This window comes from Parapedobacter lycopersici (genome assembly GCF_040395035.1).
In the GTDB taxonomy this organism is placed as follows: domain Bacteria; phylum Bacteroidota; class Bacteroidia; order Sphingobacteriales; family Sphingobacteriaceae; genus Parapedobacter; species Parapedobacter lycopersici_A.
The window spans coordinates 1-57,671 of sequence record NZ_JBEBRB010000007.1; the positions used below are offsets into that span (position 1 = coordinate 1).

At 50.5% G+C, this 57,671-nt stretch carries 49 protein-coding genes (1 of these 49 running past the window's edge); 28 read left to right on the forward strand and 21 right to left on the reverse strand.

Annotated features, from left to right (window positions below; all coding sequences use genetic code 11):
• Window positions 1–376: 376 nt before the first annotated feature.
• From ABWO75_RS03320 to aat, 3 genes are all read left to right on the forward strand, one after another.
• Complete coding sequence (locus ABWO75_RS03320) at window positions 377–1,702, forward strand: PhoH family protein (protein WP_353182533.1); 1,326 nt, start codon at window positions 377–379, stop codon at window positions 1,700–1,702.
• A 108-nt stretch (window positions 1,703–1,810) separates the two neighbouring features.
• Window positions 1,811–2,191, forward strand: a complete 381-nt coding sequence (gene rbfA / locus ABWO75_RS03325; RefSeq protein ID WP_353182535.1) for a 30S ribosome-binding factor RbfA — start codon at window positions 1,811–1,813, stop codon at window positions 2,189–2,191.
• Window positions 2,192–2,432: 241 nt separating this feature from the next.
• A complete protein-coding gene (gene aat, locus ABWO75_RS03330; RefSeq protein ID WP_353182537.1) occupies window positions 2,433–3,068 on the forward strand; it encodes a leucyl/phenylalanyl-tRNA--protein transferase in 636 nt (211 codons plus the stop codon).
• Window positions 3,069–3,246: 178 nt separating this feature from the next.
• Here the strand turns inward: aat and ABWO75_RS03335 are convergent, their stop codons facing one another.
• Entirely contained in the window at window positions 3,247–4,005 is a 759-nt protein-coding gene (locus ABWO75_RS03335) for a segregation and condensation protein A (protein WP_353182539.1), read from the reverse strand.
• Between the two features lie 182 nt (window positions 4,006–4,187).
• Between ABWO75_RS03335 and dxs the strand changes: the two genes are divergently transcribed.
• The 9 genes from dxs to ABWO75_RS03380 all read left to right on the forward strand — a co-directional run bounded on the left by dxs (window position 4,188) and on the right by ABWO75_RS03380 (window position 21,119).
• Window positions 4,188–6,116: a 1-deoxy-D-xylulose-5-phosphate synthase gene (gene dxs, locus ABWO75_RS03340; RefSeq protein ID WP_353182541.1), complete on the forward strand. Its 1,929-nt coding sequence runs from the start codon at window positions 4,188–4,190 to the stop codon at window positions 6,114–6,116.
• 105 nt (window positions 6,117–6,221) lie between these two features.
• Window positions 6,222–7,871, forward strand: coding sequence for an alkaline phosphatase PafA (pafA, locus tag ABWO75_RS03345; protein ID WP_353182543.1), 1,650 nt, complete (start codon window positions 6,222–6,224; stop codon window positions 7,869–7,871).
• Between the two features lie 156 nt (window positions 7,872–8,027).
• Window positions 8,028–10,829 carry an excinuclease ABC subunit UvrA gene (gene uvrA / locus ABWO75_RS03350; protein WP_353182545.1) on the forward strand — a complete coding sequence of 934 codons (2,802 nt, stop codon included), beginning with the start codon at window positions 8,028–8,030 and terminating at the stop codon, window positions 10,827–10,829.
• Window positions 10,830–10,915: 86 nt separating this feature from the next.
• Window positions 10,916–11,536: an RNA polymerase sigma factor gene (locus tag ABWO75_RS03355; protein WP_353182547.1), complete on the forward strand. Its 621-nt coding sequence runs from the start codon at window positions 10,916–10,918 to the stop codon at window positions 11,534–11,536.
• Between the two features lie 69 nt (window positions 11,537–11,605).
• Entirely contained in the window at window positions 11,606–12,811 is a 1,206-nt protein-coding gene (locus ABWO75_RS03360; protein WP_353182549.1) for a FecR family protein, read from the forward strand.
• 181 nt (window positions 12,812–12,992) lie between these two features.
• On the forward strand, window positions 12,993–16,358 hold the full coding sequence (locus ABWO75_RS03365; RefSeq protein WP_353182551.1) for a TonB-dependent receptor: 3,366 nt from the start codon (window positions 12,993–12,995) through the stop codon (window positions 16,356–16,358).
• 29 nt (window positions 16,359–16,387) lie between these two features.
• Window positions 16,388–17,959 carry a RagB/SusD family nutrient uptake outer membrane protein gene (locus ABWO75_RS03370; RefSeq protein ID WP_353182553.1) on the forward strand — a complete coding sequence of 524 codons (1,572 nt, stop codon included), beginning with the start codon at window positions 16,388–16,390 and terminating at the stop codon, window positions 17,957–17,959.
• Window positions 17,960–17,965: 6 nt separating this feature from the next.
• Window positions 17,966–18,898, forward strand: coding sequence for a DUF4380 domain-containing protein (locus ABWO75_RS03375; protein ID WP_353182555.1), 933 nt, complete (start codon window positions 17,966–17,968; stop codon window positions 18,896–18,898).
• A 46-nt stretch (window positions 18,899–18,944) separates the two neighbouring features.
• Window positions 18,945–21,119, forward strand: a complete 2,175-nt coding sequence (locus ABWO75_RS03380) for an outer membrane protein assembly factor BamB family protein (protein ID WP_353182557.1) — start codon at window positions 18,945–18,947, stop codon at window positions 21,117–21,119.
• A gap of 64 nt (window positions 21,120–21,183) precedes the next feature.
• On the opposite strand, the gene ABWO75_RS03385 is transcribed toward ABWO75_RS03380, so the two are convergent.
• The 7 genes from ABWO75_RS03385 to ABWO75_RS03415 all read right to left on the reverse strand — a co-directional run bounded on the left by ABWO75_RS03385 (window position 21,184) and on the right by ABWO75_RS03415 (window position 29,492).
• Window positions 21,184–22,419 carry an ABC transporter permease gene (locus ABWO75_RS03385; protein ID WP_353182559.1) on the reverse strand — a complete coding sequence of 412 codons (1,236 nt, stop codon included), beginning with the start codon at window positions 22,417–22,419 and terminating at the stop codon, window positions 21,184–21,186.
• A 71-nt stretch (window positions 22,420–22,490) separates the two neighbouring features.
• Window positions 22,491–23,276: a carboxylesterase family protein gene (locus tag ABWO75_RS03390; RefSeq protein WP_353182561.1), complete on the reverse strand. Its 786-nt coding sequence runs from the start codon at window positions 23,274–23,276 to the stop codon at window positions 22,491–22,493.
• Window positions 23,277–23,382: 106 nt separating this feature from the next.
• On the reverse strand, window positions 23,383–24,675 hold the full coding sequence (locus ABWO75_RS03395; protein ID WP_353182563.1) for a metallophosphoesterase: 1,293 nt from the start codon (window positions 24,673–24,675) through the stop codon (window positions 23,383–23,385).
• Window positions 24,675–25,730 carry a ferrochelatase gene (gene hemH / locus ABWO75_RS03400; protein ID WP_353182565.1) on the reverse strand — a complete coding sequence of 352 codons (1,056 nt, stop codon included), beginning with the start codon at window positions 25,728–25,730 and terminating at the stop codon, window positions 24,675–24,677. The genes ABWO75_RS03395 and hemH overlap by 1 nt, the downstream gene beginning before the upstream one ends.
• 89 nt (window positions 25,731–25,819) lie before the next feature.
• Entirely contained in the window at window positions 25,820–26,668 is an 849-nt protein-coding gene (locus ABWO75_RS03405) for a 4-hydroxy-3-methylbut-2-enyl diphosphate reductase (RefSeq protein WP_353182567.1), read from the reverse strand.
• Between the two features lie 27 nt (window positions 26,669–26,695).
• A complete protein-coding gene (locus tag ABWO75_RS03410) occupies window positions 26,696–27,841 on the reverse strand; it encodes a serine hydrolase domain-containing protein (RefSeq protein ID WP_353182569.1) in 1,146 nt (381 codons plus the stop codon).
• 130 nt (window positions 27,842–27,971) lie between these two features.
• Window positions 27,972–29,492 carry a TPM domain-containing protein gene (locus ABWO75_RS03415; protein ID WP_353182571.1) on the reverse strand — a complete coding sequence of 507 codons (1,521 nt, stop codon included), beginning with the start codon at window positions 29,490–29,492 and terminating at the stop codon, window positions 27,972–27,974.
• A 112-nt stretch (window positions 29,493–29,604) separates the two neighbouring features.
• Here ABWO75_RS03415 and ABWO75_RS03420 point away from each other — a divergent pair, with 112 nt between their 5' ends.
• A complete protein-coding gene (locus ABWO75_RS03420) occupies window positions 29,605–30,024 on the forward strand; it encodes a nucleoside-diphosphate kinase (RefSeq protein WP_353182660.1) in 420 nt (139 codons plus the stop codon).
• Window positions 30,025–30,066: 42 nt separating this feature from the next.
• Here ABWO75_RS03420 and ybeY read toward each other — a convergent pair whose 3' ends face one another.
• The 7 genes from ybeY to ABWO75_RS03455 all read right to left on the reverse strand — a co-directional run bounded on the left by ybeY (window position 30,067) and on the right by ABWO75_RS03455 (window position 36,623).
• Window positions 30,067–30,492, reverse strand: coding sequence for an rRNA maturation RNase YbeY (gene ybeY, locus ABWO75_RS03425; RefSeq protein WP_353182662.1), 426 nt, complete (start codon window positions 30,490–30,492; stop codon window positions 30,067–30,069).
• 37 nt (window positions 30,493–30,529) lie between these two features.
• Entirely contained in the window at window positions 30,530–30,949 is a 420-nt protein-coding gene (gene ruvX / locus ABWO75_RS03430) for a Holliday junction resolvase RuvX (protein ID WP_353182573.1), read from the reverse strand.
• A gap of 18 nt (window positions 30,950–30,967) precedes the next feature.
• Window positions 30,968–33,970, reverse strand: coding sequence for a collagen-like protein (locus tag ABWO75_RS03435; protein WP_353182575.1), 3,003 nt, complete (start codon window positions 33,968–33,970; stop codon window positions 30,968–30,970).
• A 31-nt stretch (window positions 33,971–34,001) separates the two neighbouring features.
• A complete protein-coding gene (locus ABWO75_RS03440) occupies window positions 34,002–34,442 on the reverse strand; it encodes a hypothetical protein (protein ID WP_353182577.1) in 441 nt (146 codons plus the stop codon).
• A gap of 31 nt (window positions 34,443–34,473) precedes the next feature.
• Window positions 34,474–35,637 (reverse strand): type IX secretion system outer membrane channel protein PorV, encoded by a 1,164-nt coding sequence (porV, locus tag ABWO75_RS03445; protein ID WP_353182579.1) that lies wholly within the window; start codon window positions 35,635–35,637, stop codon window positions 34,474–34,476.
• A gap of 16 nt (window positions 35,638–35,653) precedes the next feature.
• Complete coding sequence (locus tag ABWO75_RS03450; protein ID WP_353182581.1) at window positions 35,654–36,148, reverse strand: T9SS type A sorting domain-containing protein; 495 nt, start codon at window positions 36,146–36,148, stop codon at window positions 35,654–35,656.
• A 277-nt stretch (window positions 36,149–36,425) separates the two neighbouring features.
• On the reverse strand, window positions 36,426–36,623 hold the full coding sequence (locus tag ABWO75_RS03455) for a hypothetical protein (RefSeq protein WP_353182583.1): 198 nt from the start codon (window positions 36,621–36,623) through the stop codon (window positions 36,426–36,428).
• A gap of 167 nt (window positions 36,624–36,790) precedes the next feature.
• Between ABWO75_RS03455 and dnaN the strand changes: the two genes are divergently transcribed.
• The 6 genes from dnaN to nadD all read left to right on the forward strand — a co-directional run bounded on the left by dnaN (window position 36,791) and on the right by nadD (window position 41,390).
• A complete protein-coding gene (gene dnaN, locus ABWO75_RS03460) occupies window positions 36,791–37,915 on the forward strand; it encodes a DNA polymerase III subunit beta (protein ID WP_353182585.1) in 1,125 nt (374 codons plus the stop codon).
• Window positions 37,916–37,953: 38 nt separating this feature from the next.
• Entirely contained in the window at window positions 37,954–38,619 is a 666-nt protein-coding gene (locus ABWO75_RS03465) for a DedA family protein (protein WP_353182587.1), read from the forward strand.
• 44 nt (window positions 38,620–38,663) lie between these two features.
• Entirely contained in the window at window positions 38,664–39,245 is a 582-nt protein-coding gene (locus tag ABWO75_RS03470) for a CAP domain-containing protein (protein WP_353182589.1), read from the forward strand.
• Between the two features lie 113 nt (window positions 39,246–39,358).
• Window positions 39,359–40,234: a YicC/YloC family endoribonuclease gene (locus ABWO75_RS03475; protein WP_353182591.1), complete on the forward strand. Its 876-nt coding sequence runs from the start codon at window positions 39,359–39,361 to the stop codon at window positions 40,232–40,234.
• 3 nt (window positions 40,235–40,237) lie between these two features.
• Window positions 40,238–40,813, forward strand: coding sequence for a guanylate kinase (gene gmk / locus ABWO75_RS03480; protein WP_353182593.1), 576 nt, complete (start codon window positions 40,238–40,240; stop codon window positions 40,811–40,813).
• A 1-nt stretch (window position 40,814) separates the two neighbouring features.
• Entirely contained in the window at window positions 40,815–41,390 is a 576-nt protein-coding gene (nadD, locus tag ABWO75_RS03485) for a nicotinate (nicotinamide) nucleotide adenylyltransferase (protein WP_353182595.1), read from the forward strand.
• Window positions 41,391–41,401: 11 nt separating this feature from the next.
• On the opposite strand, the gene amaB is transcribed toward nadD, so the two are convergent.
• The gene (gene amaB, locus ABWO75_RS03490) at window positions 41,402–42,946 is read right to left on the reverse strand and encodes an L-piperidine-6-carboxylate dehydrogenase (protein WP_353182597.1); all 1,545 of its coding nucleotides are present in this window, start codon (window positions 42,944–42,946) and stop codon (window positions 41,402–41,404) included.
• Window positions 42,947–43,345: 399 nt separating this feature from the next.
• Between amaB and ABWO75_RS03495 the strand changes: the two genes are divergently transcribed.
• The 6 genes from ABWO75_RS03495 (at window position 43,346) to ABWO75_RS03520 (ending at window position 48,845) form a co-directional block, all read left to right on the forward strand.
• Window positions 43,346–44,749, forward strand: coding sequence for a tetratricopeptide repeat protein (locus ABWO75_RS03495; RefSeq protein ID WP_353182599.1), 1,404 nt, complete (start codon window positions 43,346–43,348; stop codon window positions 44,747–44,749).
• A gap of 71 nt (window positions 44,750–44,820) precedes the next feature.
• Window positions 44,821–45,576: a phosphosulfolactate synthase gene (locus tag ABWO75_RS03500; protein WP_353182601.1), complete on the forward strand. Its 756-nt coding sequence runs from the start codon at window positions 44,821–44,823 to the stop codon at window positions 45,574–45,576.
• Window positions 45,577–45,605: 29 nt separating this feature from the next.
• A complete protein-coding gene (locus tag ABWO75_RS03505) occupies window positions 45,606–46,349 on the forward strand; it encodes a shikimate dehydrogenase family protein (RefSeq protein ID WP_353182603.1) in 744 nt (247 codons plus the stop codon).
• A gap of 10 nt (window positions 46,350–46,359) precedes the next feature.
• Entirely contained in the window at window positions 46,360–46,962 is a 603-nt protein-coding gene (gene gldD / locus ABWO75_RS03510; protein ID WP_353182605.1) for a gliding motility lipoprotein GldD, read from the forward strand.
• A 17-nt stretch (window positions 46,963–46,979) separates the two neighbouring features.
• Window positions 46,980–47,621 (forward strand): MBL fold metallo-hydrolase, encoded by a 642-nt coding sequence (locus tag ABWO75_RS03515; protein WP_353182607.1) that lies wholly within the window; start codon window positions 46,980–46,982, stop codon window positions 47,619–47,621.
• Window positions 47,622–47,624: 3 nt separating this feature from the next.
• Window positions 47,625–48,845, forward strand: a complete 1,221-nt coding sequence (locus ABWO75_RS03520) for an FtsX-like permease family protein (RefSeq protein ID WP_353182609.1) — start codon at window positions 47,625–47,627, stop codon at window positions 48,843–48,845.
• 4 nt (window positions 48,846–48,849) lie between these two features.
• Here the strand turns inward: ABWO75_RS03520 and ABWO75_RS03525 are convergent, their stop codons facing one another.
• Both ABWO75_RS03525 and ABWO75_RS03530 read right to left on the reverse strand, forming a co-directional pair.
• Complete coding sequence (locus ABWO75_RS03525; RefSeq protein ID WP_353182611.1) at window positions 48,850–49,503, reverse strand: hypothetical protein; 654 nt, start codon at window positions 49,501–49,503, stop codon at window positions 48,850–48,852.
• A gap of 56 nt (window positions 49,504–49,559) precedes the next feature.
• On the reverse strand, window positions 49,560–49,844 hold the full coding sequence (locus tag ABWO75_RS03530) for a NifU family protein (protein WP_353182613.1): 285 nt from the start codon (window positions 49,842–49,844) through the stop codon (window positions 49,560–49,562).
• A gap of 200 nt (window positions 49,845–50,044) precedes the next feature.
• Here ABWO75_RS03530 and ABWO75_RS03535 point away from each other — a divergent pair, with 200 nt between their 5' ends.
• Genes ABWO75_RS03535 through coaBC form a run of 3 tightly spaced genes read left to right on the forward strand, consistent with a single transcriptional unit; the run spans window position 50,045 to window position 52,547 of the window.
• Complete coding sequence (locus ABWO75_RS03535) at window positions 50,045–50,959, forward strand: outer membrane protein assembly factor BamD (RefSeq protein ID WP_353182615.1); 915 nt, start codon at window positions 50,045–50,047, stop codon at window positions 50,957–50,959.
• A 26-nt stretch (window positions 50,960–50,985) separates the two neighbouring features.
• A complete protein-coding gene (locus ABWO75_RS03540) occupies window positions 50,986–51,324 on the forward strand; it encodes a DNA-directed RNA polymerase subunit omega (RefSeq protein ID WP_353182617.1) in 339 nt (112 codons plus the stop codon).
• A gap of 20 nt (window positions 51,325–51,344) precedes the next feature.
• Window positions 51,345–52,547 (forward strand): bifunctional phosphopantothenoylcysteine decarboxylase/phosphopantothenate--cysteine ligase CoaBC, encoded by a 1,203-nt coding sequence (coaBC, locus tag ABWO75_RS03545; protein WP_353182619.1) that lies wholly within the window; start codon window positions 51,345–51,347, stop codon window positions 52,545–52,547.
• 407 nt (window positions 52,548–52,954) lie between these two features.
• Here coaBC and ABWO75_RS03550 read toward each other — a convergent pair whose 3' ends face one another.
• From ABWO75_RS03550 to nuoL, 3 genes are all read right to left on the reverse strand, one after another.
• The gene (locus ABWO75_RS03550) at window positions 52,955–54,334 is read right to left on the reverse strand and encodes an NADH-quinone oxidoreductase subunit N (RefSeq protein ID WP_353182621.1); all 1,380 of its coding nucleotides are present in this window, start codon (window positions 54,332–54,334) and stop codon (window positions 52,955–52,957) included.
• Between the two features lie 110 nt (window positions 54,335–54,444).
• On the reverse strand, window positions 54,445–55,902 hold the full coding sequence (locus tag ABWO75_RS03555) for a complex I subunit 4 family protein (RefSeq protein WP_353182623.1): 1,458 nt from the start codon (window positions 55,900–55,902) through the stop codon (window positions 54,445–54,447).
• Between the two features lie 22 nt (window positions 55,903–55,924).
• On the reverse strand, window positions 55,925–57,671 hold the 3' portion of the coding sequence (gene nuoL / locus ABWO75_RS03560; RefSeq protein WP_353182625.1) for an NADH-quinone oxidoreductase subunit L. Its footprint extends 173 nt past the window's final position; 1,747 of the gene's 1,920 nt are visible here — the last part of the coding sequence; the start codon falls outside the window, past its right edge; its stop codon occupies window positions 55,925–55,927.

Below are 57,671 nucleotides of genomic sequence, written 5' to 3' on the forward strand. Positions count from 1 at the left end.
TTTTCATTTTGCGGATGCCTGTTGGGCGATTCAAAGAACTTCGTACTTGATATAAACTAAGGTAAGCACTTCATTCTTACCTGTCAAGAAAAAATGCTCGATTTTATACACACCTTTTCCACTTTAATTCCACCGCTTTTCCACATTGCTTTTATCCACTGGCGGGCTTCAAACGCTTTTAATAGCAATCCCGTCCACGTTATTCACATCACCGGATCGCTAACTTATTAACATTCCGGGTTAATTTAGGTTTTCGGAAATCGCTGAATTTCTTCCCAATACCGGAAGATATATTAAAAAAAATGATAAAAACGCCTTCACGGAGTGTATTAAATTGTAATTTTATGCCTCCTTCAGCACACTTAAATGACAACGAATGGCTGCCCGTAAAATTTTCGTACTGGACACTTCCGTCATCCTCTATGACCACAATGCACTGAATAACTTCCAGGAGCATGACGTGGCCATTCCCATCCAGGTACTGGAGGAACTTGACAACATGAAAGGCGGGAATGAGACCCGGAATTTTGAAGCACGTGGGTTTATCCGGATGATCGATCAGTTATCCCGGAAAAAACTGATCAATCAGTGGATCCACCTGAAAGGCCAGGTTAAGGGAAAGTTCAAGGTCATCCTGTCCGGCAGGCCCAAAGGATTGGATGCGGAGCAGATTTTTGGTAACAGCAAGTTCGACCATCAGATCATCAATGCCGCGCTCATGCTCATGGAGGAAAACCCAGGCAAACAGGTTGTGCTGGTATCCAAAGACATCTGCCTGCGGCTGAAGGCCAAGGCCCTGAACCTAGCCGCGGAGGATTATGAGACCGGCAAAATAAAAAATGTGGATGCCCTTTATACGGGAAAGACCACGGCGAAGCATATTCCCGAAGCATTGATCGACACCCTGAAGCATAAAACTGCAGTGCCCGCGGATTCGTTACCGCTGGACCATCCCGGTGCCAATCAGTTTTACAGCCTCATGCACGGCCGCAAAAAGGTCAATGCATTTTACGACCGGCGTACGCACACGCTTACTCCAGTAACCGCCGACCCGGTATTCCGGATCAAGCCGCGCAACCCGGAGCAGGCCTTTGCCCTGCATGCGCTCGCCAATCCCGACATCCAGCTCGTCAGCATCCAGGGAAATGCGGGTACAGGAAAAACACTGTTGGCATTGGCCAGCGCGCTGGAACAACGGAAAAATTACCGTCAGATCTACATCACCCGCCCCGTCATTCCGCTGAGCAACCGGGAAATCGGATTCCTGCCCGGCGATGCCAAGTCCAAGACCGACCCGTTTCTGGCGCCGATCTGGGACAACATCCGTTTCATCAAAGAACAGTATGCCGATGATGCCCGGATGACCGCGAAAATTGATGAGCTGATCGCTACGGAAAAAATCGCGATCGCACCGCTGGCCTTCATCCGCGGCCGTACCCTTACCAAGATTTTCTTTATCGTGGATGAAGCGCAGAACCTGACTCCCCACGAGATCAAAACCATTATTTCCCGGGCTGGAGAACACACTAAAATTGTATTTACCGGCGATATTTACCAGATCGACACGCCTTACCTGGATGCCGAAAGTAATGGCCTGTCCTACCTCATCGAAAATGTAAAGAATCACCCCCGCTATGCACATGTCACCCTGCAGCGGGGCGAGCGAAGCGAACTGGCCAACCTCGCCAACGAATTGTTGTAAAATTCACTACCTTTGTATGACCGGGCCGGGAATCGATGGACGCGGCATCAGCCTACGGGCCAGTCCAGCCATCTTTCTTCCAGTTTACACGTAAAAAGAACAGCAATCATGAGCACAGAAAGCAAGCGGCAGCAACGATTTGCCGGCGTTATACAGCAGGATCTGGGTGAACTTTTCCAGCGCGAAGGAAATACCTGGGCTCCGGGAGCATTTATTACGGTCACCCGCGTGCGCGTAACACCCGACCTGGCCATCGCGCGCGTATACCTGAGCTTTCTGCATATCAAGAACGCAAAAGAGGACCTGATTAATATTAAATCACATGCCGGCGAAATCCGCTATAAACTTGGCGCCCGCATTAAGAACCAGGCGCGGATTGTACCACAGCTGGAGTTTTTCCTGGATGACACCAACGAATATGTGGAGCACATGGATAAACTGTTCGATAAAATCAGCAAGGAACCCAGGCAACCGGACACCGACGAATAACTCCTGTGCTGTACGGACTCCCCCGACCACGCTGGCAAACCACTACCGGACTGCTTCGCAATGGGTACACCCTGTGTGCAGGGTAAGTACAGGGTGCATGCGCATTCCTTCGCGTTAACGTGGACTCAACGTGGACGCACCGTGGATACAAGGTGGACTCATCCCGAAGCAAATGCGCGCCATTCCGGAACGATGTCCACATCGTTCTTTTCGGCCCGTTATCCTTATCTTTGCTGCTGAAATGATTTTCCGACTTGACACCAATTCCATCGACTTTCCTGACCCCGCACTGGCCGAACCGGACGGATTGCTTGCCGTAGGCGGCGACCTGCAGCCTGACCGGCTACTGAAGGCTTACGGACACGGGATTTTTCCCTGGTACAGCGAGGATACCCCCATCCTATGGTACGCTCCCCACGAACGCTTCGTTCTTTTCCCCGAAGAACTGAAAATCAGCAAAAGCATGCGAAAAGTATGCCGTTCGGGAATGTTTGAAGTGACCCATAACCAGGCCTTTGGGTCTGTCATAGCACACTGTGCCAATCACACGCGACCGGGGCAGGATGGCACCTGGATTACCCGGGAAATGCAAGAAGCCTACATCACATTGCACCAATTAGGTCGCGCCCATTCCGTGGAAGTCTGGTACGCAGACCAACTGGCAGGTGGATTATATGGTGTTGCTGTTGGACAGGTATTCTGCGGAGAAAGCATGTTCAGCCTCCGGGCAAATGCATCTAAAACCGCGCTGATTGCCCTGTGCGAAACGGCACGATACCGATTGATCGATTGTCAGGTGTATACCGACCATTTGGCTTCGCTCGGCGCGAGGATGATCGCCCGCGAAACGTACCTCCACTTCCTACAGCAGGACTGACCCTCAGGTTCAGTTTCGCAACCCCCTTCGGCCGGAAACTTTTCGGCATGGCAATCCGTATGCTGTCCGGGTTTGATCAGAACGCCGTATGAATCGCGTAAAGGGACGGTTATCCTCATATATTGGCCGGCTGTTTCGGGTTACGGCTTCCGGTGAAAAATTATTCGGGGAAAACGGATCAGGGTGCCTGCTTTTCCTTGGCGGAAACCCGGAAATTATTAAAGCCCAGGCCTACCTGTAACTCCAGCAGCTGCTGCTGCAGCATTTCCAGGATCGCCAGGAAATTATAGACAAAATGCACTTTATTGGCTGAATTTTTCACGACCAGGCTGAAATCCAGCTGCTGGTTTATCTCCAGCAAGGATGCGATGGCTTTCTTTTGCTGTTCGATGGTATAGGGGTATTTCTCAACGGTGTGCCGTACCTCCCTGCTGCGGTTGCCGTAGCTGTACATCAGCTTCTCATACATCACCATCAGCCGGTACAGGTCCAGCGTCGCCAGCTCGTCGCCCATATCCGCCTGTTCGGTTGCCAGCTGAAGGTCGGCCGCCAGGTTCCCGCGGCGGAATCGTTTTGCCCGTTCTTCCGCAAAGACCTCCAGTTCGGCTGCCGCCAGCTTATACTGTTTATACAGGACGAGCTTCTGGACAAGGTCCTCCTTTGGGTCGATTTCATTGCCTGCTTCATCCAGTTCGGGACGTGGCAGCAGCATTTTGGCCTTAATGCGCATCAACGTAGCGGCCACGACGATAAATTCACTGGCCAGTTCCATGTTTAGCGCCTGCATCTGCTGGATGTAATCCAGGAAGTCCGTTGTAATTTTGGCAATGGGAATATCGTGGATATTCAATTCGTCGCGTTCAATAAAAAACAACAACAAATCAAATGGTCCCTCAAACTGGGGAAGCTTTATTTCATAGCCTTCATCGGGTTGCATGCCGGTTCAAAAGTAAGCATTTGGACAATAACCTTTTGTATGCTATTCGGTGAATCACCAAACATTCCCTCCCCTTTCCTGTTTTCCCATTATTACAGCGCCTGCTTGCCAGCTACAATTTAAACGACGCGGTATCAATAATTATTAGTTACTTTGTACCGATTTTCCAAATCTGGGCAACTATGGAGATTGAAGCCGGAAAACTACTAAGAAACATCCACACACCTGCAGACATCAAGCAGCTCAACGAACGTGATCTGGCGGAGCTGTGCCGTGAACTGCGTCAGTACATCATCGATGTGGTGTCTGTACACGGCGGCCATTTTGCAGCGAGTCTCGGGGTAGTAGAACTGACCGTTGCGCTGCATTATGTCCTCAATACGCCGTACGACCAGCTGGTATGGGATGTCGGCCATCAGGCTTATGGCCATAAAATACTGACCGGGCGGAGAGAACAGTTCCATACCAACCGGATATTGGGAGGCCTTAGCGGTTTCCCGAAACGTGACGAAAGTGAATACGATGCATTCGGGGTAGGTCACTCTTCCACGTCCATCTCCGCCGCGCTGGGCATGGCGGTAGCTTCGCATTATAAAGGAGAGACTAACCGGCAGCATGTGGCTGTCATCGGCGACGGCGCCATGACCGCAGGCATGGCATTTGAAGCGCTGAACCATGCGGGCATTGAACAGTCCAACCTGCTGGTTATCCTGAACGACAACTGCATGTCCATCGATCCGAATGTCGGCGCGCTCAAGGAATACCTGACCAACATTACGACATCCAAGCCGTGGAATCGATTCCGCGACGATATCGCCCATGTGCTTACCAAGATATCCGAAATCGGGCCGGATGCGCTCGGACTCGTCAAGAAGATTGAGAAGAGCATCAAAGGTACCCTGCTGAAAAACAGCAACCTTTTTGAATCGCTCAATTTCCGCTATTTCGGGCCGGTAGACGGTCACGATGTCAAACGGCTTGTCCGCACGCTGAACGACCTGCGTGATATTCCGGGCCCTAAACTACTGCATTGCATCACCGTCAAGGGAAAAGGCTACGCGCTGGCCGAAAAGGACCAGACCACCTGGCATGCACCCGGACTCTTTGATAAGATTACGGGGGAAATCAAAAAATCCAAAACCGATAAACCCACTGCCCCCAAATATCAGGACGTGTTCGGGCATACGCTGGTGGAACTGGCGGAAAAAAACGATAAAATTATGGGCATCACCCCGGCTATGCCATCGGGTTCGTCCATGAACATCATGATGAAGGCGATGCCCAACCGGGCGTTCGACGTGGGGATCGCCGAACAGCATGCCGTTACCTTTTCCGCGGGACTGGCTACGCAAGGCATGGTGCCGTTCTGTAATATTTACTCCAGTTTTATGCAGCGGGCATACGACCAGGTGATCCACGATGTAGCCGTCCAAAACCTGCAGGTGGTGTTTTGCCTGGACCGTGCAGGTATTGCCGGAGCCGACGGACCCACGCATCACGGCGCATACGACATGGCTTACATGCGGTGCATTCCCAACCTGACGGTTTCCGCTCCGATGAATGAAGAGGAGCTGCGAAACCTGATGTATACTGCCCAGCAGGACGGCAGGGGCCCGTTCGTGATCCGCTATCCCCGAGGACAGGGCGTGATGCCGGACTGGCGCCGTCCACTCCGTGCGGTCGAAGTGGGAAAAGGCCGGAAAATATGCGACGGCGAAGAGCTTGCCCTGCTGAGTATCGGCCACATCGGCAACGAGGCAGTAAAAGCCTGCGTGACGCTGAATGAGGAAGGTATTTTTCCGGCACATTACGACTTGCGTTTTGCCAAGCCACTGGACGAAACACTGCTGCACGAGGTTTTTCGCAAGTATAGCAAAATCATCACCATCGAAGACGGCTGTCTGCACGGCGGTGTCGGCAGTGCGGTACTTGAGTTTATGGCCGACCATCAATACCAGGCGACCGTGGTACGGCTGGGTATTCCCGATGAGGTGGTTGAACATGGCGAGCAGCATGAGTTATGGGCAAAATGCGGCTATGATGCAACGGCTATCGCCACGCACGCACGCGCATTGGCGACTGTCCGCAAAGCCGATGGCATGGTCGGGTAAGCCGGCAACGCTGTTTCACATATTCATCACGGTAAATTAACTTGCAAAGCAGGATGGTTTTAGTAATTTAGCCAGTCATATCTCTATTGGCTAAATATGAAACAAATGACATTTTTTAAGAAAACCAGCTGGATCCTCATCCTCACCCTTTTTATTAGCTCCTCTTACGCACAGGAAACCATTCCCCGGCCAAAACTGGTCGTGGGCATCATGGTCGACCAGATGCGCTGGGATTACCTGTATCGGTATTATGAGCGGTATGGAAACGGTGGCTTTAAACGGCTGCTAAACGATGGGTTCACCTGTGAGAATACGTACATTAATTACGTACCAACCGTAACCGGTATCGGACACAGCACGGTTTATACCGGCAGTGTACCCGCCATTCACGGCATTGCAGGCAATGAATTCATTATCCAGCAAACCGGCCAATCGATGTATTGCGCAGGCGACGACCACGTGCACGGCGTAGGCACCACGGCGGACGAGGGAAAAATGTCGCCCAGAAACCTGCTCACTTCCACCATTACCGACCAGCTTAAGCTGGCCACGAATTTCCGGTCAAAAGTCATCGGCATCGCAATGAAGGACCGGGGCGGAATCCTGCCGGCAGGGCACTTTGCGAACGCGGCATATTGGTTTGAGGGCAGTTCAGGCAACTGGATTTCCAGCTCATTTTACATGGAAGAATTACCCCAATGGGTGCAGGATTTCAATGCACAGAAATTGACCGAAAAATACCTTCAGCAAGAGTGGAATACACTATATCCCATTGACACGTACACGCAGAGCGTGGAAGACGACAATGGGTACGAAGGAAAGTTCCGGGGCGAGGAACGGCCGGTATTCCCCCGAAAGCTGAACGAACTAGTTAAAGCGAACGGACTGGGACTTATCCGCAATACGCCGTTTGGAAACACCCTGACACTCGATCTGGCCAAGGCCGCCATTGCCCATGAGCAACTGGGGCGCAACCCGGGCGGTTTCACGGATTTTCTTGCGGTCAGCCTGTCGTCACCCGACTATGTGGGCCATCAGTTTGCGGTGAATTCGATTGAGGTTGAAGACACCTACCTGCGCCTGGATGCCGAACTGGAAAAGCTGTTTGATTACCTCGACAGCAACGTTGGCAAAGGGGAATATACCGTGTTCCTGACCGCCGACCACGGCGCCTCGCACAACGCCCAGTTTTTTATGGATAAAAAAGGGAACGCGGGCTACTTCGATACACGCAGTACGCTGGCAGACCTCAACTTGGCGCTGGCCGCGGAATTTGGGCAGGACAATATCGTGCGTAACTTCATGAACTACCAGGCCAACCTGAATTACGACGTCATCCGTGCAAATAAACTGGATGAGCAGGCAATCAAAACGGCCGCAATTAACTTTTTGCGCCGCGTAGACGGAGTGGCTTTCGCCATTGACATGGAGGAAGCGGCCCATGCCACCATTCCCGCACGCATCCGCGAGCGGATCGTTAATGGGTATAACCCCAAACGCAGCGGCGTGATCCAGATCATTCTTGAACCGCAATGGTACAGCGGCTCGCCGGGAGCCACCGGCGGCACCCATGGCACGTGGGGTTCCTATGACGCCCATATTCCACTGGTGTGGATGGGCTGGGGCATCAAGCATGGGCAGACCAACCGCGAAACACACATGACTGACATCGCTGCCACGCTTGCCGCGCTGCTCCGTATTGAAGAGCCCAACGGCAATATCGGACAGCCGATCCAGGAAGTGCTGGGAAATTAAATAACAACACCGATTCCCCGGCGCGGCAGCTTGGTTGTGCCGGGGAATCGGCATGTTATGATCCTAATTTTTTTAGAAGCGGGCAACTTTCCGTATTTTTGTATACGCGATCTGTAGGACACCATACATCACATTCCCTACCGGTGGTTTATCAGTATGAATGAAGTAGCGACGCTCGACCCCAAGACCCATATTATTATTAAAGGCGCACGTGTACATAACCTAAAGAATGTAGACGTAGCCATTCCAAAGAACAAACTTGTCGTCATTACAGGCATGTCGGGCTCGGGCAAATCGTCCCTCGCTTTTGACACCCTGTATGCCGAAGGGCAGCGCCGTTACGTCGAAAGCCTTTCCTCGTACGCGCGTCAGTTTATGGGGCGTATGGGCAAGCCCGAGGTAGACTACATCAAAGGCATCGCTCCGGCTATTGCCATTGAGCAGCGGGTCATTACCAGCAACCCGCGGTCTACGGTAGGTACCTCCACCGAAATTTACGATTACCTCAAACTGCTCTATGCCCGTATCGGAAAAACGTATTCTCCGATATCCGGCCAGGAAGTCCGGAAAGACACCGTTACCTCGGTCACTCATTTCATCACCGGATTGCCCATGGGCACCGTGGTTACCGTCAGTGCTCCGTTGCACCCCACCAATAAGCGCAAGCTAAAGGAAGAACTGGCTATTTTACTCCAGAAAGGGTTTGTACGGGTCATTTATCAGGGGCAGGCACATAAAATTGAGGCACTGCTCGAAGACGAAACACGGGAAAACCCGACAGCCAAATCAGGTGACCTGCAGATTGTGATCGACCGCATTACCGTGGATGCCGAGGAAGATACGCGGAACCGGATTGCCGACTCCGTACAGACGGCTTTTTTTGAAGGGAAGGGCGATTGTTATGTAGCGGCACTGGAAGCTGTTCACGCCTTCTCTGACCGGTTTGAACTGGATGACATCACCTTTGAGGAGCCTACCCCAAACTTTTTCAGCTTTAACAACCCGTATGGAGCGTGCAAACGCTGCGAGGGGTATGGACGGGTTATCGGCATTGATCCGGACCTCGTGGTTCCGGACAAGAGCCGGTCTGTATATGACGGTGCCATTGCCCCTTGGCGCGGCGAAAAAATGGGCGAATGGCTGCAACAGTTGATCCAGCATTCCACGAAGTTTGATTTTCCGATTCACCGGGCTTATGCCGACCTGACACCGGACCAGCAGGCACTGCTCTGGAAAGGCAACCGTTATTTCAGGGGACTAAACCAGTTTTTCGAGGAGCTGGAAGAACAGACCTATAAAATTCAATACCGCGTCATGCTTTCCCGTTACCGGGGGAAAACCGATTGCCCGGAGTGCAATGGCACACGGTTACGCAAAGATGCTGCCTATGTAAAAATCAACGGTAAATCCATATCGGAAGTGGTCCTGATGCCGCTGGACCAGGCGTTGGCATTTTTCAAAGCGCTCGAATTAACCGAAAATGAGGCCGCCATTGCCAAACGGTTGCTGGCGGAGATCACGAATCGGCTCCGGTTCCTCAGCGATGTGGGACTGGGTTACCTGACGCTCAACCGGCTGTCAAATACGCTCTCCGGCGGCGAGTCGCAGCGCATCAACCTGGCCACGTCGCTGGGAAGCTCACTGGTCGGGTCCATTTATGTACTTGACGAACCGAGTATCGGGCTGCATCCAAGAGATACCCAGCGGCTCATCGGCGTGCTGAAATCCCTTCGGAATGTCGGCAATACCGTACTGGTTGTGGAGCATGAGCAGGAGATGATGCAGGCAGCGGATTACCTGATTGATATCGGTCCCGAAGCGGGGGTGCACGGCGGCCAGCTGATCTTCAATGGCACTTATGAAGGGATTCTCCGCGACGAAAATAGCCTGACCGGCCGCTACCTCAGTGGCCGGGACCGCATTCCCGTACCGGCCAGCCGCCGGAAGTGGCACGACGCGATCGTAGTGAAGGGCGCCCGCGAAAATAACCTGAAAGGCATCGATGTCCGTTTTCCGCTCCATGTATTCACCGTGGTTACGGGTGTATCGGGTTCGGGAAAGACCTCACTGGTTAAGCGGATTCTCTACCCGGCACTGCAAAAAGCCACCGGAAACTACTCAGGCGAACAGACGGGGCGCTACGACAGCATGGATGGCGACATCCAGCGCGTGGAGCAGGTGGAGCTGGTCGACCAGAATCCCATCGGGCGTTCGTCGCGCTCCAATCCGGTGACCTACGTAAAGGCCTGGGACGAGGTGCGCGCATTGTATAGCGCCCAGCCCGCAGCAAAAGCTGCCGGACTGAAGCCGGCGTCCTTTTCCTTCAATGTGGAGGGGGGGCGCTGCGATGTCTGCCAGGGTGAAGGGGAGGTGAAGATCGAAATGCAGTTCATGGCTGATATTGTATTGCCCTGTGAGGCCTGCGGGGGAAAACGCTTCAAACAGCATGTGCTGGATATTACCTGGAATGAAAAAAATGTGGCCGACCTGCTGGAACTGAGTGTCGACGAGGCGCTTGAATTCTTCGCGGGCCAGCCAAAAATACGGGCGAAGTTACAGCCCCTTGCCGACGTCGGACTCGGTTATGTCAAACTGGGTCAGTCGTCCAGCACCCTTTCGGGGGGTGAGGCACAGCGCATTAAACTCGCTTCCTTTCTGATCAAGGGGAATAGCAGTAAAAATACACTGTTTATTTTCGATGAGCCCACCACCGGACTGCATTTCCATGACATCAAAAAACTGCTGAAGTCTTTCGATGCGCTTATTGCACAGGGCAACAGCATCCTGGTCATTGAGCACAATATGGATATGATCAAGAGCGCCGACTGGGTGATCGATATCGGACCCGAGGGAGGCGACCAGGGCGGGCGGCTTGTTTTTGAAGGCACGCCGGAAGCGCTGGCTGCACAAGCGGGTTCCCATACGGGCCATTACCTAAAAGGATACCTTGCCGTTTAACCTGAACAACCTGCTTCAACAATTTTTTTATATTATCTTGTTTTTATGTTAGGTTTGTTATTGATTAATCAATTTCAAACTTAACATTGCAACACCGGATCACGTCAGCGGATATTCGAAACTTAATCGGAGGCGATGAGGCTGCTTTCCGCAAGATCTACTATGTCCATAGTGAGCAGGTGTATCAGTTGGCTTTCCGCTTTCTAAAGAGCCCGGTATGGAGTGAAGAGATCGTCCAGGACGTCTTTTTAAAGTTATGGCTAAACCGCGAGGGGCTGGACGAATCCGGCAATACCTGGTTTTACTTATATGTTATTACCAAGCGGCTGTGCCTTAACCGCATCCGTGAAATCCGGAAGTCCACGTTGCTGTTTGACGAACTGATGCATCACCTTGAACAGGCCCACAACCGGACTGAAGAAGAGTTTTTTGCCGCCGACATGGACCGGCAGGCACAGGAGATCATTGCCACGCTTCCGCAGCAGCAACGGCTGGTATTCAACCTAAGCCGCATGGAGGGGCTCTCGCACAAAGAGATTGCCAAGCAGCTCGGTGTTTCGCCCAACACCGTGAAAAATCATATGGTCCAGGCGTTAAAGACGCTGAAAAACGCCCTGCATCAGTCCGGATATACTTACCTCATCGGGTTACTCTGCTGCCAGCAGGTCACGCACTGGATTTATTCATTTTTTTTCATGCCGCACTAGTCCTATCGGTGCTCCCTGGTGTTCTTATTGTAAGCGGGGGGGGAAATACCCGCTTAGCTAACCAACAACATGAACAATCAGCTACGGCAATTACTGGCCCGTTATTTCAATAATACGATCGATAAAAGCGATTGCGAGGTCCTGCTGCAGCAGCTGGAAAACAGCGATCCGGAACAAGTATCTGCACTGGTTGACGAGTTGCTGAAAACGGAACAGCCGACGGCGTTGCTCGGATCCGACCGGCAGGAACGCATTTACGACAAACTGACCGCCCATATCCAGCAGCACAGCGCAGCAACGGTAATGCCTCCTACCCTGCCCCGAAGGCCAGCCTACCGGAAGTGGATCCGCATAGCGGCGCTCTGGACGGTTGCTATTTCCGCGGCGCTTTTGTTGTACCATACCTACAGATCCACCGTGTACCCACCGAAACATCCGGCCGCAGCAGCGACATCTGACGACATCCTGTTGCCCGATGGCACACAGGCAATGCTTACGCTGGCGAACGGGGAAACATTAGTCCTGCACGACAGCATGGTCGGCATGCTGGCCAGCCAGGTGGGAATTGCGATCCGCATAACGGCCGACGGCAGTGTCTGGTACGATACACGGTCTATGCAGGTGACCAGCGCACAGGTACCGTTTAACACATTCAGTACACCGAAGGGGCATTCGCACCAGCTGGTTCTGCCCGACGGGACGCGCGTTTGGCTAAACACCTCATCGGCCATCCGTTTTCCGGTGGCGTTCACCGGAGATGAACGCCGGGTGGTCCTTACCGGAGAAGCGTATTTTGAAGTCGCGCATAACGCGGCGAAGCCCTTTAAGGTTGAGGCGAACGGAAGTACCATCGCGGTGCTGGGTACCCACTTCAACGTATCGGCCTATGCCGATGATCCGCAAGTGGTTACCACCCTACTGGAAGGCGCAGTGGACGTTTCCATGGATGGCAGCCGTGTCGCATTAAAACCCGGTGAACAGGCTGTTTCCGACGGCGCGACAGGACGCATCTGGCAATCCAAGGCAGATATCCAATCGGCCATGGCCTGGAAAAACGGTTATTTCCGATTTAATGACGAACGCATTGAGAGCATCATCAACAAAGTATCAAGGTGGTATGATATCGAGCGAGTAGCGTATGAGGGACAATTCAACGACCGGTTTACCGGCACGTTCCAACGGTCCAAAAGTATCGCCCAGCTCTTTGATCACCTGGAACGGATTGCACCCATACAATTCAGAATAGAAGGAAAGGAGGTGGTCATCATGAAATAATAATACCATTGGCCACAAAAAAGCCAGAAGCGTTCGCGGCGCTTCCGGCGGCAATGGCTGGCCTGTAATATCCATTTCCTGAGCAGAAAACCGATTTACTAACCAAACATTTAGTCAAATGTATAAAACTTCTATTGTATTTTGCTGCTATCAGCGGCAATTATTCAGACTACTATTAGCCATGAAACTTGTCATCGTGTTGATAACTGCTTCATTCCTGCACGCGAGTGCAATAGGCTATGCGCAGAGCGTGACAATCAATGTCAAAGAGGCTTCCATTTCGGACGTCCTGAACGAAATTAGGGAACAGACAGGGTACGACTTCCTCTATAACTCGTCCCATTTGTCGGGCACGAGACCGGTGGATCTCCAATTCAGCAACGCACCGCTGGCGCGGGTGCTGGATGCCTGCTTTTCCAATCAACCACTAACCTACCAGATTGTGGACAATACCGTGCTGCTGCACCGGAAGTCACGGGCTGAACGAAGCACGGCCACTGCCGTCCGCCTTCAGCGGGAAATCCGGGGGACGGTGACCAACGAACAGGGTGAGCCGTTACAGGGTGTCACGGTGTCGGTAAAGGAAACGACCGGAGGAACGGTAACCAATAACCAGGGGAATTACGAGCTTAGCTTGGGTGAAAATGCACAGACACTGGTGTTTACCATTGTGGGTTATGCGCGGCAGGAAGTAGCGATATCAGGTTCAGGACCGGTCAACGTTACCATGCGGGCGCAGGTAAGCGACCTGGATGAAGTCGTGGTCGTTGGCTATGGTGTACAAAGCCGGCGCGATGTCATCGGCGCCGTGGGTGTCGCCTCATCCGAAGATTTCGGCGACGTGGCCGTGAGCAACACCTCGCAGCTTATCCAAGGCAAGATTGCCGGCGTACAGGTAATCAACAACAGCGGCGCGCCGGGATCGGGTACGCAGATTGTCGTCCGCGGTACCGGATCATTTACCAACGCGGCGCCTCTTTACGTAATTGATGGGATCCAAAGTGACCAGGGAACCTTCAATTCGTTAAGCCCTTACGATATACAGGATATTACCGTGCTGAAAGATGCATCGTCTGTGGCCATCTATGGTGCGCAGGGCGCAAACGGGGTTGTCATCGTTACAACCCGGCGGCCAAAAACCGGAGCCCCGCAAATAACCTATAACGGATATGTTGGTATATCAAATCCCTGGAAGCAGTTTGATATGCTGAACGCCGCCGATTATACCGGCATTGTCAAAGAATGGTACGCTAATCAGGGACAGGTACTTCCATCCCGCGTGGGCTCGGACGATGCGCTTATCACCCGGACGGACTGGCAGGATGAAATGTTCAAAACAGGTACCATCCATGAACATTACCTGAATGTAGGTGGTGGAACGGAGCGGATCACCTATAACGTTTCGGCGGGTTACACCAAACAGGACGGCCAGATTGTGGACCGCAATTTCCAGCGGGCCAACATCCGCCTGAACCTCCAGGAACACGTAGGACAGCGGATCCGGCTGGGCCAATCGCTGAGTATCCGTCATCAAACCATCAATGGCGTCAGCGCCAATGTGGTAAACGGCCTGCGGATGCCCCCGTATATTCCGGTATATGACCCCAGCAACGAGTTGGGCGGATTCGGGATTGCCACCAGCTTACTGGACGGCAACGACAGCCAGAACCCGCTGATACAGCCTTACCTGCGCGACGTCAAGGACCGCGGATTGAACAACTACCTGCAATTATTCGGCGAAATCGATATCATTGACGGCCTGAAATTCCGGTCGCAAATCGGCGGTGTCTACAACTTCAGCCAATATTACAACTACAACCCCACGTATGCAGCGAACCAGCTGGTGACCCAAAACCAGATTTCTGAAAACTACGGCTACGACCTGAGCTACATCTGGGAAAACTACTTTACCTATGATAAACGCTTCAAAGATCACAGTTTAACCGTAACGGCGGGAAATTCATACCGTGACGGCGGCGTCTCCCGGTCGGTAAACCTGGTGGGAAGCAATTTCCCGAACGATGAGATCCATCAGATCGGGGCGGCAAAGACCATCTCTTTCGGTTCGGGATCTGCCAACTCGGGTGCCCGGTTTATTTCATATTTCGGTCGGGTGAACTACGCCTTTAAAGACCGTTACATTATCACGTTGACCGGTCGCCGGGATGCCACCTCGTTATTCAGCAAGGCCAACCGGGTAGGTTATTTCCCGTCTGTCGGACTGGGCTGGCGGCTATCCGACGAGGCATTTATGCAGGACATCGAATGGATCTCCGACCTGAAACTTCGTGGAAGCTGGGGAAAAACGGGTAACTCCAACATCCCGGGATTCTCGTTCCAGTCTAACGTATGGACCGGCCGGGCAAATAGCGTAGTATATCCGTTAGGGCCCAATGAAACCTTGCAAAATGGAGCAACCATTGCCATACCAGCAACACCTTCGTTAAAATGGGAGGAAACAACCACCATTGACGCGGGCATCGACGCGAGCTTATTTAACAATAGCGTGTCGGTAAGCCTTGGCTATTATGACCGTAACAATGAAGACCTGCTGGTTGAAGTGCCTTTGGCGTTATCGACCGGTTATGGTGGTGTTTCAGGCGCCAGCAGCAGTCAGCTGATTAACGCGGCGTCTGCCTATAACCGCGGCTTTGAGGTATCACTGGGCTATCAGGGAAATACAACCAACTGGAAGTACGCCATTAACGTCAACGGGTCGTACAACAAAAACCAGGTAACCTCGCTGGGCACACAGGGTGCCGTTCCCATTATGGACGGTTCCTTCTATTCCGTACCGGCGATGACGCGTACTGACGTGGGTTATGCCATCGGCTCCTACTATGGCTTTGTCTACGATCACGTTGCCATAGACGGCAATGATGTGGACCAATACAATGCAATGGCACAACAGGTTACCGGCGATCCCAATGCGGAGTACCAGTCGGGTCTGCTGCCGGGCGACCGCATCTTCAAAGACATAAACGGCGACGGTGTAGTTACCGAAGTGGATAAAACCTACCTGGGCAGCCCGATTCCGAAGTGGAATTACGGGTTAAACATCAACCTGTCGTACAAACAATTTGACTTTATGGCGTCATTACAGGGCGTTGCTGATGTGCAGCTGATCAATGGCACCAAGTATTACCTGGAAGGGGTAGCGCTTCCGTTTAATGCCAAAACGGACGTGTTAAGCAGCTGGAAGCAAAATGGTGACATCACGGATATTGCGCGTATCGGCCAGAATCCGGGTACTTCCGCGAACCTCCGTCCGTCATCCTGGTTTGTGGAAAATGCCGGGTTTGCCCGGATCCGCAACGTTACCCTCGGCTATACTTTTTCTTCCGACGGGATGAAGTACTGGACGGGTAATGTGGTTTCCAGCCTGCGGATATACGCAACTGCGCAGAACCTGTTTACCTTTACCAACTATTCAGGTTATGACCCTGAAGTTACCGGAAGCGGCGACTTCATTTTCGGCAGAGGCATTGACACCGGTCAGATACCGCAGCCGCGGACCTTTATGTTCGGTGTTCAGCTAGGGTTTTAAGTCAGGGTATCATCTTAATCAGAAGTAACATGAAAAAGAAAATAGGAATTTTATTAGCCACGGCAGGTATGTTGATAGCCAGCGGATGCAATGAAGATTTGCTGGACGTAAAAAACGAGAACAATTATACCGATGTGTCGTATTTCAAAACGCAGACCCAGTTTAACGAAGCCGTACTGGCCACGTATGCTGTTTTCAGTCATACAGGGATGATGGCACGGGAGTGGTATTTTGTTTTTGATCTGCTGGCCAATGATGCGGAACGTGCTTCGCCGCTGGTTGGTACGGAATTGCAGTTGGCCGATTACAGCTTCAACAACAACAATGAGGATATTGTGGGGTTATGGTCGTCCTTATACCGCATGATTTTCAGGGCTAACCTGGCACTGAAAGTAATCGAGGGATGGGAAACCGCCACTGAAGCCGAGGCCGCCGCGAAGCGGCAATACATTGCCGAAGCACATTGGCTGCGGGGATTTGCATATTTTAACCTGGTCACCAACTGGGGTCGGGTTCCACTGCGGATGACATTCGAGGATTCGCAGTCAAACTCATTTCCGAGATCATCGGTAGCCGACGTCTGGCAAGTGGTGGAAAGCGAATTTACAGCCGCTATCCCCGATCTTCCCGTTGCCCATGCCCCAGAGCAAAAAGGCCGGGCCACGAAAGGCGCCGCGATCGCATTCCTGGGCCGCACGTACCTGTTTCAAAAGAAGTACGATGAGGCAATTGCGCAATTGGCACAGCTTACTGCCGCGCCGTTTACGTACTCGCTCGACCCGAGCTATGACCATCTTTTCAGCGAAGATAACATCAACAGCCCCGAAACCGTATTTGATGTAAACCATACTTATACCACATCAAATACACAGTATTACATGTTCGGCGGCCAAGAAGGTACGAATGGTAAAACGTTCCATACCGGAAGGGCACAGGAATATGGTTTTAACGACTGGCAGAACGTGGTCGCATCCGATGCATTGGTGGAGGCACATACCTATGCGAATCCGCAATCAGGCGCGCCTTACATCGACCCGCGTGCTAAACTTACGTATTACGGCACTGCGCAGAATGGAGGTGACACAAAATACTGCGATGCCTGTTCAGGCGGACCGATTGATTACGATTATGGATTCTTCGGCAACAGTTACCGCAAGTACCAGCCTTATGAATTCCAGCAATATACCGAAGCACCGATGAGCGGCATCAATACGCACGTGCTCCGTTACGCAGACGTGCTGCTTATGCTGGCCGAATGTTATATTGAAAAAAACAGTCCTGATGTGGCTACCGGTATCGGTTACATTAATGACGTGCGGAACCGGCCCAGCGTCATGGCTGAAAATTACCCGGTGGGGCTCGGTCAGGATGCCGCCCGCACCGCATTACGGCGGGAGCGGCAGATTGAGTTTGCCGGTGAACAATCGCGGTGGTTCGACCTCGTCCGCTGGGGCATTGCCAAAGAAGTGCTGAATGCGGAGCATCCCGCCGGACCGGGCCAGCAACCGTTCCTGGACAAGCATTACCTGTTCCCGATTCCGATCGATGAGCGGAATTCGAATGCGGAACTGGCTGCCGATGTGGCCAACGACTGGAACTAGCGGGTCATGAAATTCATTCGGTTGATTTTTCTGCTTCCCTGTTTAGGATGGGGTTGCCATGACCGGGCATCGACAGACCACGCGTTGGTGCCGATTAAGGAGCAAGATGGACGTTACCTTTTCCAGCTCGAAAATCAACAGTTAGCGGTTGATCCTGCCATCGGTGGCAGGATCACCTCGCTGACGTTGGACGGCGAAGATTTCCTAACCGGTCCGGAGGTCAATGACTTCAACTGGGGATCCACGTTCTGGCCGAGTCCGCAAAGTGTCTGGCATTGGCCGCCTTCGGCCGAGCTGGACAATAAACCGTATGAAGTGATTACTGCGGGCAATACGCTGAAAATGGTAAGCCAGCAGGATCCGCAAACCGGGTTGGTAGTGACCAAGGAATTTTCAGCTGCCGAAAATCCCGCGCGTTATATCCTGCGCTATACGCTCACCAACCAGGCGCCCATACCCCAGTTTGCAGCCCCATGGGAGGTAACACGCGTGCATACGGAAGGCATCACATTTTTCCCAAGGGGGGAGGGCGACATGCGGGGTGGTCTGCTGCCGCTGACTACCGTAGCCGACGGCATCGCCTGGTTTACGTATGACGCAGCGGGATTACCCCTGAAGGGCGACAGGCAGCTGTATACCGATGGTTCGGAAGGCTGGATGGCACATATCAACGGACGGACGATCCTGATCAAAAAATTCCCCGATGTTCCCTTGGAGAAAAATGCACCCAAGGAGGGAGAGATTGAGTTATTTGCCAGCGATGTAAAGCCGGGAAAAAGCTATGTGGAAATCGAGCATCAGGGAAACTATACCCCGCTTTCACCGGGGGATACCCTGTCATGGGAGGTAACCTGGTATCTCCGGGAACTGCCGGACAGCCTGGACGTAACTTCAGGTAACAATTTGCTCGTTGATTATGTAAGAAGTGTAATTAAATAATTAATATTGACGACTTATTATCGATAAATTAGATCTATTTGTGAAGATGAAGCTAAAACTACCGATGGCAGCGTCATTGATGCTGCTTTTTGCCGGCTGCAACAACAGCTCGGAGGTATACCGCAACTGGGGGGTTTATAAGGGAGACGCTGAAAGCAGCGCCTATTCACCGCTCGACCAGGTAAACACGGGAAACGTTTCCCAGTTAGCGGTGGCCTGGACATTTAACCCCAATGATGCGCCCGAAGGAAGCCGGGGAGCCAACAGCGAAAGCAACCCGATTGTTATCAACAACATCATGTATACCACGTCGGCGCGGGGACGGCTTTATGCCATAGACGCCGCAACAGGCGAGCAGCGCTGGAGCTTCGACCCGTTTAACGGCGAACGTGGCGGCGGGGTAAAACGCGGAGTAACCTATTGGGAAGACGGTGCCGATAAACGGATATTGTTTACCGGCGGCGATGGCTTATTTGCCCTCGATGCGCTGACCGGCGAGCCGGTTTCGACATTTGGGGAAAACGGCAGGGTAAACCTGAATGTCGGCATGCGTGGCGATCCGGATAAAATTTCCGTTATTCCCACCTCACCCGGTATTGTGTTCGAAGATCTGCTGATCCTTGGCACCGAGGTGTCGGAGCTATACGGCGCTGAGCCGGGGCACGTCCGCGCTTATAATGTACGCACCGGAGAACTGGCGTGGACATTCCACACGGTACCGCAACCCGGTGAAGTGGGTTACGAAACCTGGCCTGCGAATGCCTGGAAATATGTGGGTGGCGCAAATAACTGGGGTGGCCTGAGTCTCGATAAAAACCGCGGCATGGTCTTTTTTGCAACCGGTTCACCTACCTACGATTACTACGGTGCCGACCGTAAGGGAGCAAACCTGTTCGGCAATTCGGTGGTGGCAGTGAATGCCCGGACCGGTGAATACATCTGGCATTTCCAGACCGTGCACCACGACCTCTGGGATTATGACCTTCCGGCCCCCCCCAACCTGGTAACCGTGGAGCACGACGGTAAAAAGATAGACGCCGTAGCGCAAACCACCAAAGTGGGCTTTCTGTACGTACTTGACCGTGAAACCGGTGAACCGCTTTTCCCTGTCGAAGAACGGCCGGTACCCCAGTCCGATATCCCCGGGGAAGAATCATGGCCCACACAGCCGTTCCCGTTGAAACCGGCGCCTTATGCCCGTCACTTGCTTACCGAAGATGATCTGGCGAATTATTCACCTGAATCACACGATTCCCTGCTCCAGGTATTCCGCTCGCTGCGGTACGAGGGGCTGTTTACACCGCCCTCTTTACAGGGTACGATGCAGTTTCCGGGATCACGCGGCGGATCAAGCTGGGGAGGCGGAGCTTACGATGCCACATCCGGTTTATTTTACGTGAAGTCAAACGACTCGCCCGAACTGATGCGGATGAAGCGGGTGGAACGTGAAAGCGCTGTATCCAACCAGTCGGTATACCGTCAGGGAGAAACCTTGTACAATACCTATTGCGTAAGCTGCCACGGCCGCGACCGTAACGGAGATGAATTGGGTAACCCCTCGTTAGTGGGACTGAAGAGCCGGATGAGTGAGACAGACGTACTGAACCGCATTAAACACGGCGGCGGTAAGATGCCTGGTTTCGCCAGCGTCGTCAATGACCGGGCGAAAGAGCAGGCCATACTGGCTTACCTTTTCGAGAAGGAAAACAGCGAGCGGCCGAGCCGGGAGTCACGGATGATGGAGGAAATTACGAGCAATCAGCAGGCAGTAAACGACACCGTAGTGCTTGACACGTTTGACCGGTACCTGAACCTGACGGCATACGGCCATTTCCGTGATCATAAAGGTCGCCCGGGTATTAAACCGCCATGGGGTATGTTGCATGCGATTAACCTGCACACGGGAGAATATGCCTGGAGTGTGCCCATCGGCAATAACCCCGAGTTGCAGACCGGTCCGGAAGAAACCGGAGAGGCAGGCTCAGCAGGCCCGACCGTCACCGCAGGGGGGCTGGTATTTATCGGCAGTACGATGGACCGGAAATTCAGGGCCTTTGACAAAGCTACAGGAGAAAAACTGTGGGAATTTGACCTGCCGGGCGTTGCCAATGCCAATGCAAGTACCTATCAGGTTAACGGCAAACAATACATTGCTATTTCCGTGGGAGGAGACGAGAAAAATCCTGCGGGATCGGTTATGGCGTTTGCTTTACCGGATTAAATTTAGTTGATATACCGGAGAATCCGGTAGCCAAACCGTCATGGGATTTCCCGTGACGGTTTTTTTATTCATAACGGAGTGCCTCCACCGGATCGAGCCGGGACGCTTTGGAGGCCGGGTAATATCCGGATACCATACCCACGCCCACGCAGACGCAGACACCCAGGATGATCCAGTTCCATGGAACAATAAAGCTGGCTCCCATCACCACGGCCAGGATATTGCCGATTAATATTCCCAGGAAAATACCTGCGAAGCCGCCCATGAGGCAGATAACCACCGCCTCCGTGAGGAACTGGCGGCGGATCACGGTGGGCGTAGCGCCAATCGCCTTGCGGATTCCGATTTCACGGGTGCGTTCCGTGACGGAAACCAGCATGATATTCATTAAGCCGATGGACGCACCCATCAGGGTAATCAATGCGATCACTATTGCACCGATGGTCACATACGTCAGGCTCTCAATCAATATCTGGGCTACCGCATCACTCTTGGTAATCTCAAAATTGGTCTCCTGCCCTACCCGGGCGCCGCGGATATTGCGGAAGAGTGCCGTGGCTTCACCGATCGCCGCATCCATATATTGCGGGTTGGCGGCCATCACCGTAATGGTATAGGAAGGATGTCCGATGGCCATGACCGCCCGGGCTTTAATCAGCGGGATAATACAGGTCTTATCGCCGCCAAAACCCGCACTCGACCCCTTGTCTTCCAGCACGCCGATAATCGTATAACGGTTATTCCCGATACTGATGTGCTGGTTGAGGGGTTCTTCGTTGTTTTTAAAGAGCCGCTCAACGATCTCCGACCCCACGATAACGACGTTACTGCCAAATTCAATTTCACGGGGTGAAAAGTTCCGCCCGGCGGACAGTTTATAGCCGGCCGTCTCAAGGTAATGCTCATCGGCACCCAGCACATTGATATTGGGGTTTGTCTGTTCACTCCGGAAGGTTGCCGTAGCGCCGAACGAGGCGTAGGTATTCAGGGAAACCACCGCCGGGTAATCGAATCGGTCTTTAAAGGCCTTTGCTTCGTAATAAGTGATCGGCGGAAAAGTCTTGGGCCGTGTGCCGCTCCCTCCAATCTGAACATTCAGCCCGCGATTCCGGATGTTAAACGCATTGGAGCCCATGGCTGAAAACGAATCGGTCAGTGAATTTTTGATGGCGTCGATGGAGGTCAGGATGCCAACCAGGGCCGTAATGCCGATGGCGATGATCAGGGCCGTAAGAAATGTACGCAGTTTGTTGCTGTTGATCGATTGAAGCGACAGCTTTACATTTTCACGATTCGACATTTTTACCGACATACCCAAAAAAATTGATAACGGTTAGACAACAGTTTCCTGTTGTTGTTACAGCCCGTGCCTTATTTCTTGCTATGGCGGAAGAGCCAGGGAAACAGTTCAGGCTCGGCAAACGCGGCATCCCAGCTATTGTGCCCCGCTTCGGGATAGAACGTATACTTGGGGTCTGCCCCTTCCCGCTGAAGTTCCTGGATAATCACCCTCGAATGCATCGGTGGCACGACGTCGTCCCGTTCGCCGTGGAAAATCCACAGCGGCACGTGGGCATAGCGGGCGACATTGGCCGTATTATCGCCCCCGCAGATGGCAAATGCAGCAGCAAACCATTTGGGTTTGCGTCGTAATGCTTCGTAGGTGCCCATTCCACCCATCGACAGGCCGCCGATATAAATACGCTGCGGGTCCACTGCTTCGTCCTTGATCAGTCGGCGCGCCAGGCGCAAAAACAGGCGCATACCCGTGCTTGGTTTACCTCCTGTGCTGAAATAAAACTCGCGTCCGCCGTTGGGTTGCTCCCGTGTGTCGACGTTACTCCAGTAAGAATCCGCGGGGCACTGTGGAAAAACAACAATGGCGGGAAAATCCTGCCGTATGGTGTCATTGAGAAAGATCTTACCCCCATGGGTGAGCTGCTTCTCATTGTCATTTCCGCGTTCTCCGGCTCCGTGGAGGAAAAAGAGTATCGGATAGCTGCCATTGGGATCGTAATTTTCGGGAAAAAGAATCCGGTAAGGGAGCGTATCGCCCCGGTGAATCAGCGTGTTCGCTTCATACATCGAAAGATCCTGCGCCGAAACGGCCGTGATCATACTTAGATAGGTAAGGGTAGCCAGTAATGTGTATCTCATGGTAGTCTGATTTGGTAGTCCGATTCCGCATGGGTCGCCTATCCACCGGTGCGGCCGGTAAAAGTAGCTACTTTACTGCTGAAAAACAAGCGTGGAAAAAGGAGGATTACGTTCGCGCGGGGGCTTCCCCGCGGATCAATTCGAATACGGTGATCTCGGGTAAAATACCTACACGCCCCGGATAGCCGAGGAAACCGAAGCCGGTATTCACGTACAGCTGTTGATGGCCTTCGCGGTAAAGGCCGGCCCATTCCTTATAAATGTACTGGGCAGGGCTCCATTGCAGGTGCTGCGTACGTACGCCAAACTGCATGCCGTGGGTATGCCCGCTGAACATGGCATCGACATCGGGGTGTGCCAGCACTTCCGCACGCCAATGCGAGGGGTCGTGCGAGAGCAGCAGCTTTACCGGCACGTCATCGGTACCCTTTAGTGCCTCCGTCAGGCGCCCGTATTTAGGGAAGCGCCCCGTGCCCCAGTTTTCCACACCGACGATGCCGATTTCTTCCTGATCCACCCGGAGCTTCCGGTTTTCGTTAAGCAACAGGTCCCATCCCATCACCGCGTGTGTCTCTTTGAGGTCCAGCAGGTTTTTGTCCTTGGCCGCAGAGGGTTCCGGCCCGAAATGATAATCACCGTAGTCGTGATTGCCGAGCGTGGAATAAACGCCCAGCGGCGCCTGCACTTTAGCAAAAATATCCTGGTAATCGCGCATTTCATTGGCCAGGTGGTTCACCAGGTCGCCGGTGAAAAAAATCACGTCCGGCCGTTCGGCCAACAACAACTCCACGCCACCCTGCACGGCGCGTTTGTTATAGAAGCTACCGGAATGGATATCCGATAATTGCCCGATTTTCATTCCGTGAAAAGCCTTCGGCAGGTTAGGCAGATACAATTTCTGCCGACGGATGCGATAATCATAAGCACCGGATATGACACCCCAGGCCATGGGTACGAGGGGAGCCGAGGCGATGAGTATTCCGGCCTTGGTCAGAAACTCCGAGCGCTTGATCCCCTTTACCGGCTGCTCCGGAAGCGGGGTTTCCGGTGCGCTACCGGGTTCCAATGGTTGCCGTCCGGATTCCGGCATTTTCTTCACCGGTAAAACAAGCCGCTTGATCCAGATCCCTCCCCGCCGGATGTCATCCAGCAGCAGTACGGCCATGAAAATGGACTTCGTGCAGAACGTAATGAAAAAAGCAACCAGGATAATGGACCGGAGCATTAATGGGATATTCACATAAATGCTCACAAAGACCCCCATGGTTATCAATATGCTGTACCCCCACCAGATTCGGGGGAATGCCTTGGTAGCCGCCCATTTGATAGACGTAGCCCGCAGGGCTTTATAAATATAAAAATCCAGTATCAGTAATAGAATGGTAGTGAAAATAGCCATTAATCGTAGTCACTTGTTATCACCTGGCCTGCGCCGTCCGTTGCTAATTTCCCCAGCGCGGTAATCCATTTGGGGTGGCCGTTAAGGCTCTCCACCAATTGTACTTCTTCGCCGCCCAGCGCCTTGAAATCCGCCGCATATTCTGTGCCAACCTCATAGATCGTTTCCAGGCAGTCTGCCACAAATGCGGGCGAGAAGACAAGCAGCCGTTTTTTATTTTGCCGGGCTGCTTCAGCGAGCACATCACTTGTATAGGGCTGTATCCAGGGGGTTTTGCCAAGCCTCGACTGAAAGCATACCGTATAGTTTTCAGGGGCTATTCCCAGCTTTTGGGCCAACAGTCGCGTGGTGGCATAACACTGTGCCAGGTAGCATCGTTTGTTTTCATCGGTAATGCGCACCCGGCAAGACGCCCTTTCACAGTCGTGCCCACCATCGGGGGCGACATGGCGCAGCTGCCGTACGGGTAAACCGTGGTAACTGAACAGGAAATGATCGTATGCACTAAGGTCATGCTGGCGGGCGTTTTCCGCAAACGCATCGATCATCAGCGCATCATCGTAAAAATCCCTGACAATCGAAACCTCGGGGAATGTGGACCAAGTGCGCATGGTGCCCATCACCTTTTCAATGACCGACCCCGTTGTTGCCGATGCATATTGGGGGAATAACGGGATGATCCGCAGCTGATCGATACCCATGCGCTGCAGATTTGCCAATGCTTGTGGAATGGAAGGGTTCTGGTAGCGCATCGCCAGTTCGACGTGATATTCGTCGCCCAGTTGCTCCTGCAGCAACCGTTGCTGCAGCAAACTGTAATGCAACAGAGGGGAGCCGGTTTCCGGATCCCAGATGGCCCGGTATAACTTGGCGGAATTCGGCGACCTGAACGGCACAATAATGCCGCGCACCAGTAACGTGCGGCGCCACGCCGGAATGTCAATAACCCGCCCATCCATTAAAAACTCGGTAAGATATCGTTTTACATCCGGCACGGAAGGGCTATCCGGTGTACCTAGATTAACCAGCAAAACACCTTTTTTGGGCTTATTCATCCCTACAAAGGTACGGATTTGTTAAAGGTAGCTGAAAAAGTGGCGATAATTTGAAAATTAGATGACGATGTGCCTGGACAGGATTCCGGTTAATACTCCTCCAACACGGTTTTTACCTGTTCCATCAGCCACATGGGGGTAGATGTTGCACCGCATATACCAACACGGTCGCCGGGCTGGAACAACGCCGGTTCCAGTTCCGCAGGATCGGAAACAAAATAAGTGTTGGGATTACGTTTGAGGCACACTTCGAAAAGCACGCGGCCGTTGGATGATTTTTTCCCGGACACAAAAACCACTTTATCATACTGACTGGCAAAATTACCCAGTTCATCGTACCGATTGGATACCTGCCGGCAGATGGTATCATTGGCCTTTACATCATATCCCCTATGCTGCAACTCGGCTTTGATTTCGTAAAACTTATCCGTGCTTTTGGTGGTTTGACTGTACAGCGTAAACCGTTCGGGGAGATCTATCCCCTCGAGCTCGGCAAGATCCTGAAACACCAGCGCATCCCCGTTGGTCTGCCCCTGTAGTCCAATTACTTCCGCATGGCCATGTTTGCCGTAAATCAGGATTTTTTCGGCTTGGTCAAAAGACGTTTTTACCCGGTTCTGCAATTTGAGCACGACCGGACAGGAAGCATCGATGAGGGTGATCTGGTTCTCGAGCGCGATGCGATAGGTTTCGGGGGCTTCACCGTGTGCACGGATCAATACCTTTTCATTTTTAAGTTCAGGCAGCTTACTGTGGTCAATGATCCGAAGCCCTTTGGCCTTGAGCCGGGCAACCTCTTCATCATTATGGACGATATCCCCCAAGCAATACAAATAGCCGTCCGTTTCGAGAATTTCTTCTGCCATGTCAATGGCATAAACCACCCCGAAACAGAATCCTGAATCTTTGTCAATCGTTACCTGTAATTGATAGGCCATCCTACTACAAAGGTATACAATAAATCACTATTGCAAGAAGTTTCTGTACAGGCTGCCGTAAACCTCCAGTAAAAAATCATTGATAACATCGCCATGTGAAAAGCCGGTGTTGCAGCCATTTGTGATCACCACCATGCCGAATTGCTCCTGGGGCTGAAAGTACATCGCACTGTACAGTCCGTAGGCAATCCCTTCGTGACCTGTCATCATTTTGCCGGGAATGAGATTCCCGATAGTCCGCAAGGACATTCCATAGCCCGATTCCGTTGTTCGTACCGCCTGCATTACGCGGCTGTTCGCTGCTGAAATAATGCGTTTCCCGTCCACGACACCGTAGTGCATATGCATCATCATGACCTTCGCAAGGTCCGATACAGTCATTTTCATGCCACCTGTTGGTGAAAAAACCGGGGTACTGTAACCCATTACATACGTCTTCAGTGCGTCGGCGCGCGACCGGTACGCCTCCGGGGAAGCGGTGAACTCCTTGGTTTCGCCGTCATAGGCATACAGCGTGACAAATCGGTTGCTATCCAGCTCGTCTACGTTATAGCCTCCATATATATCCAGCGGTTCCAGGATATGCCGGTGAATGTACCGGTCAAAACGTTCGCCTGAATACTTTTCAAGAATGGCCCCAGCCAGGTTAAAGTTCAGGTTGCAGTATTGATACCCCGCATTTGGCGCATAGGCGTTGTATGCTTTGGCCCAGTCCGGATTTTTATCCGGATTGAGCGCATCCAGTGTAAAATAGCCGTTCTTATCGTTGATACTGGAGCGATGGGACAGGATCAGGCCCAGGGTAATTACCGAATCGGGGTAAGCGGGGTTACGCACGCGGAAACCGATCAGGTTGCTTACATCATCGTCCAGCGACAGCTTCCCGGCTTCGACAAGCTGCATGATAGCGGTGGTTACAAATGACTTGGAGATGGAAGCGATACGGAATATGCCGTCATTTTCAAGCGGTTCTCCGGTTTCCCTGTTTTTCAGGCCAAAGGACTTACTGTAAAGAACCGCATTGTCTTTAACGACAGCAACGGACACCCCAATGGCCTGATATTTAGCCATAATGGCGTTGATTTCAGTTTCTGCTACCGATTGGGCGCGGGAAACCATAACCGTAGTCCAAAAGATAAAAACTACGGATAATATGTGTTTAATGTTCATCATATGTCGTTACATGTTATGGAAATCGCATCAGTTAAAAGCGACATCCAAGATCTCACCAATGTGGTCATTCAAAATTAGGTAATCGACCCGGTATTGGCAAATCACGCCGGCACCCGCAGACTCCGTTGGTTTACCATCGGCCTCCGGCTCCCCCACCTCCGCTACTGCCACCTCCCCAGCTGCCGCCGGAACTGCTTGAACTGCGGCCACTCGATCCGCCACCCGAACCTGACCGGCTGCTGCCGGATGAAGAACTGCCAGGCTTCGTCCGGTTGAGCACCACTTTTCCGTGCGAGACGGTGTGCTTGCAGTTACTGCATTCCTGTATGCGTTCACCTTCCCCCGTATTGATTACAGTCGGCCGTTTCAGCACTTTCAGAAACGTGTTGGAAAATGTGCGGTAGCTACACGACGGACACGTTCCGTAGGTGGCGAAATGTTTACCCGGAAAGGAGACGGACCGAATGCCTTCCGGGCCCTCACGCACCCATATTTCATACGTAAGGGAGCCCACACTTTCCTCTTTACGCTGCCCCTTATCGAGGTAACGCGACACGTCCCTTAGTTTATCCCGGTCTATTCGCTGCCAACCATCCCCCGGTGGTGCAACAAGCCGTCGTTTGTCAGCTTGCCGCCGCCGCAAAACGCCGTAGCCGAGCATCCAGGTAAGCGGCATGGCGATTATGGGCAATGCCATCCGTTTATTGAAATCGGTGGTTGCCTTAAGCCGGTTGGCGGCATTCGCGAATGTTTTTCGGATTTGCGAAAGCCCCTTGAAATACAACATAGTGATCCCTAATCCAAAAAAAACAGCCACATATAGGGGAAGGTAAGACCATCGGTACAACCACGAAACGGGTATGTTGAAGAACGAAATAAAAAATATGGAAAAAAACCCGAAAAGAAGGAGCCCCACACCACCGAAGATCAGGTATATGCCCGTTGATGTCTTCGCCGGTTTCCGTCCGCTGCGTGTCGGAATACGGTTATACGCACGGGAAGCAACCTTCCACAGCAGGTAATAGAGCACGAAAGCAATCACGAAGGAGAGGAACGCCGTTTGGTTCCTGTAGAAAAACGAGCTTTCACGCAACAGGCTCCGCTGTAGATCAGCCGCTGCATCGGGGTTGAGCACAACGGTTTTCACAGCATCCATGGCTGCAAGCACGCCATTGTCATAATCTCCCCCTCGGAACAACGGTACCATCCGCGTTTCACCGATACGCTTTAACAGTGCGTCGGGCAATACTGCTTCCATGCCATACCCCGTAATAAACCGGTAGGCCCGTTTGTTTGTGGAAACGAACAGCAACAGCCCGTTATTCGCCGGCGCCTTGCCAATCCCCCACGTATTGAAGAGGTCCAGCGCAAACCGGAAGTCGTCGTCGCCGGCAAAGTCATCCACAACTACCACTGCCAGTTCGGCCGCCGTGGCGGCATCCACCATACGCGCCAGCCGGTTCAATGAATCCACGGTAAGCGGACTAAGAATACCGGAAGGATTACTCACGTAATACGCCTGCCCCTGTTCTTTCGGCGAGGGGATGGTAGCAACCTGGTATTGGGCCGTCGCTTGTCCGCCAGCAAAAGCCAGAAAAAAACAGATCAGCAACCGGATGCCCTGTTGGTATCGATACGGAATATTGTTCATTGATTTCCAAATATAGAAATCATTCTTGACGACAACTGTACCTGTAGCGGACATATTTGTCGTTTGCACAACTACTTAACTTTGGCTATTTTTGCGCAAAATTTTTTAAATGATAACAACAAATAAAACTTTCACCATGATTAAGCCCGACGCCGTAAACAACGGCCATGTGGGTGCAATTTTAAATGACATCATTGCGGGGGGGTTCAAAATCGTAGCGATGAAATACATCCGCCTTTCGGAAGAAACCGCTGGCGCATTTTACGCGGTACATGCCGAACGCCCGTTTTATGGCGACCTGGTGAATTTTATGACTTCCGGTCCGATTGTGGCCGCTATTCTTGAAAAAGAGAACGCCGTGGAAGCGTTCCGTACGCTGATTGGCGCGACAGATCCCGCAAAAGCGGCCACCGGCACAATCCGCAACAAATATGCGAACTCTATCGAAGCCAATGCGATCCACGGCTCCGACTCAGATGAAAATGCGGAAATCGAAGGTAATTTCTTCTTTTCGCAGTTCGAACGGTTTTAAAATGTGAGCCTAACAGGCGATCGCCTGTTAGGCTTTTAATTGTTAAAAACCCCTCCGGGCCAGGTAAAAGTCTTCTTTCTCCGTCATCCGGGTTTTTTCCTGCTTTCCTTTATCGCCGTAACCGCAGAGATGCAAAATACCATGTATCATTACGCGGTGCAATTCGTCTTTTTCAGCAACCCCGAAAGTGCCCGCATTTTCACGCACCCGGTCTATACTGATAAAAATATCACCGGCGATCATTTCGGCCTGCTCACTGTTGTCGAATGTAACAATATCTGTATATGTATCGTGCTGGAGGTACTGTTTGTTAATATCCAGTAACTGTGCATCGCTGCACAGGATGAAGCTGATTTCGCCGGGCTTATAACCCTCTTCGCGAATGGCCTCCCGGATCCATTGGCGCAACGCGATTTTCTGACGTAGTCGATACGCCGTATCTTCCGTAAAAAAATGGATTTTCCCCATGTTCAGTGATATGATGCCGATGCCAAAGGTAGGAAGTTTATCCCTGAAAATCGCGCCGCTCAAGGTACGACTGCAGGATCAACACAGCCGATACCCGATCAATAAGGGATTTGTCCTGCCGTTTTTTCTTCGTGATGCCGCTTTGAGCGATACTCGTTGAAGCCATCTTGGAGGTAAACCGTTCATCGATGGTATCCACAGGAACAGCCGGAAAAGTCCGTCGCAATGCACGGATAAAACCCCGTACGTGCTGGGCCGATTCCGACTCGGTGCCATCGAGCTGGCGGGGTTCGCCCACCACGAATGTGCTTACGGTTTCCTTTTCGAGATAAGCCTTCACGTATTCCAGCACATCTTTGGCGTGCACCGTATCCAAAGCCGTGGCAATAAGCTGCAGCGGGTCCGTCACGGCAATGCCTACCCGCTTGGTACCGTAATCAAAAGCCATGATGCGCATCGTACCTGCAAAGGTACATTATTTCACATTTACGAGTACCTTTATTTTACCCACGCCATCGCCATCATACTCCTGCAGGGCCTTTCCGATCACCTGACCAACCCTTACCCTGTCCGGATCTGCCCTCATTGCCACACCAGGTTGCGAAGATGTCACCAGCAAATCGCCGCGTTTGATCGCGCCGCCTTCCAGGCACACCTTTGTCGGGATAACCCCTACTACACCCATGGGTACTTTATCGGAAATATCCGCATCCATATTTTCCTCGGTGAGCAACACACCCGGTTTGGTTGCATATACCCCAACGACGAGTGTCGAATATGCCTCGCTTGATTTCTCCACGGTGCGGTCTTCATCCACGGCGATGACCAGTACATCACCGGCTTCATACGCAGCGAAGTTGCCCATCACGTCAAAGGCTTCAGCGATATCGGCTCCACTGTTCTGTGTGCCGCCATTAAAAAAGCCCCGGCCGGCCTTGTTGATCCGCGCCACATTAGCGCTATTACTTTGGAACATTGCCACATTGCCGGATGGCCCTTGGTGGTTGGCCAATAGCGCGCTTCCGGTTCCGGTTGTAGTAATGTGAACGGTTGGCTGGCCGTTGGCATTGTTAAAGTTCGCAAACCGACCCGCTTTTCCGGTTCCGAAATTAGGGACAAAACCCGAAATAGCATTCCCACCCCCATCCGCCGATGCCTCAACGCCATCGCCATTTCCACCGGCATTCGCGGTGATGCCATTTCCGTTACCGTTGCTGAGGGCGAGTACCGCGGGACCATTACCGGCTGCGTTGGATGAATAGAAGAGTCCCGCATAGCCCCCTGTGCCCGATGAAACGCCGTAGATTCCGGCCGTTCCGAAGTTTGCGAATTGCGAATTAACCTCACCCTTCACCGCGGGGGAAGTTCCTGTCGTACGGTCCACCCTAAAGTTCCCCGCGATCCCGTTACCCACGGTTGTCACCGTAATCACATCGCTGGTGTTATCTTCTCCAAAAATATTGAACCGCCCGGCACGGCCTGTTGCAAAGCTCGGCACCCAAGCGTACAAGGCATTACCCGCACCGTCAATATTGGCTTCCACGGCATTACCGTCTTTGCCGGCATTCGCCGTAATCGCGTTGCCGTTGCCGTCTGTGATCGAAACCAATGCCGGGCCGTTGCCCACTGGATTAGAAGCATGAAAGAGGCCGGCGAATCCGCCAGTACCCGAGGAGGTTCCAAAAATACCCGCAGCGCCGAAATTGCCAAAAATGGTATTTACTTCGGCTCTTACCGCGGCCGCTACACTGTTATTATTATCCACCCGAAAAGACGCTGCGTTCCCTTGCGTGTTGTCTGGGATATTGCCATTGCCGTTCGTTTCAATTTCAAGGGTGTTGCCTGTGGTATTCGTCTGGTTGAAGTTCTCAAACCTGCCGGCACGGCCAGTACTGTTGTTCAAGCCCACTTGCCCCAGGACGCCGATACCCGTACCTGCCGTGTTCGTTGCAACAAAACCCCGCACACCATACCCGCCTCCGTCGTTCCGCCCCACAACCGCCCCGGCAATATCGCTGGTGGTACGTCCTACCACCGCCTCGCCGCCGCCGTTATTGTCGCCGACGACACCAGCTGATGTCTGCGAAGTGGTAATGCCGTGAACGCCAAAGCCGGAACCGGTCGATGCTCGTACACCTGCTCCGTTGCCGGTTGTCGTGACATTGATTACAGTTCCGTTGCCCACCGTATTGGCGTTGAGGACGGCATTATTGTTGGCGTTGTTGAAAATTGAAATGCTTGCCGGGATGCCGGTGTTACTGGTAGCCGTCAAACCTGTACCCGAGTTACTGTTTGCATACACGCCGGTCCCATTGGCTGATGCGTTGCCATACACACCTAGACCATTGGGGGTAGACCCATATACTCCCCAACCGGACCCGCCCTGCGAACCCCATACACCGACGCCCAATCCGCCGGTACCATTATTGATACCTCGGACAGCAGCGGAAAATCCGCCGGGTGCAGTGGACGAAATGATACCACGGACAGCCGCGATACTGGAAGTTGTCGTATTATTAATGCCTTCGAGTGAAACCCCATCACCATTGTTCGCTATGGAAAACAGTGTTGCTGCATTGTTTTCAATCGTGGCATAAGGAAGCACGAATCCGCCGCCGCCTAAGGCCGCAGGGATCCACTGCGTACCATCAAACCGCAGCGACTGCCCGGCCACAGGTGCGGTGTTGCTAACCGGAATACCCTGAAGTCCAGCGACTACGGGATCTGGATAATTGCCTGACAGATCTCCACCGGCCACTACGTCGTCTATGGTAGCGTCGCTACCGGCGGGACCGGGATCACCCTGGGGACCGGCAGGGCCAACAGGACCAACTGGGCCAGGATCACCTTGTGCACCGACAGGTCCGGGATCACCCTGGGGACCGGCAGGACCTTGAAAGCCGGGATCGCCTTGTGGACCCCGTGGACCGACAGGACCAGTGGGGCCTTCAGGACCAATAGGGCCTTGGAAGCCGGGATCGCCTTGTGGGCCGACAGGGCCAACCGGCCCCATATCGCCTGTATCTCCTTTTACTCCCCGCGGACCAGCAGGACCGGCAGGGCCAGTGTTACCGCCGGCCGTATATAATGCAAACGGCACACTCATCAGCTGTGTTGTACCCAGATCCGCATAGCCACCGTTGTCAACAGCCAACTCTACCTTAACAAATTGATTGGCGTCCTGCCAGGGTATAGCTGCAAATGTCCCCTGTGATGCGGTACCTCTACCGATCTGCAAGGTGAAAAGGCCAAGGGTATTGGTTTTTACACGATGTTCTTCGCGGTATTGCACCGCTCCGCTGGCCGAGCCCCCGATAATGGATATACGCACGTCGACATTCCTACCTGCCATAACCGTCCCGTCAAGATTGCGGGCGACAGCCTGATAATTGATGCCGGTCAGTCCCGATTGTGCCTGTACCATAAGGCCAGCCAGCATCAGGACGACAACTACGCAATAAGAAAAATACCGCTTCATATGCTTATGTATCTGATTTGTTAGCGTATTGTTATTGTTCTTCTTTTACATCGCCCTGCGTCGGCACCGTGTGTTCTGGCGGAGTGGCCTGCTCGGTTCCGGTACTTTCTTCGGCTTTCGACGCTGAGAGTAGCTTGTCGGCCCCTGCGTTATGGGCCGGTTGCGGAGTCGTTGCACTCCTCAGGGCCGTACTTCTGGATCCGGGGGGCGTATAGTTCTCGAAAATCAGCGCCCGAAGTTCCTGGGATGAATTCGGAGAAACTTCGTGCGTGGGGTTAATCGAAAGTGTTTGTATTTTATTTACGGCTCCCGTACTGAACAGAATTGGCCTATTTTCAGTGCCATCCTTGGATAAGAGTCTACGGATACGCGCTTCCGACACGTTATCTTGCCTGGTCTGCGCCTGGGTGTGCATTGCAAGGACTGTCATCAATGTTGCGATCAGCAGGGGGTAGATTGTCTGTCTTTTCATGTGTTTATATTTTAATTCGATTGTATTATTACTATTCCCCACCCAATACACTCATCGGGTGGAAACTGAGGGTGAATTTCAATTCATTGCGAACGGAATAACGCCGTGCCATTGGAGTCAGGTAACCAATGTCTATCTGCATTGATTTGACCCGGAAGCCCACGCCAGCGGCAAAATGTTGCCGGTTTCCTTTATCAGGATGTTCATAGAAATAGCCTGAACGGATAAAAAACTGCCGGTAGTAACAAAACTCGAAGCCTCCGGAGACTGTAAATTCGGATAGTTCTTCTGAAAAACCGCCCGGCGCATCAAAAAACGACGTAAACAGTGCAGAAGGTACGCTTCGATCGGGGTCTCTCCCCTTTTCGATCTCCGTAGTTATGTTACCTTGTTCGTCCACCCGGTACTGTGGCCGTGATGGGACTAGGAGTTTAGTAACATCCACCAGCAGGGTTAATCGGTTATCCGGGTCGTTGTTCAATCCGTAGCCAACTCCCATCCGCAGGTTCATTGGCAGGAAGCTTTCCTTCGCATTGGTGTAGTTAAGCTTTGTACCGATATTGGTCAGGTTTATTCCCCAGGCGAACCGCTTACTGAATTGCTTGGAAGTGATGTAGTTTTTTTCGGAATACAGTCCTACATCCATAGCAAAAGCATTGGCGCGATCCATGTCCAATCCGTTGTAAGCGCCCGAACCTAAGTTACTGTGGATGTATCGGGCCGTAAGTGCCATGGCGAAGTGATCGCCGAGCAGGCGCGAATAACTGGCGTCTATGGAAATCTCCCCGGCATTGTATCGCTGTGAAAGGTTCCCCATTTCGTCCCTAAAGCTGATCTCACCCATATCCAGGTACTTGACGGACACACCAAGGGCTTCACGCTGGCTTAACTGGTGAAAAGCGGTCAGGTAGCCCAGGTGCTCATCCTTTACCAGCTGGCGCATCCACGGTGTGTAAGAAAAACTCACTCCTTTTTCCCCAGCAAAGTTCAGCTTAGCCGCGTTCGCGAATACGGAGTTGGCATCCGGAACCAGTCCGGTTGCTGCCTCGGCCACTCCGGTAGTCCGGGCATCGGGGCTCAGCAAAAGAAAGGAGGCACCCGTAGTGATCGTACTACGTCCGATCTGGGCCGTTACAAACAGCGGGAACAATGCAGCAAGCAGCGTATATGCTGGTCTTGAGAAGCGGGTATTCATGATATCTTGCTTGAGGTTATTGGATGACTAATTTCTCCGTATAGGTTCCATAACCGGTGCGGATCACCACGTAATACAACCCGGCGGCATAGTTGTTAAGTGCCATGGTGTATTTTAGCCGGCCCGCCAACAGCTGATTTGTTTCAGTAAATACCACCTGACCGGCATTATTGACCAGCATAAACACCACCCGGCCGTCCTGGAGCAGATCAAATTCGAGGTTTGTAAACTCCGCGGCGGGATTGGGGTAAACAATTAAATCCGAAACAAACGGTGCCTGCGGTGCCTTGGTTGGCCCAGCCACTTCGGGTTGTTGAAAACCCTGTGTGAGTCGCAAATTGCCCGCATCCAGTGTCGCCACCACAGGTTCACCGATCGTGTATTGGAAAATTGCATAACCAACCGTGCCCTCATGGCCCGTATTGGCTACAACTTGACGGATAAGTTCCTGGGATAGCGCGACAGTAATCGTAGACGAAAAAATCGCACAGATCAGCAAGGTTGATTTCATGGCAGTGGTAGATGTATAATTACCTCACGAAAGTATAAAAAAAATAAATTATTTTGCAAATTATTTTTTGTCCTGCTGCGGTGCCCCCACAAAGATACTTGCTTTCAGAACGCCACGGGTTGGCTACTGGAGAATTGTCCCATCTACTGAAGCTGAGGTCAAATAAAGCGCAACCCGCAAATGAGATGGTCGACACCCAACTGAAAGGTAATCAAAAGCTCCCATACGCAGAGCCGGCAAAAATAGGTGGTTACGTGCAAGCTACTGCCATGCTACATCACAGGACATAAATTAAATAAAAAATGGCCGCAATAATAATGGCTAATGTGATAACAATCCAAAGCGTTATACTCGCCGGACGATCGTTGCGTTCCTTCACTGCTTCGGGAGACGGCGCCGGATTGTCCTGGTGGGCGGCATAATTATCCTCCGGCTGCACGTTGCCTGCCGCGTCTGTTTTATGATTGTTTTCCATGACACAAACACATTGGTTCCAATGAATCAACAACTGACGGTCTACATTGTTTCCCGTGACCCAGGCAGGAACCGCCTTTCTTCTGCAAAAATCCGGATGAAACAATCTAATCTCATTTGCCGAAAACCAAATCTTTTGCTTATCATTGCACATAATATTATTCGGGCATGAGATTCATTGTTTCTACTTCAATATTATTAAAGCAATTACAGGCCATCAGTGGTGCCTCAAGCAGCAGCACCGTGCTGCCTATTCTGGAAAATTTTCTGTTTGAAATCAAGGACAACGTGCTGACCATCTCAGCGACGGATCTGCAGACCAGCATGGTAACTTCTCTTGCAATAGAAGCAAAGGAAGAGGGGCGGGTAGCCATGCCTTCCAAAATATTGATTGAAACGTTGAAAACGCTTCCGGATCAACCGGTGGCATTTTCAGTAGATACGCAGACGCTGGCTATTGAAATTAGCGCCGGCGATGGTAAATATAAACTAAGCGGTGAAAATGCCGATGATTTCCCGAAGATACCGGTTGTGGACAATGCATCGTCGGTAAGCATACCGGCATCGGTACTTGCCGAGGCCATTAATAAAACCATCTTCGCGGTAAGTAACGATGAATTACGGCCCGCTATGTCGGGTGTCCTGGTGCAACTGGGCGACCAATCGACCACATTTGTGGCCACCGATGCGCACAAACTGGTGCGCTATCGCCGGACAGATATCAGCGCTGACCGGCCTACTTCGCTTATCCTTCCCAAAAAGGCGCTGTCTTTATTGAAATCGACGCTACCTTCAGAAGATATCGCCGTAGCGGTGGAATACAACAGTACGAACGCCTTTTTTAAATTCAACAACATTCACCTGATCTGCCGCCTGGTTGATGAGCGGTATCCCGACTACGAAGCGGTAATTCCGCAGGTAAATCCGAATAAGTTAACGCTCGACCGGCATACTTTTCTCAATTCGTTGCGCCGCGTCGTTATCTTCGCGAATAAAACCACCCATCAGGTGCGGCTTAAGATTTCCGGAAGTGAGCTGAACATTTCCGCAGAAGACCTTGATTTTTCCAATGAAGCGCATGAACGGTTGAGCTGTCAGTTTGAAGGTGACGATATGGAAATCGGGTTCAACGCCAAATTCCTGGTCGAGATGTTGACCAATCTGGACAGCGACGAAGTTGTGCTGGAAATGAGCACTCCCAACCGCGCTGGCTTGTTATTGCCTGCCTTATCGGAAGAAAACGAAGACATCCTGATGCTGGTAATGCCCGTGATGCTGAACAGCATGGGTTAAACCGCTGGTGATACCGGGAAATAGCATACGTAAACGCATTGGAACTCATCTATTCGCTTTTTGATTTTATTCTTCACATTGACCGGCACCTGGTCGAAATCGTCAATGAGTACCAGACGTGGACGTACCTCATCCTTTTTTTGATTATTTTTATTGAAACAGGCGTAGTAATAATGCCCTTCCTTCCGGGGGATTCGTTGCTGTTTGCTGCGGGCATGCTTGCCGCACAACCCAACGACCTCAGTGTTTGGGTGATGATCCTCATTCTGCTGGTTGCAGCAATCTCAGGTGACTCCCTCAACTATGGTATCGGAAAACGCTTTGGAATGCAGGTCACCCGCTTCAAGCTGTTTGGCAAGCAGGTTGTAAAGGATGAACAAATCCAGAAAACACATGCGTTCTATGAAAAATATGGCAGTAAAACCATTGTGATTGCCCGTTTCGTGCCGATTGTCAGAACCCTTGCTCCCTTTGTTGGCGGGATCGGCCGAATGCATTATGGCACCTTCCTAACCTATAATATTATTGGTGCTTTTTTATGGGTTGTGGGCATCACGTTAGCGGGTTATTTCCTGGGCAATATTCCCATTGTCAGGGATAATTTTTCCAAGGTAGTGTTACTGATTATTTTCCTTTCCTTGCTGCCTATTATTTTTGAGCTGGCAAAAGAAAAATTAAAGAAGCCACAGAATCCCAACGTGTAAAAATTCGGCATGGTCCTTGTCCTTGCTTAATCAAAGTACTACCGGTGAGATACCTTGTTTTTGTTACCGCCTTTTGGCTGCTTTCGTCCTTTTCCCCTTCCAGAACAAGCCGTCCGACCATCGATCGCAGGGAAGCCCGCGAGGCTTTCGCGCTGATTAATGACATCCGGCAAAACCCGGGGGCTTATCAGCGAAAATTGCACCTCAGTCGCGGCGTATCGGTAAGTCGTACACCGCTGAAATGGAACAATACGCTCGCAAAAGTTGCGGAGATGAGGGCCTTGGACATGGCGAAGCGCGATTATTTTGACCACACGGATCCCGATGGTTTCGGCCCGAATTATCACATCGACCGCGCGGGTTATTCACTAAATGCCAGCTGGCTTAAGCGTAAGAATGCAAACAGTTTTGAATCCATAGGCGCCAATCATCCATCTGCCGTGGAGGGTATTAACGCCATGATTATTGGCAGAAACTCTCCAGGTTACGCCCACCGCAAACATTTGCTGGGTATAGGCGAATGGAACGCCTCCTTACGGGATATTGGTATTGGTTATGTGCGCGCAGCTTCCGGCAGCACCTACAAATCGTACCTGTGTGTCATTATTGCCAAGCACGATTGGTAAGGAATGATTACCGATTGCAAAGCTGACGGTGAATTTTAGGATTCCGCCAAATAAAAACTCCCTATGACGGCGGAGAAATTGATAAATTCGCGCAAATTTATCTAAGTTTGCGCATGATCAAGTCCATGACAGGTTATGGCTTAGGAGCCAGGGAAAATCAGCAGGTAAAATATACCGTAGAGATTAAGTCGTTAAATTCCAAGTACCTGGAGCTTAGTATCCGATTGCCGAAGGCATTTTCGGATAAAGAGCTTTTTCTACGCGGTGAATGCACAAAGCTGGTGGAACGGGGTAAAGTAAGCGTAACAGTTAATGCGGAATACACCGATCAGTCGGCATCGGCGGCAACGATCAACGATGAATTACTCCGAAACTACTACCTCCAGCTAAAAAACATTGCCGAAAGCCTGGGCCACGAACCGGCCAACCTTTTTGAGTTAGCGCTCAATATGCCCGAAGTGGTCAGTCAGGATGAGGACCGTGCCGACGAAGAGGAAGCCGTGCTACTGCTTGCTGCATTCCGGGACGCCGTAGGTCAACTGGACCAGTTCCGGAAGGACGAGGGTGAAGTGCTCCGCGGAGACCTTTTTTCACGAACATCAGCCATCCTCCAGCTACTCGATGAAGTGGAAGCAATGGAGACAAGCAGAATTCCATTAATCCGTGAACGGATCCATCAATACCTGGATGAAACGGTGGGCAAAGAAAACGTGGACCGGAACCGCTTTGAACAGGAGTTGATATTTTACATTGATAAACTGGATATTACCGAAGAGAAAGTCCGGCTCCGCAGCCATTGCAATTATTTTTTGCAAGCGCTGGAGGCGACCGATGCCAATGGGAAAAAACTGGGCTTTATTTCGCAGGAAATGGGTCGGGAGATCAATACCCTGGGATCCAAAGCCAATCATGCGGGTATCCAACAGGTGGTGGTACGGATGAAAGAGGAACTGGAAAAAATCAAAGAGCAGTTACTAAACGTACTGTAACCAATGGACGGAAAGCTGATCATATTCTCTGCCCCTTCCGGTGCGGGCAAAACGACCATCGTAAAACACCTGTTGACCAAATATGGTGATAAAATCGCCTTTTCCATTTCGGCCAGTACCCGCGCACCGCGGGACGGAGAGGTGAACGGCCGCGACTATTACTTCATTTCGCAAACGGAATTCCTGCACCGCATTGCTAAGAAGGAATTCATTGAATTTGAAGAAGTGTACAACGGTACATTCTACGGTACACTCCGCACGGAAGTTGATCGCATATGGGCGTCGGGTAAACATGTCATCTTTGACATCGATGTGGAGGGGGGATTGCATCTTAAGCGCAAATTCGGTGACCGTGCGCTGGCGGTTTTTGTACAACCCCCTTCACTGGAAGTACTTAAACAGCGGTTGTATGGAAGGGGAACGGATAGCGATGAGAAATTAAGTGAGCGGGTTGCCAAGGCGGAAAAAGAGCTTGGCTATGCCGGCCAGTTTGATGTAATCCTGCACAACGACAACCTGGAGGTTGCCTGCCGGGAAGCGGAACGGATGGTGCTGGACTTTATAGAAAAAAAGGATTGACATGGCTACTGTTGGATTATTCTTCGGATCTTTCAACCCCATACATACCGGTCACCTGATCATTGCCACCTACATGGCCCATTATACTGATCTCGATGAGGTATGGCTGGTTGTATCACCCCACAATCCGTTGAAGCGGAAGGATTCGTTGATTAATATGTACGACCGGCTGGAAATGGTCAATCTAGCACTTGAACCGGCCGAAAACATCAGGAGCAGTACAGTGGAATTTTCTCTGCCGCAACCTTCGTATACCATTGATACGCTGACCCACCTTAACGAAAAACATCCGGAGAAGACATTTGTGCTGATTATGGGGTCGGATAACCTGGCCTCAATCAAAAAATGGAAAAACTATGAGATTTTACTGCGAGATTACCGCATTTATGTATATCCCCGGCCCGGCTTTTCGATAGCCGAATGGGAAGATCATCAGGCCATCCGGATTACGGATACGCCGCTCATGGAATTTTCATCGACATTTATTCGCAATGCGGTGAAAGCAGGTAAATCCATACGTTATTTTGTGCCCGACGGTGTGTTGCAATTCATTGAGAATAAAGGACTTTATCTATAATGTATCCTTAGCTACACATCAAATTTAATTCCCTGGGCCAGTGGCAGCTTATCGGAATAGTTGATGGTATTTGTTTGGCGCCGCATATATGCTTTCCAAGCATCGGAACCGGACTCGCGGCCACCTCCGGTATCTTTTTCTCCGCCGAATGCGCCTCCGATTTCTGCCCCCGAAGTGCCAATATTTACATTAGCAATACCACAATCAGACCCGGCGACAGACATAAACTGCTCAGCCTCACGGAGGTTCTGCGTCATAATCGCGGATGATAATCCCTGGGGGACCTCATTCTGGATCCGGATGGCCTCTTCCAATGTGCGGTATTTCATCAGGTACAGTATGGGAGCAAAGGTTTCCTGCTTCACGATGTCGAAATCAGGTTCGATTTCGGCAATACAGGGGTACACGTAACAACCGGAAGCATATTCGGTTCCTTCAAGTACCTTGCCAGCAACGGCGAAATGCCCGCCTTCACGCAGGCAGGAAGCGATTGCTGCCTCGTATTGCCGGACGGCATCCACATCGATCAGCGGTCCGACATGGTTCTGTTCGTCGAGCGGATTACCGATACGCAGCTGTCCGTATGCGTTTACCAACCGCTGGCGGAATGTATCGTACACCGCTTCGTGGATGATCAGCCGGCGCGTGGTGGTGCATCGCTGTCCGGCTGTGCCTACCGCGCCAAATACCGCGGCGGGCAAGGCGACATCCAGGTCGGCATGCTGTGAAATGATCATGGCATTATTGCCCCCCAGTTCCAGGATACTCCGGCCCAGTCTTGCAGCCGTCGCCGCCGCGACCGACTTGCCCATCCGGGTGGAACCGGTAGCCGACACCAACGCAATACGATGGTCACCGGCCAGCTGCTCACCCAGTAAGTGATCTCCCTGTACCAGGCAGGACACACCTTCGGGCATGCCGTTTTCCGCCAATACGCGCGCCATCAGTTGCTGGCAGGCCAGTGCGGTAACGGGTGTCTTTTCAGAAGGCTTCCAAACGCAAACGTTACCACATATCCATGCAATGGCCGCGTTCCAACTCCAGACGGCTACCGGAAAGTTAAAAGCGGAAATAATACCAACGACGCCCAGTGGGTGCCATTGTTCGTACATACGGTGCTGCGGACGCTCCGATTGCATGGTGAGGCCGTACAGCTGGCGGCTAAGTCCGGTAGCAAAATCGCAGATATCAATCATTTCCTGCACTTCTCCCAGGCCCTCCTGCAGGCTTTTACCCATTTCATAGGAAACCAGCATGCCCAGATCCCGCTTATGATTGCGGAGCGCTTCTCCAAATTGCCGGACGATGTCGCCCCGGCGCGGCGCGGGAATCATCCGCCATTGACCGAAAGCCGCAGTGGCCTTTGTAATTACCTGATCATATGCATCGGCGGACGCCGTTCCGACGGAGGCAATCAGCTGGCCATCCACAGGAGAAAAGCTACCGAACGGTGTTGACGTGTCACCTCCTGTTTCCGTACCGGTGCTCCATGCTGGATTTACCGGCTTTATGGAGAGCCGTTGCAGCATGTCTTCAATCGTCAATCTGTTGATCATTGTGGTATTTTTTGAAGGGGGTACATCCCGAACATCCGGATAAAATGGTGGGCCTGCCCCGTGGTTAATTTTACGCGGTAATGGATCTTTGGAACATGCGTAACCCAAAGATATATTTTTTTAAGCATAAATACGTACCTTTGTATATCGATTTGAGACGATCATGGCGACAGTGTGCACACGTACATCCAGAAGGGAGGCACCCACACCTTTATTGATTATCGACATTGGTTTTTTTATAAAAAATTGATTTTCAATAGTTTTAAAAACACCTGGCCCAATTGTTGAAAACTTGTGTTAACAATATTATTCGACAAAACCCTATTTTGTTGTTGTCATCAAGCCAGCGGCTGAAAAGCGGAATGGGAGCCTCAATGTTAGTTCTAAATTAGGATATAGATGGAAGACGATTTCGAATATGGGCCCGCCGAAGACCCGAAATTTTCGGTAGCACGATATGAAGAAATGATCCGCAACAAGGACCAGTATTTCTTTGACACACAGGCTTTTGAGGGGATCATAGATTATTACATGGATAAAAATGATCCGATTAAAGCACTTCAGGTGGTGGAGTATGCGGTAAACCAGCACCCCTTTGTGGCTGTTTTTTATTTGAAACAGGCCCAGCTTTTTGCCGTTACGCATCAGTTCTCCGAAGCATTGGAATCGTTGGAAAAGGCTGAAACCCTGGAGCCTTCGGAAAGCGATATTTACCTGATTAAGGGTGGAATACTGGGTAACCTGGACCGTTATGACGAAGCATTCCGTAACCTGGAAAAGGCATTGGAATTGAGTGAAAATCCCGATGAAATTTACCTCCAGATGGCGTTGCTTTATCAAAATAAAGGCGATTACGAAAAGGCCATCCATTTTCTTAAGGCAAGCCTGAAACAGAATATGGAAAATCAAGATGCCTTATACGAGCTTGCCTTCTGTTACGACGTATTGGATAGGCAGGAAGAAAGTATCGGTTTCTACAAGCAATACATCGATAATGATCCCTATTCCTGCGCAGCCTGGTATAACCTCGGGAATGCTTATCATAAACTGAACCGATACGAAGAGGCTATAGATGCCTACGATTATGCCATATTGATTAAAGACAACTTTGCTTCGGCTTACTTCAATAAAGGCAATGCACTGGTTAATTTGGACAAATACAGTGAAGCCATCGCGGTATATAAGCAAACTTTCGAATATGAGCCCCCGGGTGCCGAAACATATTGTGCCATCGGAGAATGTTATGAAAAGCTTGACCAGATGGACGAAGCACGGTCGTACTATAAAAAAGCAGTGAAAATTGATGCGGACCTTGCTGATGCATGGTTTGGTATCGGCGTTACACTCGACTACGAAGAACGCCATTTCGAGTCATTGCATTTTTATAAAAAGGCGCTCGACCTGGAACAGAATAACCCGGATTACTGGTTTGCCATAGCGGATGCCCGTTACAAACTGAACCAACTGGATGAAGCAGAGCAAGCTTACGAAAAAGTGGTTGAACTGAATCCCATTGACGCCGAGGCTTGGCTGGATTACTCTTCCATTTTATACGAAAGAGGGAAGCTTGGCCGGGCAATTGAAACGATCGCCGAGGCCATTAAGAATAACCCGGAAACTGCGGAATTGTATTACCGCATGGTCGCTTATCTTATTGCGAACGGCAAGTATAATGAAGCATTGAACTATTTGGAATTAGGACTGTCATCCGATCCACATAAGCATGCTGTATTATTTGAATACCTTCCACAATTGCGTGGCAATAAAGCCATAATCGATGTCATCAATAAATATACGTCGTAATTTGCCGGACGGCCGTTCCGTGATGCGGCCATTACACAGCAACTTTTGTTAGCATTAATGCAGTTACTTTCATGAATTTTGAGTTGAAGAATGTCCCGATGCGTACGCATAAACCAAGGAATAATGGATTAACAATGGTCATGGATAAAGGGTTTAGCGTAAGGCAAGCCGAGGATTTCATGGCCGTTGGAGCATCATATACCGATTTTGTTAAGCTGGGATGGACAACCGCTTACCTTACCCCACAGCTGGAAGAGAAACTGGCGGTATACCGAAGTGCCGGCGTACACCCTTATTTGGGCGGAACCTTATTTGAAGCGTTTGTTGTCCGTGATCAGTTCGATGATTTTTTACGGGTTATCGAAAAATACAAGCTGGAATACGCTGAAATTTCCGACGGTTCCATTGTGATGCCGCATGACCAGAAGTGCGAGTACATTGCGAAACTTGCCCAACATGTCACGGTCATTTCTGAGGTGGGATCTAAAGACAACACCAAGATTATGGCTCCCTATAAATGGATTTCATTAATGAAAGCCGAGTTAGCCGCCGGATCGTGGCGACTTATTGCGGAGTCACGCGAAAGCGGGAATGTCGGGCTTTACCGGGAATCGGGCGAGGTAAGACAGGGACTGGTAGATGAAATCCTGAACGAAATACCTAATGAAAAAATCATCTGGGAAGCACCGCTGAAAGCACAACAGGTCTGGTTTATCCAGCTTTTAGGCGCCAATGTGAACCTGGGAAATATCAGTCCGCATGAAATTATCGCGTTGGAAAGTACCCGTCTGGGCCTGCGCGGGGATACCTTTCATAATTTCATCTAACGGCTCCTACTTAAATTACTGCCTGTACCATGAAAAAGTTCGGCTTAATTGGCTATCCGCTGACCCACTCATTTTCCAAGCGGTATTATGACGCTAAATTTGAACGGGAACAGATAAAGGATGTTGATTATCAGCTGTATCCGATCGAATCAATCTTGGCTTTACCCAAATTGATCTCGAATGACCCTCAATTAGCGGGGATAAATGTGACAATTCCATATAAGATTGCTGTGATGGATTACCTGCACCAGCTCTCACCGGAAGCGGAAGCGATCGCTGCAGTAAACTGCATCCGGATTGACCGGCAAATGGGAGAACCGATACTGACCGGATATAATACCGATGTATTTGGGTTTATGGAATCGCTGAAACCGTTGCTCCAGCCATGGCATACTTCGGCCCTTGTGCTTGGAAATGGCGGTGCTGCAAAAGCCATTGTTTATGCACTCACGCAATTGGGAATTACCCCCCACCTGGTCTCACGCAGGCCCGAAGGAGGACAATACACGTACAGCCAGCTACGTGCGGATGTATTGAGCGAGCACCTGCTCCTAGTTAACACCACACCTCTTGGCACCTACCCGGATATCGACAGTTATCCCGATATTCCGTACGAATATCTTGGGAAGAAGCACCTGCTGTACGATCTGGTATATAATCCCGCTGCAACCGCATTTTTAAAACGGGGTGCCCGGCAGGGTGCGGCAATAAAGAATGGACTGGAAATGCTGGAGCTGCAGGCCGAACGGAACTGGCAACTATGGAACAGCTGATGCGTTGACGATGAACAGCGGAGGAATGATGTCCCAAAATGTGGCTTTATGGGTCTTTGCCTGTTTGGTAATCAGCTGTATCTTCAGCTGTACGCCGCATTATTCGCCCAAACCCAGGGGATACTTCCGCATCGAGTTTCCGGCAAAAGATTATCGGTCCTTTTCTTCCTCCTGTCCCTTTGTATTTGCGATACCTGCTTACGCTTCCATGGAGCCCGACCGTTCAGCGGATGCGCAGCCTTGCTGGACGGATATCTGGTTTAAGCAGTTTAACGCACGGATACACCTGAGTTACATTTCCATCGAAGGCAAGGCGCATTTTAATGAGCTAGTGGAAGATGCCCGGACGTTCGCATTCAAGCATACCATTAAAGCGACTGCAATAGATCAACAGCGGATTAACCGACCGGCAGACCATGTATTTGGCCTGCTGTATGAAATCAGCGGCAATACCGCATCGAACATTCAGTTCTTTGTTACGGACAGCACGCACCATTACCTCCGTGGGGCACTTTATTTCAATGAAAAGCCGCGCCTGGATTCCATCCAGCCGGTACTCGATTTCATACGTGCCGATATTGATACTATCATCCATTCCATCCGTTGGAAATGAATGCTTATTTTTGCGGTATGATCCACATTAAATCCTTTGTCTGCAACCCTTACCAGGAAAACACTTACGTGCTGTACGATGACACGGGTGCAGGCGCAATCATCGACCCGGGAATGTATGGGAAAGCGGAAGAAGATGCGGTGAAGGAATTTATCGATGGTGAAGGCCTGCAGCTGCAGTTGCTTCTTAATACACACTGTCATATCGACCACGTGCTCGGTAACCGGTATATTTATGACACTTACGGGTTACTGCCGCAATTCCATGAGAGGGAATTACCCTTATTGATCGAGGTGCAGAATTATGCTCCGCAGATGGGAATACGGTATGAGGTGTCACCCATCGCAGAAACATTTCTCCCCTCGACCGGCTCAGTGACTTTCGGGCAGCAAAAGCTGCACCTGATTTTTGCGCCGGGGCACTCACCGGCACATTTGTGCTTCTATTCCCCTGAAAATGGTTTGCTGATCGGTGGTGATGTCCTTTTCCGGAACAGCATCGGACGAACGGACCTCCCGGGTGGCAATCATCAACAGTTGCTTAACAGTATCTCGCAGCAACTTTACACGCTGCCCGGCGACACCCGGGTATACCCAGGACATGGTCCCGAGACCACAATTGGGCAGGAGAAAAAAACCAATCCGTTTATCAGGGGGTAGCCGATGAATGTTGCACTTTATTTTGCCAGGCGTTACCTTTTCTCCAAGAAATCGGTGAATGCCATCAATATCATCTCCGGCATCAGCGCTGTAGGCGTATTGGTAAGCAGTGCATCGCTCATCGTGATTTTATCGTTTTATAATGGGTTGGAAAACCTGATTTTTTCCATGTACAGTGCATTTACACCGGAACTCCGTATTGAGCCCAAGGAGGGAAAGGTGTTTACCGCTGACAAACAACTATTTGATGCAGTTAAGACCGACCCCCGCATTGCGGCATACGATGAGGTTTTACAGGAGCGTGTATTGCTCCGGTACGATAGCGGCCAGTACATCGCTACCATCAAAGGAGTATCGGCAGACTTTATACAGCATCAGCAGACCGATTCCGTCCTGCGGGAGGGTCGTTTTGCGCTGGAGCGCAGTGGGGTATATTATGCCGTAATGGGCGCCAAGGTACAGGGAATGCTCGGCATATCGCTCGAGGATCCATCGCGCGTAATTGAGGTGTTTTCTCCCAGGAAAGGGAAAATAAACGCTGTTAATCCGGCAGAGGAGTTTACCATGCGGACCATCCGTCCGTCCGGCGTGCTCACCTATCAGCAGGAATATGACGACCTATTGATTGTACCAATGGCTTTTGCCAGGGAGGTGCTGAGTGAATATGATCAGGTTTCGGCCATAGAAATCGATCTGATTCCGGGGGCCGACGCGACTGCTGTTCAGCGGGATTTATTGTCAACCCTGGGCGCAAATTTTCAAGTAAAAAACCGGGAACAACAGAACCCCACATTATACAAAATCGTTCGATCTGAAAAGTGGGCCGTATTCTTCATCATCGCCTTTACGGGAATGATTGCTATCTTCAACATTGTTGGTTCACTCACCATGCTCGTGATCGACAAAAAAAAGGATATATCCATATTGATGAGTTTAGGCGCTGGCAACTCGCTCATTCGCCGGATATTTTTCTACGAAGGCATGCTGATTGCGCTGATCGGTTGTATTACGGGTCTTTTTTTGGGGTTGTTGTTTTGCCTGTCGCAGTACTACTGGGGATGGATTGGTATTGGAAACGGAGAAAATATGATTACCGATGCTTACCCGGTGGATATCCGCGCAATGGATTTCCTGCTGGTATTTGCCACAGTCTTTGTCGTGTCCGCAATGGTTGCGTTTATTTCGTCGCGGTTAAGTGTGCGGCAAACCGTGCGGCTTTCCTAAGCGATTATCGGTTTCGCTGCAACCTATTCCGGCTTTTATTCCCTTCGGTTATCTGACGAATGAAATTACCCCAGGCAAAGGGGCTCAACAGCGGATTGGCCATCCGTTGATTTACCGCCTGATTACTTAACTCGATATGGTTTTGCATCGCACTAAAGCTCTGGATCTCCTCAGCGCTGCGAGGTGTAATGCGGGAGAGGGCAGCTAATGATTCAGGAGAGAGGTTCTTTTGCGCCACCACAATATCATCGTCAGCAATCTCAAGCGCCATAAACGCTTCATTAAATTCATCAATGCTTGCCCATGGATACGGTGTTACCATAGGTAACTCCTTAATCTGTGCGGTCATGCGCACCATAGCGGTATACTTGTCTTCCGGAACTGTTGGGATGATTACCCGGATCGGCAGGTAACCGACAGACGTGAAGCTAATGGTATCCCCTTCATGGGCTACAAACGAAAAATAACCTTGGTGATTAGCGGTAAATGTCTGATTATGGTATGAGTTATTTTTAACGGTAACATAGGGCACAACCGTGTTTGTGTCCGCGTTGTGAATGACACCGCTAAACTGTACCAGCTTACGGTCCTGTGCGTTTGATACAACGACTGCACATAACACACACACGGCAACGATGATATAACGATTTACCCTCATGTCCACAAAACTACGCATTCGGTGTTTCCTGGCTTGTTAAATAATGTTAACCCCGCTTAAAAACTTATTTTGGGGGTTGGCATGGTAGCATTGGGGTCGTCCATATCCGTGATATTAACAGCTTCCACGGCGGTAATTTCAGGCACGGCTTTCTTAATCGCCTGCTCTAAACCTGCCTTGAAGGTCATGATACTCATGGCACATGAAGCACAGGACCCCAAAAGCTTCAACTTCACGACATTATCCGCCGTTATCTCGTCAATTCGCACGTTGCCGCCGTCAGTCTCCAGATACGGCCGGATTGAATCCAATGCCTGCTCTACTCTTTCCTGTAAATTCATAACCTCACTTATTTACTGTTGTAAAGATACGGATTTTTCTTAAAATGAAACAGTGTGTTTCCCGGTTCCAGCGTTATGACGGTATGACGGCTTGTTAAAGTTTGTTAAAAGCCTTTTCCTACCATTTCCATTTCACCATCTTTGGCTTATCTTGCTCCAAATTAATTGACAGGTATACTAAATTCACTTATCTTTGCAAAATGTTTATAAACAGGCGAGTTGCGGCATGGGCAGCGGTTATGCTGCTGATTGTAATGATCTCCGGATGTAAGAGCCGATTTGAAAAGTTGCGGGCGAGTAACAATATCGCGCAAAAGTACCAGGAAGCCATCAAATATTATAACAATAAACGGTACAGCAAAGCGCAGATCTTATTTGAAGACCTGATGCAGAGGTATCGCGGCCAAGCAGAGGCGGAAGACCTGTACTATTATATGGCTTACACCAATTATTACCTGCGTGACTATACTGCCGCGAGGTATCATTTCAAACAATTCACCGACACCTACCCCAACAGCGCAAGAACGGAAGAATGCCGGTATATGGGTGCTTACTGTTATTACCTGGAATCGCCCAAAGCGACACTCGATCAGGAATATACATACCGGGCGATTGAAGCGTTACAGCTGTTTATCAACTTATATCCATCCAGTGAACGTGCCAAGGAAGCCGGGGCACTGATCCAGGACTTACGTGATAAACTGGAGGCTAAGGCATTTACTAATGCCAAGCTGTATCTGGATATGGGGCTACAGGATGACTACCGTGCAGCTGTTATTGCGTTTGACAATGTACTACGTGATTTTCCGGACACGAAATATGCTGAGGAAATGGAGTTTCTGAGTATTAAAGCACAATCGCTTTATGCCGGCCAAAGTTCGCTGAGAAGACAGGAAGAGCGATTCGAGGAAGTTGTTGAACTCTATAATAAGTTTGTCGCTGCCTATCCGGAAAGCCGTTTCCGGAAAGATGCGGACAAATACAAGGCGGATGCGGAGCAACGGATAACGGAAGCCAAAAAGCTGATGGCTGAATTTTCGGCTGCACAGCGAAGACAGGAAACGTCACAACTGCCGGCGGAGACAGCTGTACCGGAAGTTTCTACATCAAATTAACTGAATAAAAATTAATGAGTAAAGATATGAGTACGCAAGTAAGTAAGTCCGTTGTCCCCAACAGCACCGTAACCCGTGATCTGAGGGAATTGGATGAAAAAACAGGTAATATATACGAATCGATTGTGGTCATCAGTAAGCGGGCCAACCAGATTTCCGTGGACCTGAAAGAAGAACTCAATGGCAAGCTGGCCGAATTTGCTACGACCAATGACAATTTGGAAGAAGTATTTGAAAACCGCGAACAAATAGAAATTTCAAAACATTACGAACGTCTGCCCAAACCCACGCTGGTGGCCGTTGATGATTTCCTGAACGACAAGGTCTATTTCAGGAACCCGTCAAAAGAACAAGCAGCGGATTAATAACCTGCGGTTTCATCGGCATGGCAATCCGAGGGAAGCATATCCTGTTAGGTGTCTGCGGTAGTATTGCTGCATACAAGGCTGCACATTTGATCCGTCTATTGATAAAAGGTGGAGCATCTGTACAGGTAGTTATGACTCCGGACGCCACCGATTTCATTACCCCATTGACTTTATCCACACTTTCGGGAAATCCGGTATTAACCACTTATGCCGATCGGAAACGTGGTACATGGAATAATCATGTGCAGCTTGCGCTTCAGGCAGATGCTATCGTCGTAGCCCCTGCGAGTGCCAATACGCTGGCGAAGTTTGCCAATGGCATCTGTGATAACCTATTGTGCGCTGTATACCTATCCGCAAAAAGTCCGGTTTTTCTGGCACCGGCAATGGATCTGGATATGTGGGCACACCCCGCGACCAAAAACAACATTTCCCGTCTACAACAGGCCGGGAATCTCGTTATTCCACCGGGCGACGGTCCGTTGGCCAGCGGACTGTCCGGCGAGGGCCGTCTTGCTGAACCGGAAGATATTTTGGCGTTTCTAGCGGATCATTTTAATGAATCCCGCCCCTTGAACGGAAAGAAAGCATTGGTTACCGCCGGACCAACCCACGAGGCAATTGATCCCGTGCGCTATATAGGAAATCATTCATCAGGTAAAATGGGTTATGCCCTGGCCACTGAACTCGTGCGGCTCGGGGCCTCAGTTACCTTGATCAGCGGTCCTTCTGAGCTACCAAAACCAAATGGACTTGCTAATTTTCTCCCGGTTACGTCAGCTGCTGAAATGCTGGAACAGTGTGTGGCCAATTTCAACGAGGCAGATATTACTGTTATGAGTGCCGCTGTGGCTGACTATACACCCAAGGTTACTGCTACGCAAAAAATCAAAAAAGCATCGGATGAGCTTAACATTGCGCTCAAAAAGACGGCAGACATCCTGGGGGTACTTGGTTCACAAAAAAAAACGTCGCAGATACTCGTTGGTTTTGCGCTCGAAACCCACGACGAGCAGGCGAACGCCATTATAAAGCTGCAAAAGAAAAATCTCGATTTCATTGCACTGAATTCCATGCAGGATAAAGGTGCCGGATTTGCCGGGGACAATAACAAGGTTACCCTTATTCACCGGTCAGGAACAATTGAAACACTTGACCTTAAACCAAAATCTGAAGTCGCCCGCGATATCTGTTCCCGGATTATTGCTTTATTACCATAGTGCACGGTTGTATCAAACGTCGAGCGCTAGCCTCGTTTACCTCTCCTTTCCTTTTAATAGAAAATACTGATATACAACATTTTAAGTAAAAATATTATACCTAAGCTCCTGTTCTTTTTTTAATTTTTTTCAGCGATATTTTTAAAAACAGTTTTTTGGCATTCTTTTCGCTAAAGGAAAGGTAGGTTTAGGTTGATAGCCCCGATCCCCATTGGGGCGGCCGCCCATCTCAGATGGGCGGTTTTTTTTATTCCTGGAGAAACAATATCCGCGTCGATGCTTCCGACTATTTTTTGACGTGACCAGAAGGATATATGGAGGTCCTCACCGCTAATTATACAGGCGGAAAATTACAAGTCAGACGGGACGAAGTCCGGATGGATCGTTTCCTTTCGGTTTAAAATTGATTAGATTAGTCCCGTCAGCCAAGCAGGATACACGCCCAGTATGAGCGTGATCAGCACAGCGATCCATAGCACTGCGCTATAATAACCCGACACAGCAATCCGATCACGGTCAAGTGGTCGGAAATACATGGCCACAATAACGCGGAAATAGTAAAAGATACCCATTGCAGCATTAATTACTGCCAGGATGACCAATAATACCTGATAGTCCGCCAATACGCTGGAGAACATCATGAATTTACCTACAAACCCGGCAGTGAGGGGGATGCCTGCCAGCGAAAGCATGGCAATGGTAAGTGCAAGGGCCAAATACGGATTTTTTCTGGCCAGACCATTGAAGGCTTCGAAATGATCGCTTCCGGTCGCACGCTTTACCAAAATCAACGTGCCAAAAGCAACGACAGTAGCGAATGAGTATGCTGTTGCATAAATCAGCACCGATTCAGCAGAGGCCGTCCCCATTCCAACGATGGCAAAGAGCAGATAACCAGCATGTGAAATACTGGAATATGCCAGCATCCGTTTGAAACTTTGTTGCACCAATGCGGTAATATTTCCGACAAATAGTGTAATTACCGTGATAACCAGTAGTGCCGGCATCCAAAAATCCTGCAAAGGCGCAAAACAGAAATAAAAGAGTCGTAGAAACCCGGCAAATGCCGCTGTTTTCACTACGGTGCTCATAAACGTTGTGATCAATATCGGAGCCCCATCGTATACATCGGGTGTCCAAAAATGGAATGGCGCCGCCCCCACTTTAAAAATGAGTCCGATCAACACCAGTAAAATACCAGCGTAGAAAAGTGGCGATATCGCTTGCGGGTTGCTCACCACATACTGTTTAATCTGTGCCAGGTCAAATGACCCGCTCGCCCCGTAGAGCAACGCAATGCCAAACAGCAGGAACCCTGTGGAAAACGCTCCCATAAGGAAGTATTTCAAGGCAGCCTCATTGGACGCAAAGTCTCTCTTGCGGATACCGGCCAGGATATACAATGCCACGGACATGATCTCAATACCGATGAACAACATGGCCAAGTTGTGGAATGAGGTAACCAGCGATGCTCCAGTTAGTGAAAACAGGAGAAGTGCATAATACTCGGCCACATGCGGACTACGCTGGTCAAAGTAATCCTTTGAAAGTAGAAAGACCAATGCGGTGATTACAATACAGAGTACTGAAAAAGCAATGGCAAAGGGATCGAATAAAACCATTCCGCTATATAGCGGTTTCGCTGCCTGGTCCCAACCGGCGATATTAAGCCCTGCCGCTGCAACAAGCCCAAGCAATGATACCGGGAGCAGCGCTGTTTTAGCCTTAAACAGCCCCAGGTATAATAGTAAGATGGCTAATAACGAAAGCGTAATAATCGCACTCATATTTGTTATTGTCTTATTCCCCCGTAATGAAAACCTATAGGGGTTTTCTTATTTCAATATAACCCTACTTAATTTATTTCTCTCTTTGCAATACTCGTCCCGCTACCCAATTATCGGTTAGCGGTTTGGCCTATTCCGTTAATCAGGTTGGTAACAGCAGCCTCAGAGAGGTTAAGCAAAGGTTTTGGATAAACACCAATGCCAACAACGAGAACGACCACTGCAGCCAAAACAAGCCACTCCGTACGTGTAATATCGACAAATCCGGCTGTCTGCTCGTTTACCTCACCTAACATTACTTTCTGATACAACCGCAATAGGTATACAGCCCCAAAAATCAAAGTCAGCCCACCGAACACAGCGTACCATAATCCATATTCATAAATTCCCATTAATAACAGGAACTCTCCTATGAAGCCATTGGTTAACGGAAGACCTACAGCGCCCATTACAATGACCAAAAAGGCAATTGCCAAGGCAGGAGCCGGTTTGGCTATACCGCCCATTAGCGTAATATCGCGACTTCCAACACGCCTTTCAACAATATCCAGTACAAAAAACAATCCGACCACACTGATGCCATGATTGACCATTTGAATAATCGCTCCCTGAACACCCTGTATATTCCAAGCAAAAACACCTGCCCCAATTAAACCAACGTGCGCAATAGATGAGTAAGCAATCAGGCGTTTAGCGTCACGCTGCTTGAATGCGATGATGGATGCATACACCACGCCAATAATACACAGTACGAGTGCTAACTGGCCGTATGCAGCAAAGCCAAGTGGAGCAATGGGGATTAACCAACGTATCAGTCCATACACTCCCATTTTTAACATAATACCTGACAGTAACATTGTTCCTGCAGTGGGCGCATTTGTATAGGTATCCGGTTGCCAAGTGTGAAAAGGAAAAATCGGCATCTTTATCGCAAATGCAATAAAAAAAGCCCAGAAGACCCAACGCTGTACTCCGGATTCTAATCCCAGCTGATAAAATGACGTTAACTCATAATCATTTGCGGGCGTCTGAAGATGCAGGTAAATAATTGCCGTAAGCATGAGCAGGCTTCCGAAAAATGTATAAATGAAAAATTTCAGGTTTATCCGTATCCGATCTTCCCCACCCCATAGTGCACAAATGAAATAAATCGGAATCAATGCGATTTCCCAGCCTACATAAAACACAAAAGCATCGAGTGCAGTGAATACCAGCAGCAACCCAGCTTGCATAAAAAGTACTAGGGCATAAAAATTACTCTTATATGAGTGGCTAAATGCTGATAAAATAATTAGTGGTACCAATACATTAGTGAGTAGCACCAACGGCAGGCTAATCCCATCAACACCAAGATGAAAATGAATGCCTAAAGAAGGGATCCAATCAAAGCGTTGTACAAACTGCATGCTGGCATCTGGTACAAAACGAGTCAAAAGAGATACAGTGAGCCCCAGGGACACCAGTGAAACAATCAAGGCAAGTTGCTTGGCTGCCTTTTCGTGCTGCACAAAGACCAAGGCCAAGGCGCCTAGTACCGGAAGTAATAAAAGTATGAATAGATTGTCCATGTACGCAATAATTTCCCCGTAATTAAAGGTTAAAAAAACCATAGGCCAATAGCGCCACTGCAGCAATGACCATCATAAAGATATAAAACCCGACATTGCCGCTTTGCAGTAGCCGTAGGCCTTTACCCGTTTCGCCAATTGTCTTATCGAGCCCGTTTACCAGTCCATCAATGCCCCCCTTGTCCGTAAAACGGTAAAAGAAAACGGATAAGCCATTCAACGGACGAACGATAAGCCTGTCGTACAGTTCATCGACATAAAACTTATGATAAGAGAGCCGGGAAAGTACCCCACGGGGTGCTTCATCAGCTGTCGGCACTGCAGCATTACTAACGTATTTCCGATACGCCACAACGGCCATCACAATAGCGCCGATTGCCGAAATACCCATGAGCAAATATTCAGTACTATGAGCCAAATGGAACGCTTCCGACCGTGCCGCAGAGTCTGCAAATACTGGAGATAAGAATTCAGCTAGGGCGTGACCACCACCTAGTGCAGCAGGAACATTCAGCAGTCCACCGATCACTGAAAGCACGGCCAGGACGATCAACGGTATTGTCATGGTTACTGGTGACTCATGCACGTGATTTGCCTGTTCAGCTGAACCCCTGAATTTTCCAAAAAAAGTCAGAAATAGCATTCTAAACATATAAAATGCAGTAAATAAAGCACCTATAAAGCCCAATATCCACAATAATTTATTTGTGGCAAATGCATGCGCCAGAATCTCATCCTTGGAGAAAAATCCCGAGAGCGGCGGGATACCGGCTATGGCAATTGTCCCCATCAACATCGTAAGGTATGTTATAGGCAACTGTTTCCGGAGTCCACCCATATTCCGCATATCCTGTTCATTGCTCATCGCATGAATCACTGATCCAGCGCCGAGAAACAATAGTCCTTTAAAAAAGGCGTGCGTGATGACGTGGAAAAATGCACCGGTAAACGCTCCCACACCCAACCCCAGGAACATGTAGCCCAATTGAGAAACGGTAGAGTAAGCCAGTACTTTCTTGATGTCATTCTGAGTTATTGCGATCGCCGCCGCCAGTAACGCTGTACACAGGCCTATGGCCGCAACAATTTGCAGGGTTATCGGAGAAAGCGTAAATAAGATATTGGATCTGGCGATCATATAAATACCTGCAGTTACCATAGTCGCAGCGTGTATCAGCGCGGACACCGGTGTGGGTCCGGCCATCGCATCAGGCAACCAGGTGAACAAAGGAATTTGAGCCGATTTACCAGTTGCAGCAATAAACAGCAGCAAGGTAATGAGCAGTAAGGTAGCGTCACCAGTCATCATACCAGCGGCCTGGGGGAATATTTGTGAAAATTCCAGCGTTCCGAAAGTAGCGAAAATGAGAAATACTGCGATGAGGAAACCCAAATCGCCGATTCGGTTCATAACGAAGGCCTTCTTAGCTGCGCCTGCATAAGCGGTGTTGGTAAACCAAAAGCCAATAAGCAGGTATGAACAAAGCCCGACGCCTTCCCACCCGATAAACATAACCACGTAATTGGAACCCAGTACGAGAAGTAGCATAAAGAAGATAAACAAATTGAGGAAAGCAAAGAATTTTGCAAACCCCGCATCGTGTTTCATATAGCCAATCGAATATACATGGATCAGGAAGCCTATCCCCGTCACAATGAGCAACATGATTGCGCTCAATGGATCCACCAGAAAGGACATGGAAACACGAAGGTCTCCCGCTCCAATCCATTGAAATATAGGCTGAATAAAGGTCGCCGTTTCTCCTGCC

What these genes read in the sequence shown, in the direction of transcription:
- porV (WP_353182579.1), bottom strand. Translation starts at nt 35,637, where the DNA reads ATGAATACCCGCTTCTCAAGACCAGCATATACGCTGCTTGCTGCATTG.
- ruvX (WP_353182573.1), bottom strand. Translation starts at nt 30,949, where the DNA reads ATGCGCATCATGGCTTTTGATTACGGTACCAAGCGGGTAGGCATTGCC.
- ABWO75_RS03405 (WP_353182567.1), bottom strand. Translation starts at nt 26,668, where the DNA reads ATGGCCTATCAATTACAGGTAACGATTGACAAAGATTCAGGATTCTGT.
- aat (WP_353182537.1), top strand. Translation starts at nt 2,433, where the DNA reads ATGATTTTCCGACTTGACACCAATTCCATCGACTTTCCTGACCCCGCA.
- rbfA (WP_353182535.1), top strand. Translation starts at nt 1,811, where the DNA reads ATGAGCACAGAAAGCAAGCGGCAGCAACGATTTGCCGGCGTTATACAG.
- ABWO75_RS03535 (WP_353182615.1), top strand. Translation starts at nt 50,045, where the DNA reads ATGTTTATAAACAGGCGAGTTGCGGCATGGGCAGCGGTTATGCTGCTG.
- ABWO75_RS03385 (WP_353182559.1), bottom strand. Translation starts at nt 22,419, where the DNA reads ATGTCGAATCGTGAAAATGTAAAGCTGTCGCTTCAATCGATCAACAGC.
- ABWO75_RS03360 (WP_353182549.1), top strand. Translation starts at nt 11,606, where the DNA reads ATGAACAATCAGCTACGGCAATTACTGGCCCGTTATTTCAATAATACG.
- ABWO75_RS03380 (WP_353182557.1), top strand. Translation starts at nt 18,945, where the DNA reads ATGAAGCTAAAACTACCGATGGCAGCGTCATTGATGCTGCTTTTTGCC.
- ABWO75_RS03520 (WP_353182609.1), top strand. Translation starts at nt 47,625, where the DNA reads ATGAATGTTGCACTTTATTTTGCCAGGCGTTACCTTTTCTCCAAGAAA.
- nadD (WP_353182595.1), top strand. Translation starts at nt 40,815, where the DNA reads ATGGCTACTGTTGGATTATTCTTCGGATCTTTCAACCCCATACATACC.
- ABWO75_RS03320 (WP_353182533.1), top strand. Translation starts at nt 377, where the DNA reads ATGGCTGCCCGTAAAATTTTCGTACTGGACACTTCCGTCATCCTCTAT.
- ABWO75_RS03505 (WP_353182603.1), top strand. Translation starts at nt 45,606, where the DNA reads ATGAAAAAGTTCGGCTTAATTGGCTATCCGCTGACCCACTCATTTTCC.
- ybeY (WP_353182662.1), bottom strand. Translation starts at nt 30,492, where the DNA reads ATGGGGAAAATCCATTTTTTTACGGAAGATACGGCGTATCGACTACGT.
- ABWO75_RS03335 (WP_353182539.1), bottom strand. Translation starts at nt 4,005, where the DNA reads ATGCAACCCGATGAAGGCTATGAAATAAAGCTTCCCCAGTTTGAGGGA.
- uvrA (WP_353182545.1), top strand. Translation starts at nt 8,028, where the DNA reads ATGAATGAAGTAGCGACGCTCGACCCCAAGACCCATATTATTATTAAA.
- ABWO75_RS03375 (WP_353182555.1), top strand. Translation starts at nt 17,966, where the DNA reads ATGAAATTCATTCGGTTGATTTTTCTGCTTCCCTGTTTAGGATGGGGT.
- gmk (WP_353182593.1), top strand. Translation starts at nt 40,238, where the DNA reads ATGGACGGAAAGCTGATCATATTCTCTGCCCCTTCCGGTGCGGGCAAA.
- coaBC (WP_353182619.1), top strand. Translation starts at nt 51,345, where the DNA reads ATGGCAATCCGAGGGAAGCATATCCTGTTAGGTGTCTGCGGTAGTATT.
- ABWO75_RS03455 (WP_353182583.1), bottom strand. Translation starts at nt 36,623, where the DNA reads ATGGAAAACAATCATAAAACAGACGCGGCAGGCAACGTGCAGCCGGAG.
- ABWO75_RS03365 (WP_353182551.1), top strand. Translation starts at nt 12,993, where the DNA reads ATGAAACTTGTCATCGTGTTGATAACTGCTTCATTCCTGCACGCGAGT.
- ABWO75_RS03540 (WP_353182617.1), top strand. Translation starts at nt 50,986, where the DNA reads ATGAGTACGCAAGTAAGTAAGTCCGTTGTCCCCAACAGCACCGTAACC.
- ABWO75_RS03440 (WP_353182577.1), bottom strand. Translation starts at nt 34,442, where the DNA reads ATGAAAAGACAGACAATCTACCCCCTGCTGATCGCAACATTGATGACA.
- ABWO75_RS03410 (WP_353182569.1), bottom strand. Translation starts at nt 27,841, where the DNA reads ATGATGAACATTAAACACATATTATCCGTAGTTTTTATCTTTTGGACT.
- dnaN (WP_353182585.1), top strand. Translation starts at nt 36,791, where the DNA reads ATGAGATTCATTGTTTCTACTTCAATATTATTAAAGCAATTACAGGCC.
- ABWO75_RS03390 (WP_353182561.1), bottom strand. Translation starts at nt 23,276, where the DNA reads ATGAGATACACATTACTGGCTACCCTTACCTATCTAAGTATGATCACG.
- ABWO75_RS03550 (WP_353182621.1), bottom strand. Translation starts at nt 54,334, where the DNA reads ATGAGTGCGATTATTACGCTTTCGTTATTAGCCATCTTACTATTATAC.
- ABWO75_RS03515 (WP_353182607.1), top strand. Translation starts at nt 46,980, where the DNA reads ATGATCCACATTAAATCCTTTGTCTGCAACCCTTACCAGGAAAACACT.
- ABWO75_RS03395 (WP_353182563.1), bottom strand. Translation starts at nt 24,675, where the DNA reads ATGGCTATTTTCACTACCATTCTATTACTGATACTGGATTTTTATATT.
- ABWO75_RS03555 (WP_353182623.1), bottom strand. Translation starts at nt 55,902, where the DNA reads ATGGACAATCTATTCATACTTTTATTACTTCCGGTACTAGGCGCCTTG.
- ABWO75_RS03475 (WP_353182591.1), top strand. Translation starts at nt 39,359, where the DNA reads ATGATCAAGTCCATGACAGGTTATGGCTTAGGAGCCAGGGAAAATCAG.
- ABWO75_RS03530 (WP_353182613.1), bottom strand. Translation starts at nt 49,844, where the DNA reads ATGAATTTACAGGAAAGAGTAGAGCAGGCATTGGATTCAATCCGGCCG.
- ABWO75_RS03495 (WP_353182599.1), top strand. Translation starts at nt 43,346, where the DNA reads ATGGAAGACGATTTCGAATATGGGCCCGCCGAAGACCCGAAATTTTCG.
- ABWO75_RS03435 (WP_353182575.1), bottom strand. Translation starts at nt 33,970, where the DNA reads ATGAAGCGGTATTTTTCTTATTGCGTAGTTGTCGTCCTGATGCTGGCT.
- gldD (WP_353182605.1), top strand. Translation starts at nt 46,360, where the DNA reads ATGAACAGCGGAGGAATGATGTCCCAAAATGTGGCTTTATGGGTCTTT.
- ABWO75_RS03500 (WP_353182601.1), top strand. Translation starts at nt 44,821, where the DNA reads ATGAATTTTGAGTTGAAGAATGTCCCGATGCGTACGCATAAACCAAGG.
- ABWO75_RS03370 (WP_353182553.1), top strand. Translation starts at nt 16,388, where the DNA reads ATGAAAAAGAAAATAGGAATTTTATTAGCCACGGCAGGTATGTTGATA.
- ABWO75_RS03450 (WP_353182581.1), bottom strand. Translation starts at nt 36,148, where the DNA reads ATGAAATCAACCTTGCTGATCTGTGCGATTTTTTCGTCTACGATTACT.
- hemH (WP_353182565.1), bottom strand. Translation starts at nt 25,730, where the DNA reads ATGAATAAGCCCAAAAAAGGTGTTTTGCTGGTTAATCTAGGTACACCG.
- ABWO75_RS03525 (WP_353182611.1), bottom strand. Translation starts at nt 49,503, where the DNA reads ATGAGGGTAAATCGTTATATCATCGTTGCCGTGTGTGTGTTATGTGCA.
- dxs (WP_353182541.1), top strand. Translation starts at nt 4,188, where the DNA reads ATGGAGATTGAAGCCGGAAAACTACTAAGAAACATCCACACACCTGCA.
- pafA (WP_353182543.1), top strand. Translation starts at nt 6,222, where the DNA reads ATGACATTTTTTAAGAAAACCAGCTGGATCCTCATCCTCACCCTTTTT.
- amaB (WP_353182597.1), bottom strand. Translation starts at nt 42,946, where the DNA reads ATGATCAACAGATTGACGATTGAAGACATGCTGCAACGGCTCTCCATA.
- ABWO75_RS03415 (WP_353182571.1), bottom strand. Translation starts at nt 29,492, where the DNA reads ATGAACAATATTCCGTATCGATACCAACAGGGCATCCGGTTGCTGATC.